The organism is Pseudodesulfovibrio senegalensis (assembly GCF_008830225.1).
GTDB lineage: Bacteria > Desulfobacterota > Desulfovibrionia > Desulfovibrionales > Desulfovibrionaceae > Pseudodesulfovibrio > Pseudodesulfovibrio senegalensis.
The window spans coordinates 1-56,675 of the sequence record NZ_WAIE01000003.1; the positions used below are offsets into that span (position 1 = coordinate 1).

General features: G+C 60.0%; 49 protein-coding genes, 2 tRNA genes and 1 riboswitch (1 of these 52 running past the window's edge). Of the genes, 27 read left to right on the forward strand and 24 right to left on the reverse strand.

The features are described from left to right. Positions 1-548, reverse strand: a 548-nt coding sequence (locus tag F8A88_RS15900; protein WP_206666400.1) for a hypothetical protein, incomplete at its 3' end; no start/stop codon positions are given. Between the two features lie 48 nt (positions 549-596). Between F8A88_RS15900 and F8A88_RS08305 the strand changes: the two genes are divergently transcribed. Continuing rightward, on the forward strand, positions 597-1,028 hold the full coding sequence (locus tag F8A88_RS08305) for a hypothetical protein (RefSeq protein WP_151150688.1): 432 nt from the start codon (positions 597-599) through the stop codon (positions 1,026-1,028). A 188-nt stretch (positions 1,029-1,216) separates the two neighbouring features. Here the strand turns inward: F8A88_RS08305 and ychF are convergent, their stop codons facing one another. Beyond that, on the reverse strand, positions 1,217-2,317 hold the full coding sequence (gene ychF / locus F8A88_RS08310; protein ID WP_151150689.1) for a redox-regulated ATPase YchF: 1,101 nt from the start codon (positions 2,315-2,317) through the stop codon (positions 1,217-1,219). A 235-nt stretch (positions 2,318-2,552) separates the two neighbouring features. On the opposite strand from ychF, the gene F8A88_RS08315 reads away from it, so the two are divergent. Then, positions 2,553-3,194, forward strand: coding sequence for a class I SAM-dependent methyltransferase (locus F8A88_RS08315; protein WP_161598360.1), 642 nt, complete (start codon positions 2,553-2,555; stop codon positions 3,192-3,194). 81 nt (positions 3,195-3,275) lie between these two features. On the opposite strand, the gene F8A88_RS08320 is transcribed toward F8A88_RS08315, so the two are convergent. After that, positions 3,276-5,078: a methyl-accepting chemotaxis protein gene (locus tag F8A88_RS08320; protein ID WP_151150691.1), complete on the reverse strand. Its 1,803-nt coding sequence runs from the start codon at positions 5,076-5,078 to the stop codon at positions 3,276-3,278. A 395-nt stretch (positions 5,079-5,473) separates the two neighbouring features. Here F8A88_RS08320 and F8A88_RS08325 point away from each other — a divergent pair, with 395 nt between their 5' ends. Then, entirely contained in the window at positions 5,474-6,760 is a 1,287-nt protein-coding gene (locus F8A88_RS08325) for an alpha/beta hydrolase family protein (RefSeq protein WP_151150692.1), read from the forward strand. Positions 6,761-6,783: 23 nt separating this feature from the next. Here F8A88_RS08325 and F8A88_RS08330 read toward each other — a convergent pair whose 3' ends face one another. Beyond that, on the reverse strand, positions 6,784-7,536 hold the full coding sequence (locus F8A88_RS08330) for a substrate-binding periplasmic protein (protein WP_151150693.1): 753 nt from the start codon (positions 7,534-7,536) through the stop codon (positions 6,784-6,786). Between the two features lie 218 nt (positions 7,537-7,754). Between F8A88_RS08330 and F8A88_RS08335 the strand changes: the two genes are divergently transcribed. Beyond that, the gene (locus tag F8A88_RS08335; protein ID WP_241667413.1) at positions 7,755-8,810 is read left to right on the forward strand and encodes an SGNH/GDSL hydrolase family protein; all 1,056 of its coding nucleotides are present in this window, start codon (positions 7,755-7,757) and stop codon (positions 8,808-8,810) included. Here F8A88_RS08335 and F8A88_RS08340 read toward each other — a convergent pair. From F8A88_RS08340 to F8A88_RS08360, 6 genes are all read right to left on the reverse strand, one after another. After that, on the reverse strand, positions 8,791-10,152 hold the full coding sequence (locus F8A88_RS08340) for an MBOAT family O-acyltransferase (RefSeq protein ID WP_151150695.1): 1,362 nt from the start codon (positions 10,150-10,152) through the stop codon (positions 8,791-8,793). The genes F8A88_RS08335 and F8A88_RS08340 overlap by 20 nt on opposite strands. A gap of 3 nt (positions 10,153-10,155) precedes the next feature. Beyond that, positions 10,156-11,115 carry an SGNH/GDSL hydrolase family protein gene (locus tag F8A88_RS08345; protein WP_151150696.1) on the reverse strand — a complete coding sequence of 320 codons (960 nt, stop codon included), beginning with the start codon at positions 11,113-11,115 and terminating at the stop codon, positions 10,156-10,158. Positions 11,116-11,143: 28 nt separating this feature from the next. Continuing rightward, a complete protein-coding gene (locus F8A88_RS16120) occupies positions 11,144-11,302 on the reverse strand; it encodes a DUF5989 family protein (protein WP_421958098.1) in 159 nt (52 codons plus the stop codon). A gap of 17 nt (positions 11,303-11,319) precedes the next feature. Then, positions 11,320-13,458 (reverse strand): carbamoyltransferase family protein, encoded by a 2,139-nt coding sequence (locus tag F8A88_RS08350; protein ID WP_151150697.1) that lies wholly within the window; start codon positions 13,456-13,458, stop codon positions 11,320-11,322. Positions 13,459-13,773: 315 nt separating this feature from the next. Then, positions 13,774-13,851: transfer RNA gene (locus tag F8A88_RS08355), tRNA-Glu, on the reverse strand. Between the two features lie 47 nt (positions 13,852-13,898). Then, a tRNA-Lys gene (locus F8A88_RS08360) sits at positions 13,899-13,974 on the reverse strand. Positions 13,975-14,167: 193 nt separating this feature from the next. Between F8A88_RS08360 and F8A88_RS08365 the strand changes: the two genes are divergently transcribed. The 3 genes from F8A88_RS08365 to F8A88_RS08375 all read left to right on the forward strand — a co-directional run bounded on the left by F8A88_RS08365 (position 14,168) and on the right by F8A88_RS08375 (position 17,561). After that, positions 14,168-15,433 (forward strand): phenylacetate--CoA ligase family protein, encoded by a 1,266-nt coding sequence (locus tag F8A88_RS08365; protein WP_151150698.1) that lies wholly within the window; start codon positions 14,168-14,170, stop codon positions 15,431-15,433. Positions 15,434-15,515: 82 nt separating this feature from the next. Next, a complete protein-coding gene (locus F8A88_RS08370; RefSeq protein WP_151150699.1) occupies positions 15,516-16,274 on the forward strand; it encodes a DUF429 domain-containing protein in 759 nt (252 codons plus the stop codon). A 6-nt stretch (positions 16,275-16,280) separates the two neighbouring features. Further along, positions 16,281-17,561: a ChaN family lipoprotein gene (locus F8A88_RS08375; protein ID WP_151150700.1), complete on the forward strand. Its 1,281-nt coding sequence runs from the start codon at positions 16,281-16,283 to the stop codon at positions 17,559-17,561. Between the two features lie 66 nt (positions 17,562-17,627). On the opposite strand, the gene F8A88_RS08380 is transcribed toward F8A88_RS08375, so the two are convergent. From F8A88_RS08380 to F8A88_RS08390, 3 genes are all read right to left on the reverse strand, one after another. Further along, complete coding sequence (locus tag F8A88_RS08380; protein WP_161598361.1) at positions 17,628-18,767, reverse strand: BON domain-containing protein; 1,140 nt, start codon at positions 18,765-18,767, stop codon at positions 17,628-17,630. Positions 18,768-18,951: 184 nt separating this feature from the next. Beyond that, positions 18,952-19,749: a sugar phosphate isomerase/epimerase family protein gene (locus F8A88_RS08385; protein ID WP_151150702.1), complete on the reverse strand. Its 798-nt coding sequence runs from the start codon at positions 19,747-19,749 to the stop codon at positions 18,952-18,954. Between the two features lie 82 nt (positions 19,750-19,831). Then, positions 19,832-20,092 carry a hypothetical protein gene (locus F8A88_RS08390; protein ID WP_151150703.1) on the reverse strand — a complete coding sequence of 87 codons (261 nt, stop codon included), beginning with the start codon at positions 20,090-20,092 and terminating at the stop codon, positions 19,832-19,834. A gap of 264 nt (positions 20,093-20,356) precedes the next feature. Between F8A88_RS08390 and F8A88_RS08395 the strand changes: the two genes are divergently transcribed. After that, positions 20,357-22,447: a methyl-accepting chemotaxis protein gene (locus tag F8A88_RS08395; RefSeq protein WP_151150704.1), complete on the forward strand. Its 2,091-nt coding sequence runs from the start codon at positions 20,357-20,359 to the stop codon at positions 22,445-22,447. A 78-nt stretch (positions 22,448-22,525) separates the two neighbouring features. Here the strand turns inward: F8A88_RS08395 and F8A88_RS08400 are convergent, their stop codons facing one another. Then, the gene (locus tag F8A88_RS08400; RefSeq protein ID WP_151150705.1) at positions 22,526-24,763 is read right to left on the reverse strand and encodes a vitamin B12-dependent ribonucleotide reductase; all 2,238 of its coding nucleotides are present in this window, start codon (positions 24,761-24,763) and stop codon (positions 22,526-22,528) included. 319 nt (positions 24,764-25,082) lie between these two features. Here F8A88_RS08400 and F8A88_RS08405 point away from each other — a divergent pair, with 319 nt between their 5' ends. The 8 genes from F8A88_RS08405 (at position 25,083) to F8A88_RS08440 (ending at position 33,264) form a co-directional block, all read left to right on the forward strand. Further along, positions 25,083-26,255, forward strand: a complete 1,173-nt coding sequence (locus tag F8A88_RS08405) for a pyridoxal phosphate-dependent aminotransferase (protein ID WP_151150706.1) — start codon at positions 25,083-25,085, stop codon at positions 26,253-26,255. A gap of 153 nt (positions 26,256-26,408) precedes the next feature. Then, entirely contained in the window at positions 26,409-27,272 is an 864-nt protein-coding gene (gene mutM, locus F8A88_RS08410) for a bifunctional DNA-formamidopyrimidine glycosylase/DNA-(apurinic or apyrimidinic site) lyase (protein ID WP_151150707.1), read from the forward strand. 406 nt (positions 27,273-27,678) lie between these two features. Beyond that, positions 27,679-29,220 carry a murein biosynthesis integral membrane protein MurJ gene (gene murJ, locus F8A88_RS08415; protein ID WP_151150708.1) on the forward strand — a complete coding sequence of 514 codons (1,542 nt, stop codon included), beginning with the start codon at positions 27,679-27,681 and terminating at the stop codon, positions 29,218-29,220. Then, positions 29,217-29,990, forward strand: coding sequence for a tRNA1(Val) (adenine(37)-N6)-methyltransferase (locus F8A88_RS08420; protein WP_151150709.1), 774 nt, complete (start codon positions 29,217-29,219; stop codon positions 29,988-29,990). Before murJ ends, F8A88_RS08420 begins: the two co-directional genes overlap by 4 nt. Positions 29,991-30,074: 84 nt before the next feature. Next, positions 30,075-31,310, forward strand: a complete 1,236-nt coding sequence (locus tag F8A88_RS08425; RefSeq protein WP_161598362.1) for an AAA family ATPase — start codon at positions 30,075-30,077, stop codon at positions 31,308-31,310. Beyond that, positions 31,300-32,307 (forward strand): metallophosphoesterase family protein, encoded by a 1,008-nt coding sequence (locus tag F8A88_RS08430; RefSeq protein ID WP_151150711.1) that lies wholly within the window; start codon positions 31,300-31,302, stop codon positions 32,305-32,307. The genes F8A88_RS08425 and F8A88_RS08430 overlap by 11 nt, the downstream gene beginning before the upstream one ends. Beyond that, positions 32,291-32,617 carry a hypothetical protein gene (locus F8A88_RS08435; RefSeq protein ID WP_241667395.1) on the forward strand — a complete coding sequence of 109 codons (327 nt, stop codon included), beginning with the start codon at positions 32,291-32,293 and terminating at the stop codon, positions 32,615-32,617. Before F8A88_RS08430 ends, F8A88_RS08435 begins: the two co-directional genes overlap by 17 nt. A gap of 2 nt (positions 32,618-32,619) precedes the next feature. Further along, complete coding sequence (locus F8A88_RS08440) at positions 32,620-33,264, forward strand: P-loop NTPase family protein (protein WP_151150995.1); 645 nt, start codon at positions 32,620-32,622, stop codon at positions 33,262-33,264. 10 nt (positions 33,265-33,274) lie between these two features. Here F8A88_RS08440 and F8A88_RS08445 read toward each other — a convergent pair whose 3' ends face one another. Further along, positions 33,275-34,534: an EAL and HDOD domain-containing protein gene (locus F8A88_RS08445; protein ID WP_151150712.1), complete on the reverse strand. Its 1,260-nt coding sequence runs from the start codon at positions 34,532-34,534 to the stop codon at positions 33,275-33,277. Between the two features lie 69 nt (positions 34,535-34,603). Continuing rightward, entirely contained in the window at positions 34,604-35,824 is a 1,221-nt protein-coding gene (locus tag F8A88_RS08450; RefSeq protein ID WP_151150713.1) for an HD domain-containing phosphohydrolase, read from the reverse strand. A gap of 137 nt (positions 35,825-35,961) precedes the next feature. Next, a riboswitch (TPP riboswitch) is annotated at positions 35,962-36,064 on the forward strand. Between the two features lie 113 nt (positions 36,065-36,177). Between F8A88_RS08450 and F8A88_RS08455 the strand changes: the two genes are divergently transcribed. The 3 genes from F8A88_RS08455 (at position 36,178) to F8A88_RS08465 (ending at position 38,561) form a co-directional block, all read left to right on the forward strand. Continuing rightward, positions 36,178-36,966: a sulfide-dependent adenosine diphosphate thiazole synthase gene (locus F8A88_RS08455; protein ID WP_151150714.1), complete on the forward strand. Its 789-nt coding sequence runs from the start codon at positions 36,178-36,180 to the stop codon at positions 36,964-36,966. A 134-nt stretch (positions 36,967-37,100) separates the two neighbouring features. Continuing rightward, the gene (gene thiE, locus F8A88_RS08460) at positions 37,101-37,751 is read left to right on the forward strand and encodes a thiamine phosphate synthase (protein WP_151150715.1); all 651 of its coding nucleotides are present in this window, start codon (positions 37,101-37,103) and stop codon (positions 37,749-37,751) included. Between the two features lie 60 nt (positions 37,752-37,811). Next, positions 37,812-38,561 carry an SIR2 family NAD-dependent protein deacylase gene (locus tag F8A88_RS08465; RefSeq protein WP_151150716.1) on the forward strand — a complete coding sequence of 250 codons (750 nt, stop codon included), beginning with the start codon at positions 37,812-37,814 and terminating at the stop codon, positions 38,559-38,561. Between the two features lie 3 nt (positions 38,562-38,564). Here F8A88_RS08465 and F8A88_RS08470 read toward each other — a convergent pair whose 3' ends face one another. Continuing rightward, positions 38,565-39,482 (reverse strand): metal ABC transporter solute-binding protein, Zn/Mn family, encoded by a 918-nt coding sequence (locus F8A88_RS08470; protein ID WP_151150717.1) that lies wholly within the window; start codon positions 39,480-39,482, stop codon positions 38,565-38,567. 136 nt (positions 39,483-39,618) lie between these two features. Between F8A88_RS08470 and F8A88_RS08475 the strand changes: the two genes are divergently transcribed. The 4 genes from F8A88_RS08475 (at position 39,619) to F8A88_RS08490 (ending at position 43,845) form a co-directional block, all read left to right on the forward strand. Then, positions 39,619-40,578, forward strand: a complete 960-nt coding sequence (locus tag F8A88_RS08475; RefSeq protein ID WP_151150718.1) for a permease — start codon at positions 39,619-39,621, stop codon at positions 40,576-40,578. Continuing rightward, the gene (locus F8A88_RS08480; protein WP_151150719.1) at positions 40,575-41,438 is read left to right on the forward strand and encodes a TIGR03943 family putative permease subunit; all 864 of its coding nucleotides are present in this window, start codon (positions 40,575-40,577) and stop codon (positions 41,436-41,438) included. Before F8A88_RS08475 ends, F8A88_RS08480 begins: the two co-directional genes overlap by 4 nt. Positions 41,439-41,492: 54 nt before the next feature. Then, the gene (gene zupT / locus F8A88_RS08485) at positions 41,493-42,323 is read left to right on the forward strand and encodes a zinc transporter ZupT (RefSeq protein ID WP_151150720.1); all 831 of its coding nucleotides are present in this window, start codon (positions 41,493-41,495) and stop codon (positions 42,321-42,323) included. 88 nt (positions 42,324-42,411) lie between these two features. After that, on the forward strand, positions 42,412-43,845 hold the full coding sequence (locus F8A88_RS08490; RefSeq protein WP_151150721.1) for a response regulator: 1,434 nt from the start codon (positions 42,412-42,414) through the stop codon (positions 43,843-43,845). Positions 43,846-43,854: 9 nt separating this feature from the next. On the opposite strand, the gene F8A88_RS08495 is transcribed toward F8A88_RS08490, so the two are convergent. Then, positions 43,855-44,832 carry an HD-GYP domain-containing protein gene (locus tag F8A88_RS08495; RefSeq protein ID WP_151150722.1) on the reverse strand — a complete coding sequence of 326 codons (978 nt, stop codon included), beginning with the start codon at positions 44,830-44,832 and terminating at the stop codon, positions 43,855-43,857. Between the two features lie 165 nt (positions 44,833-44,997). On the opposite strand from F8A88_RS08495, the gene F8A88_RS08500 reads away from it, so the two are divergent. Together F8A88_RS08500 and F8A88_RS08505 are read left to right on the forward strand one after the other, a co-directional pair. Next, positions 44,998-46,422, forward strand: a complete 1,425-nt coding sequence (locus F8A88_RS08500; protein WP_151150723.1) for a peptidase U32 family protein — start codon at positions 44,998-45,000, stop codon at positions 46,420-46,422. Positions 46,423-46,493: 71 nt separating this feature from the next. Next, positions 46,494-47,519 (forward strand): MORN repeat-containing protein, encoded by a 1,026-nt coding sequence (locus F8A88_RS08505; RefSeq protein WP_151150724.1) that lies wholly within the window; start codon positions 46,494-46,496, stop codon positions 47,517-47,519. A 51-nt stretch (positions 47,520-47,570) separates the two neighbouring features. On the opposite strand, the gene F8A88_RS08510 is transcribed toward F8A88_RS08505, so the two are convergent. Then, entirely contained in the window at positions 47,571-50,483 is a 2,913-nt protein-coding gene (locus F8A88_RS08510) for an insulinase family protein (RefSeq protein ID WP_151150725.1), read from the reverse strand. Between the two features lie 62 nt (positions 50,484-50,545). Continuing rightward, positions 50,546-51,466, reverse strand: a complete 921-nt coding sequence (locus F8A88_RS08515) for a LysR substrate-binding domain-containing protein (RefSeq protein WP_151150726.1) — start codon at positions 51,464-51,466, stop codon at positions 50,546-50,548. 110 nt (positions 51,467-51,576) lie between these two features. Between F8A88_RS08515 and F8A88_RS08520 the strand changes: the two genes are divergently transcribed. Continuing rightward, on the forward strand, positions 51,577-52,569 hold the full coding sequence (locus F8A88_RS08520; RefSeq protein ID WP_151150727.1) for an aldo/keto reductase: 993 nt from the start codon (positions 51,577-51,579) through the stop codon (positions 52,567-52,569). A gap of 309 nt (positions 52,570-52,878) precedes the next feature. Next, positions 52,879-53,502: a peroxiredoxin gene (locus F8A88_RS08525; protein ID WP_151150728.1), complete on the forward strand. Its 624-nt coding sequence runs from the start codon at positions 52,879-52,881 to the stop codon at positions 53,500-53,502. Between the two features lie 105 nt (positions 53,503-53,607). Here F8A88_RS08525 and F8A88_RS08530 read toward each other — a convergent pair whose 3' ends face one another. From F8A88_RS08530 to F8A88_RS08545, 4 genes are all read right to left on the reverse strand, one after another. Continuing rightward, positions 53,608-54,588: a hypothetical protein gene (locus F8A88_RS08530; protein ID WP_151150729.1), complete on the reverse strand. Its 981-nt coding sequence runs from the start codon at positions 54,586-54,588 to the stop codon at positions 53,608-53,610. A 722-nt stretch (positions 54,589-55,310) separates the two neighbouring features. Continuing rightward, positions 55,311-55,568, reverse strand: a complete 258-nt coding sequence (locus F8A88_RS08535) for a hypothetical protein (protein ID WP_151150730.1) — start codon at positions 55,566-55,568, stop codon at positions 55,311-55,313. A 114-nt stretch (positions 55,569-55,682) separates the two neighbouring features. Then, complete coding sequence (locus tag F8A88_RS08540) at positions 55,683-56,084, reverse strand: DUF2784 domain-containing protein (RefSeq protein ID WP_151150731.1); 402 nt, start codon at positions 56,082-56,084, stop codon at positions 55,683-55,685. A 2-nt stretch (positions 56,085-56,086) separates the two neighbouring features. Continuing rightward, positions 56,087-56,675 carry the 3' portion of an alpha/beta hydrolase gene (locus F8A88_RS08545; RefSeq protein WP_151150732.1) on the reverse strand. Its footprint extends 245 nt past the window's final position, so 589 of the gene's 834 nt are visible here — the last part of the coding sequence; its start codon lies beyond the right edge, outside the window; its stop codon occupies positions 56,087-56,089.

Consider the following 56,675-nt stretch of genomic DNA (forward strand, 5'->3'; position numbering starts at 1 on the left):
AAAGACCAACCCCTCGCGTACGTGTTGTACGCGTCGGCCTTGGTCTTTTTTTTCGCCTTTCCCTCAACCCCGTCTCGGCAGCCTGCTTGATTGGCAGGTTTGGTCTGATTCTGCGAAAGGCTGAGTGCCTTTTGATTTGCCGATACGGGGCCGATGGCTTCGTTGATGCAAAAAGACCAACCCCTCGCGTACGTGTTGTACACGTCGGCCTTGGTCTTTTTTTTCGCCTTTCCCTCAACCCCGTCTCGGCAGCCTGCTTGATTGGCGGGTTTGGTCTGATTCGGCGAAAGGCTGAGTGCCTTTTGATTTGCCGATACGGGGCCGACGGCTTCGTTGATGCAAAAAGACCAACCCCTCGCGTACGTGTTGTACGCGTCGGCCTTGGTCTTTTTTTTCGCCTTTCCCTCAACCCCGTCTCGACAGCCTGCTTGATTGGCAGGTTTTGCCCAACGTGTCGAAAGGTGTTGCGTCTTTCGGGTTGCTGATGCGGAGATTTGTTTTTTTCTGCCAAGTCCTATGGGAAATAAACTGCTTGAAAAAATATGCAAAGTTACGCATAGATCGATTTTTTACGACTGCAAAAGAAGGAAATCATCATGCATCGCCTGACCCGTACAGTTGTTTTCTCCCTGTTGTTTGCCGTGGTCGCTGTTCCCGCTCTCGCCTATGATCTTGCCGCGCTTAAGGCGGAGTCCGCCAAGGTGGTTCCGTCCGGCGCGCAGATGCTCACATCCGGGGCCGACGCCGAAAGCGCGTTTGTGGCCTATCAGGCCGGTGAGCGGAGCTACCAGTTCACGGTTGCGGGCGACACTGATCCGCAGGCCATGGACGCGACCGGCTTCACTCTTCAGGGACGCAAGGCCTTTTTCTTTTCGCCCATGCCCGGAAGCGGGGTCGCGATGGTATTGCTGGATTCCGAAACCAGTCTCGCCGTCCTGTATTCGCTGGGTTTTTCCGCGGACAAGGACGTGACCGAGCAGGATATGAAGGATCTGGTGGATCGCATGGATCTGGACGCCCTGCGGTAGCTGTTGTTTGTACTTTTGCTACAGTTTCTTCTTTACCCTTCAACCTGTTTTGCATTCGCAGAATGCAAAACCGAACAGGGTCAAGGGACGTGTCCCTTGCGGGTGCAGGGCAGCGCCCTGCCTCATAAGGTAAAAAGCGCACGGCCGAAATTTCGAGCGTGCGCCTGTGCGGGTATTTGTATCGTCGGCTAGACGTTGAACAGGAAGTGAACCACGTCGCCATCCTTGACCACGTACTCCTTGCCTTCCACCCGGAGCACGCCTTCGGCCCGGCACTTGGCCTCGGACCCGTGCTCCACGTAATGGTCGTAGCTGATGACCTCGGCCCGGATGAAGCCGCGCTCGAAGTCGGTGTGGATCACGCCCGCGGCCTGCGGGGCCTTGTCGCCGTCGTGGATGGTCCACGCACGCACTTCCTTGACCCCGGCCGTGAAGTAGCTGATCAGGCCCAGAGTGTGGAACCCGGTGCGGATGATTTTTTCCAGCCCGGCCTCGGTCACGCCGTAGGATTCAAGGAACTCCGCGTATTCCTCGTCTTCAAGGCCCACGAGTTCCTCTTCCATGCGTGCGGAAATCTTGACGAACTCGGCTCCGCGCTCCTCGGCCAGCGAGCGCACGGCGGTCACATACTCGTTGTCCTCGCCCAGTCCGTCCTCGTCCACGTTGGCGCAGTAGATCATGTTCTTGGCCGTGATCAGGCGCAGCTCGTCCAGCACTTCCCGCACGGCCTTGTTGTCCATGTCCGGGTATGTGGCGGCCAGCGCGCCCTGATTCAGGTGCTCCAGCAGGGCTTCGGCGGCCGCGATTTTCGGTGCCAGGGTCTTGTCGCCCTTGAGCTGTTTTTTCATGCGTTCGACGCGGTTTTCAAGGGCCTGCACGTCCGCGAGGATCAGTTCGGTCTCGATGACCTCAATGTCGCGCAGCGGGTCCACCGAGCCGGAGACGTGCACCACGTCGTCATCCACAAAGCAGCGCACCACGTGCAGGATGGCCTGCGTTTCGCGGATGTTGGCCAGAAATTTGTTGCCCAGCCCCTCGCCCTTGCTTGCGCCCGCCACCAGCCCGGCGATGTCCACGAAATCCACGGTGGAATGCTGTACGCGCTGTGGGTTGACCAGCTCGGCCAGCTTTTCGATGCGCTTGTCGGGTACGGGGACCACGGCCTTGTTGGGTTCGATGGTGCAGAAGGCGTAGTTGGCGCTTTCCGCGTTCTGGGCCTTGGTCAGGGCGTTGAACAGGGTGGACTTGCCCACATTGGGCAGGCCCACGATGCCGATGCTCACGGACATGGAATTTCTCCTGAAATATGTAATGAACGGCCAAGCCGTCGGACCGCGCATCACTACAACGCTTCGGCCCGGAACGCAAGGCAGGCCGGGCGGGTGCGAAAAGACGGGCCCGGGGCATGAATCGCCGCTGGCGCACGGGGGCGGTTTTTCGTAGTGTCCCGGCACATGCACAATGTCCAACCGCATGGCGGCACCACCTCGGTCAGTCATTGATTGCAAAGGGCAAAGGGGTACAATGGAAACGGATACCAGCAGAAAGACCATCGCGGCCTATGACAAAAACGCGCAGGGCTATGCGGACAAATTCGATGACTACCCGACGTATCGGGACAGGATAGCGGATTTCCAGCAAAAGCATGTTCCGAAAGGCGCCCATATTCTGGACCTTGGCTGCGGGCCGGGGTGCAACATCAGCACGATTCTGGAGCGGGACCATACGTGCACCTTTGACGGGGTGGACCTTTCCGGCGAATTCTTGCGCATGGCACGGCAGCGGTTTCCGCGGTTCGATTTTTTGCAGCAGGACATTTGCGACCTTGACCTGCCCGGGAAATACGACGTGGTGCTCGCCTCGTTCTGCATCGTGCATCTCACGAATGAGCAGACCGCCGGAGTCATGCACCGGTTGCCGGACGCGATCCGTGACGGCGGCTGCCTGTACCTGAGCTACATGAACGGGGAAAAATCGGGATTCGAGACAACCAGTTTTTCCGAGGAAACGATATTTTTCAATTACTATCAGGATGAATTTATTATCGATTTGCTGGAGCGCAACGGCATGACCGTGGTGGAGATCGCCAAGGACGAATATGCCGAGCCCGACGGCTCCACAACCATCGATACGTTTATCCACGCGAAAAAAACGAGCGGCGGGTAGTTTCGTTCGTATTGTCCGAATGGGCAAAGAAAAAGGCTCCCCGGCAAGGGGGAGCCTTTTGTCGTTCTGTGTGCGTTGGACTTATGATTTCAGGGATTCCACCTGATCGGTGATTTCCTGGGCCAGTTTTGCAAGGGCATTGATGTCGTTGTTGGCCTGGCTCATAAGCTCGGTGTTGTCGCGGGCGATGTTGTTGATTTCGTCCACGCTGCGGGTGATCTGTTCGGACGCTGCGGACTGTTCTTCCGCGGCAGCGGCGATGGATTGGACCTGTGCCGCTGTTTCCTGCGCCATGTGTACGATTTCCTCCAGCTTCCGGCCGGAATCGTCGGTGATGCCGGTGGTGCTGTCGATGGCCTCAACCGCGTTGTCGATGCCTTCCACGTTCAGGTGCGTGAGCTGCTGGATGCCCTGAATGTTGTTGCCGACTTCGCCGGTGGCGCTCATGGTCTTTTCAGCCAGTTTGCGGACCTCGTCCGCCACCACGGCGAATCCGCGTCCGGCTTCGCCGGCCCGGGCCGCCTCGATGGCCGCGTTCAGGGCCAGCAGGTTGGTCTGGTCTGCGATGTCGTTGATCACATGCATGACCTGACCGATGGCCTCGGACTGTTCGTCCAGCTTGTGCATGTTCTTGCGCAGGGTCATGGTCAGCTCCTGCAGGTTGGTCATGGCGTCCACGGTGCGCGAAACAAGCTGGGAACCTTCCTGCGCGATATCGCGCGAGCGGTCCGCGTGGTCCGCTGCCTCACCCGCGTTTCTGGCCACTTCGAGCACGGTGGCGTTCATTTCCTCCATGGCTGTGGCCGCTTCGGAAATGCGCGCCATCTGCACTTCGGTGCCGTGGCTCACTTCGCTGCTCATGCGGGCGATGTCGTCACTGGTGCTGTTGAGGGTGCTCACGACTCCGGCAAGGCTGTCGGCCGCGGCCATCTTGCCTTCCCGTGTTGCCACGGCAGCCTGTTCCATGGCTTCCCGGGCCTGCTGCGCGGCGGCTTCAGCGGCTTGGGCCTGCTTGTTGGCCTCGGCTTCCTTGATCTTGATGCTTTCCATGTTTTCGCCCAGTGTTGCCACCATGGCGTTGAGCGACGACTGCATCTGGGAGATTTCATCCGAACCTTGCGGGTTCATGCGTACTTCCAGATCGCCGTTGGCAACGGCGTCGGCAGCGTTCATGGTTTCGTGCAACGGATTGGTTATGGCCCGGATGATGATCAGGCTCAGGGGCAGCACCACCAGCAGCAGGATGGCGGCGATGAAGCCGAGCTGCATCAGGGTTTCGGATTGCACGATCTCGTGAATGGCCGAGGCCACGGCAGCCTCTTCTTCGGCGATGTTGTCGATGTATATGCCCGTGCCTATCCAGTAGTCCGTGCCCGGGATGCTTTCGGCATAGCCGAGCTTGGGCTGGTCGCCCTTGCCGGGCTTGGGAAAGATGTATTCCACGAAACCGCCGCCCGCAGCCGCCTGTTTCGAGAGTTCCTTGACGAAAAAGATGCCGTTCTTGTCCTTGGCCGTGGAGAGGTCCTTGCCCCGCAGGGAGGGCTTGGGCGGAACCGAAACCACCGTGGTGCCCGTGTATACGAAAAAGTATCCGGATTTGTCCTTTTCAAAGCGGATGTTCTTGACCGCCTTGCGGATGGCTTCCTCCCGCATGTCTTCGGGCATGTCCCGGACAAGGTCGGCAAGGGACACGGCCATGGAGTGCGAGGCTGTCCTGAGCTTGTCCTTCTCCATTCGCAGCATGGTTTTCTGCGTGGTGCTGGTGGAGAACCGCTCGATGGTTCCCATGGTGTTTACCAGCATGCCGACGGTGACGCCGATACAGAGCAGCATCAGCAGCAGCAGTGATAAAATCTTGTTTCTGATGGAAAGGTTCTTGAGCATGGCTTGCCTCCACGTGGTGCGGGAATTTTTTTTGTAAGTTATGGCCTGAATGGCGGTACGTGCAATGATAGTATTCGTTATTGTCGAGGATGGTGTGAGAATGGATGGGAAAAGGCTCCCTAGCAGGGAGGAATAGTTTTGTAAACCTCGGTATTGGATAAAGTCTTGTCTTGTCCTTGTGTTCCATTGTCGTGGAGACATGTTCATGTTTCATATTCTTGCGGAAGGGGGAGGCCGGGCGGTTTTGAAAAAACGGACGCGCTCTGCATAATGGACTCGGCAATCGGTCGATTCGCTGGTAACGGGTTGCAGGTATGCTGTAATGCAGGGACACTTCCGGCTGTGTGTTTCGATAAAACAATGGGTTTCGACTGTGCACGCAAGGACGGTATTTCGTGAAGAATACGCTCATTTTGTTGTTTTTTCTGATTGCTTTGGGAGCGGCCGGAGAACTTCGGGCGGCTACGTTTCAGGCTGCGGGCAACAAGCCTGCCGCGGTTGTTTTTGATAATGAAACGTACGATTTCGAGTTGCGTCGCGTTTTGGGTATGGCGGTTTCCCGCGGTTCCGACGTCAACGAATGCCTGGAAACCGCCCATGCAATACAACCGGGCGATGCCGAATCCTGGTACGTGAACTGGTATGGCTTGGCCGAGCGAGTGCGCAGAACCGGAGAGGAATGCCTGCGGAAAGGACATGCTGTTTCCGCGCGGGAGGCGTTTTTCCGCGCGTCCACCTACTATCGCAGCGCGGGGTTCTTTCTTGTGGGCAATCCCCGGGATTCCAGGATCGTGACGTCCTGGAAAAAGAGCCGGGACATGTTCCGCAAAGGCGCTCGACTGGGAGAGTATCCTGTGGCGGTGGTTTCGATTCCCTATGAAAAAACAACGCTTCCCGGCTACGTGCTGCAGCCGGACCGTTCCGGAAAGAAGCGGAAAACCGTGATCATCCAGACGGGCTTCGACGGAACCGCGGAAGAATTGTATTTCGAAAACGCCCTGTTTGCCCTCAGGCGGGGGTGGACCGTCATTCTTTTCGAAGGGCCCGGGCAGGGCGGAGCCTTGCATGAACAGGGCCTGACATTCCGCCCGGACTGGGAAAACGTGATTACCCCGGTTGTGGATTTTGCGCTGACCAGAAATGGGGTGGACCCGGAACGGATCGCCCTCATGGGCATCAGCATGGGCGGCTATCTCGCACCCCGGGGCGCGTCCGGCGAGCATCGGCTGGCCGCACTGGTGGCCAATCCCGGTACATATGACATGCTGGGCCACCGTAGGGCTGATGCCCGGGAATGGGAGGAAATGCGCAGCGATCCGGACGGAACCAACACGGCCTTGCGGCAGGCCATGGGCAAGGACATCGGCTTCCGCTGGTTCATTGAGAACGGCATGCTCACCACCGGAACGAAGACCCCGCTGCAGTTTTTAGAAATGTTCAGGAAATTCAACATGCAGGGGTTGGCGGACAGGATTACGTGCCCCACGCTGGTGATTGTCGGCGCTGGCGACCATTTCTCCTCGATCAAGGATCAGAGGAAGCTGTATGACGAGCTTGCCTGCCCGAAAACGCTGCTTGTTTTCGACAAGGCGTCTTTTGCGGACGAGCATTGCCAGATGGGGGCGCTCATGACCTCGAACCAGAGGATATTCGACTGGCTGGATGAGACCGTGGACCGCTGAACGTCTGTTTCGGGGGGCAGAGATTATTCGTATCGTTTCAGGATTCGCGCCATTGTGCCCTTGCTGCGGATTGTGCGCATCCCCTTGGCGAACAGGGAGAGGATGCGGTCGGCCCGGGGATTTTCCCTGGAAACCATGACGTGGAGCGAAACCTCGTACAACGGGGTTTTGGAGCGGCGAAACAGGTGAGATTGTTCCGGGAAGTTTGTGTGGATTTCATGTCTGGCCACCAGATCGTTCATGGGAAAAAGGTCCAGACGATTCTTCAAGAGCATTTTCAGGCCCACGGTATTGTTTTTGACCACCAGGGCCGGCACCTGATTTTGCTCGAAGAGTTCCCGGTGAACGAAACCGTTCAGGGTGCCGACCCGGTACTCGCGCAGTGCGGCATAGTCTGTGAAATCGAATTCGAACAGGTTCCGTTTGATGAAGTAGAGATAGGTGCGCTCCGTGAGCATGGGCACGGAAAAGCGGGCGAACCTTTTTCGCGTGGGGGTCTGCACGTAAGGAAAGACAGCGACGTCCATACCTTCCCGGATCATCTCTTCGCATCGGGGCCAGGGAGCGAAGTCCAGCACGGTCTCCACGCCTGCGGCAGCAAAGGCGGCCAGAACGATCTCCACGGTGATGCCCGGTTCTTTGGTGTTTGAACTGGAGTATGGCGTCCAGTCGCCACAGAACAGCCGGAGCGGGGCCGCAGAAACCGGCGTCGGCTTGAGCAGAAGCCCCACGGCGACGAGCGATATTGCTATGATGAGGGATTTGATTTTGCACATAGAGTGTTCCAGCGTTAAACATGCCACGCCCTTGGGCCGCTGTCGAGATCGTTAGCCGGCAATCCGCGCCTGTGGCTAACGAATATCCGGTTTGTCAGCCTTTGGAGAGGTCTATATACTGCGAGCTCTGGAGGGGGTCGGCCAGTTGCAAAGACAACGCATGACGTTGTCCTTGCCTTTGAATTTGATAACAATCCAACGCAGGGCGATTGAATAGAATGATCCGGGCTAAAAAATATATCCGTATACTGGTTATCAACTGTGCCGTTCTGATCGGCATGCTTCTTTTGATTGAAGGCGCCTTCAGGTTGATCATTCCGGCCTCCGAAGTCGTGCCTGCGTTCAGTGATCAGAACCTTGGGATGCGAGGACGGCCGTTTGTGGAGGCGAACCAGACCCGCGGTTTTGCTTTGAAGCCGGAATTCGCCAATAGGTATTATACCGTGAATTCCGAAGGGTTTCGCGGGCAGGCTTTTCCCAAGGACCTGAATCGTAAACACGTCATCCTCGCTCTTGGGGAGTCGACCACGTTCGGCTGGGGCGTACGGGACAATGAAACGTATCCCTTCTATCTGGAAAAGTGTTTTTCCGAAAAGTATCGCGATGTTTTCGTGGTGAATGGCGGGGTTCCCTCCTACTCCTCAAGCCAGGTACTGGTGGCCCTTCAGGAAACCCTGGCCCAAGGCCGGATCAGGCCGGATCTGGTTTTGATCTGTATTTTGGGGAACGACGTCTGGTACTCGAGCATCGCCAATTGGCACCCGGATATTCTTGTCTACCAGAAACCGCCTCAGTGGGTGACGATGGCCATGAAGTATTCTCGGCTGGGGTATGCGTGCCTCATGGGTTTTCCCAAAAAAAGCACCCAGACGAATGTTTTCAATGCAAAGGCGTTGGACAAGTTCAAAAGCAATATCGTGGCGATGATCAATGTGTGCAAATCACACGGCGTTCGCCTCGCTTTTGTGGAGCCTCCTCTTGATTCGGGGCATTTGCCCAAACAGGGATTGGACAGGTTCCAGATTCGGTACACCAGGGATTATCTGGTTGAAACCATTTCGACCTATGTCCGGTCTGTGCGTGAAGTCGCTGAAAAATACGGGGTGCCTGTCATCGATCACAGCCTGGGCCTGAATCACAAGCACCAAAAGGGACTATTCCGAGACAGTGATTTCCATCCTACGCCGAAAGGAAACGCCATGATGGCCAGGGATGTGTATGCGGGGATTGTCGGGGCCGACCTCCTTCCCATGCTTAAAAATCAAAATAAATGAATTTGCTGCTGCCCCCGCCGAGCACGTTGAGAATGACGGCCAGAAACCAGAGTACGGACAGACACGCGGTCAGCAGAAATCTGTTCGACCGCTCGACAAGTCCTTTCAGGCAATCCATGCAGTCCCAGTGATGGAAAAAATAAGTAAGAGAACAGAGCATCAACGGGTAGGCGTAAGGGAGAACGTCTCCGGCAGTAAAGGATTGCCAGAAAACCAATGATCTGATGATGTCCCACGCTTGATCAATATTGGTTGACCGTACAAAGATCACCCCAAAGGCAAACAGGTGGAATGTGATCAGGATTTTTATCGGATTGGGGAGCCGCCGTGGCCATGGGGTGTTTTTGAACAGGGATTCCACAATGAGCAGGATTCCATTGAACGCGCCCCACACAACATAGGTCCAGTTTGCGCCATGCCAAAGGCCGCACAAGGTCAGGGTTATGAGCTTGGCAAGGGGCTTTATGTATTTGTAATTATATCTTTTTACAATCGGGATGTACAAATAGTCCCGCAACCAGAAGGAAAGGGTCATTTGCCATCTGCGCCACACTTCCGTTGTGGAGCTGGAAAGGTATGGCCGGTTGAAGTTCATGGGAAGTTGAATCCCGAAGAAAAGGGCCAACCCGATGGCCATATCGGTATATCCACTGAAATCACAATATATTTGCGCCGGAAACAGGTAGAATCCCAGCAGGGCTTGGAGCGTGTCGGGTGTTTCCTTCACTGAATAGATACCATCGACAAAAGGCTTGATCTGGTCTGCAAAGATGAGTTTTTTGACCAGCCCGGCGGTGAAAATCGTTATGGCCTGCCAGCGGACAAGGTTCGTGGGTTGCAGATTCTGCTTGAGTTGGGGCAGTAGTTCCCTTGGCCTGAGGATCGGCCCCGCGATCAGTTGGGGGAAATACGTCACATAGGCAAGAAGCCACGAAAACCGTTTTTCTGCAGCATAGTCCTTTTTTGCCACGTCAATCAGGTAGGCGATCAGCGTAAAGGTGATATACGAGATGCCCAGGGGCAGCCCGATGGTGATAATCTCCCTTTGGAGGAAGAAGTTGAGATATTTGAAAATGAAAAGCGGAGTGAGCATTCCGGCTATGCATAGTCCAAGCCGTAATTTCTTGTTTTGGGGCCCTGTTGCATTGCCGATCCATGTTACGGCAAAGAAGCCGCCCAGTGTCAGCCCCACCGGAATAACGGTATAATACCAGTTCCAGTACCCATAGAAGTACAGGCTGGCAATGATGATGAGCCAATGGTGCCACTTTTTTGGAGTGGCGTACCAAAGAAAGAGAAAGGCGACAAAGAAAACAAAAAATGACGAAGAACAGAACAGCATGGCTTACTGTATTTTGAAAAAGTTATTATTGATGCAGTAATCGGTTATTATCCGGTTGGCTTTGGCGTTGGGGTGATGGTCGGTAGGCATGGCCCACAGGGTTTTCGGATCGTGTATTCCCTCGAATGCAGGCAATGGGTCAATGTACTTGATGCCTCTGCTTTGCGCTTCTTTTGATATGGCCTCATGCGCGAATCCGTAGAGGTAGTTGCCCAGATAGTATATTTCAGGCGTAATGATCAGATAAAGACGGATGCCGTTTGCATCCGCGTAAGCCTTGATGCGGTCAAGAGCCTTGACCATGTCTCGATATCCGGAGGAATTCGGATCGTAAAGCGATTTGTAATACGAGACCATGTCCTCGCTGCTGTCCTTGCTTACAAGTCCGTTGTAAATGTGCCAGACAACAACGGCAAGCTGGCTGTGAGCAAGCAACCAATTGCTCTGTTCGGATTTGCGAACGCCTGGATCGGCAATGAAAAAATCCAGAACGATGTCCGTGGGCTTCAGGGGGGTGAGTTTGGAAAAAAACAATTCTATGTATTTGACCATGTTGTAATTGCCAATGCCGGCGTTCAACACCTCCACATCGTCCCCCAGCTCTGCCCCGATCATTGCAGGCAGGGTCTGGTCTTCCGGTACTCCCCATCCCAGTGTCACCGAGGAACCCAAGAACAGGATTCTTCGTTTTTTTGGGCTTTCGGTCTGAATGTTCGGTCCCCGCAATCCCCAATTGTTTGTTCTGATTTGAACCGACTGCAGGGTCGCCTGACGGTTGGGGGCGTGCTCGTGCCCGAGTTTCGGGTTGGCGCTTCTTGTTTTCAGGAGCTTGGCATAGCGCCACATTTCAATGTCGTAGTTTTGCATATCCCTGTTTTTCAGGACAAGCAGGCCTTCTCCGAGAAGCCCTGCAATGCACACGGCAACGACAACCATGACCATATTGAAAAAGATGTTTTTCATATAGTATTATTAAAATCTGTTGGCAATGTCAGAATATGGCGTAGATAAATGTTCCCACAACAGTGTTTTGTCCGATGAAAACGATTAGACCAATGAGCACCATGGTCAAAATCAACGGAAAGAGCCAATAACGCTTGCGGGTTTTGAGGTATTGCAGGAATTCCTGTAACAATGACGTTCGTTTCATTTTTCACCTGTCCGGGTTTAAAACCTTTTGTAAAGGTTCTCTTTGTCTGCCGGTTGATGATTGAGCCAGTAGCTCTTTGCCTGAGCGTCCGGGCGTAGGTGTATGGGCGTCTTGCCAAGTAGTCTCAAAAACAATCCTACCGGGGAGATGATGGTATAAAATACCACAGTTAAGACAAGAACAGACAATGCGAGCCGTATCCTGTTCGCCGCGAATTGTGCCGCTTGGTAAACCGGCTTCAAAAATACGGGGGAAATTGCAACAGCAAGTCCGGCGCACGCCAACAGACCAAATATCAGACTCAACAGCATTCGATGGGAAAACAATCCAATTGCCACCGGAACCATGCATGACGCTGCAAAGGTCAAGCTGGATTTCCTGATGGATCGGATTTCCGTCTCTGATGCGCCGGCCTCGGAAGTCTTTTCTTTCAGAGGTGGCTGTTCTTCTTTGAAGAGAATGGTATCTTCCATTACCAGCGTGTCCATTCCCGTCTTCATGAAACAGGCATATGCGTCGTCCGGCGTGCATACAATGGGCTCCCCCCTGACATTGAAGCTGGTGTTAACAACTATCGGGCAGCCTGTCATTTCATGAAACGCCTTGATCACATCATGAAAATCCTTCTTGTTTCCCGTTGCGACCGTCTGGACCCTGGAAGAGTTGTCCACATGCGTCACAGCGGGATACATGTTCCGTTGGTCCCGGACGTGCGTGATAAGGGTCATATATGGACTGGTGCGGTCCAGTTCAAAGACCTCGTAAGCTTTTTCCTGCATCACCGCCGGGGCAAAGGGTCTGAACGATTCCCTGAACTTGATTTTCAGGTTGATCCGGTCTTTCGTGTTTTCACCTCTGGGGTCGGCGATGATGCTTCTGGCGCCCAATGCTCGCGGGCCGTATTCCATCCGTCCGGCCATGTAGCCCACTATTTTGCCCGCAGCGAGCTGTTCGGCAATGATTTTCGCCCTGTTCCCGGCATCCATGAGGTGGTGCGGCACATTTTTTTGTTCGAGGAACGCCTTGATTTCATCCTGCGCATACGACGGCCCAAGATATGGCGAGAACGGGCGATTTTCATCCTGAGCGTTACGTTTTTTTTCAAGGAGCCTGTGCCAAACGAGCAGAGCCGCGCCCAGGGCGCTGCCCGCGTCTCCGGCTGCGGGCTGGACCCAGATTTCCTTGAACGGTCCTTCCCGCAAGAGCCGGCCCACCGCCGTGCAGTTCAAGGCCACCCCTCCAGCCAGGCAGAGCTTTTCCATTCCGGTTTCATTGAAAATGTGAAAGCCCATTTTGAGCATCACGCTTTCAGTGACGGCCTGAATGCTTGCAGCGATGTCCATTTCCCTTTGGGAGATTTTTGTTTCGGGCTCCCTGCGCGGGCCCTCGAACAGGCTTTCGAACTTGTGGGAGGTCATCCGCAGACCACCCAGAAAATCGAAATATTCCATGTTGAGGCGCAATGAACCGTCAGGTTTTACGTCCACGATGTTGTCGAGGATGACGTCCTCGTAAATCGGCTTGCCGTACGGGGCGAGCCCCATGAGCTTGTATTCGCCCGAATTCACCCGGAATCCTGTAAAATAGGTAAACGCCGAATACAGCAGGCCGAGGGAGTCCGGGAAATGCAATTCATTGAGGAGATCGATTTTTTCCGCCTTGCCGATTCCATAGCTCGTGGTCGCCCATTCTCCGACCCCGTCAATGGTCAGGATGGCGGCTTCCTGAAACGGGGAGGGGTAGAATGCTGCGGCGGCATGGGCCTCGTGGTGCTCCGAGAAGAGAATCTCTCCTTCGTAGCCCAATTCCTTTCTGATGATCTGCGGGAGGTGTAGTTTCTGCTTCAGCCACAGCGGCATGGCTCTCAGCCACGACGGCAGCCCGGCCGGGGCGATCGACAGGTAGCTCAACAGCAACCGGTCAAAGGTGGGGATGGGTTTGTCATAGAAGACTATGAAATCGATGTCGTTGATTTCACAGTTTGCAGTGCTCAAGCAGTATTGAATGGCGTTACGCGGGAACGAGGCATCGTTTTTTACCCGGGTAAAACGTTCCTCCTGAACCGCTGCCAGGATTTTCCCGTCATTCAGGATGCAGGCGGCGCTGTCGTGGTAATAGGCGGATATTCCGAGGATCTGTATTTTTTTGTTTTTCATTTTGATTTCATCAAGCCCGGGGGCCCGTCCATTTGTGGGCGTTGCCCGGAGTTATCCAATCAAGCCCGAAAAGAGTGCTTCAGAGGTATCCCGTTTGAGCTTATGGCTTGGAAAGGTGGAGCATGTCCAGTGATGGCGGCTTATAAATATGAAATTGTATCAGAATTCGTTTCAAAATGCCGCTTGGCTGCACCATGACCTGTATGTTGCCTGACGCCCTTTATCCGTCCTTGGCCGCTTTTGAAAAAAAGTGCGGAATCGCGTGTAAAACAGAAAAGGACCTGCGGAAAACCGCAAGTCCTTTTCTGAAATATATGGCGTCCCCAAGGGGATTTGAACCCCTGTTAACGGCGTGAGAGGCCGTCGTCCTGGGCCAAGCTAGACGATGGGGACACGTCTCGTAAGAAAGGCAGCCTTTGGCTGCCGTCTTTTGCAAAAAGTGGTGGGTCGTACTGGGCTCGAACCAGTGACTCTCTGCTTAAAAGGCAGATACTCTACCAACTGAGTTAACGACCCACGCTGTGAAGGAATGTCTTGATATACTTGTCCACGCACGCTGTCAAGGGAAATGCCAAATTGTCTCATGGCGTCAAAATTCACCCTAAGTTGTTGAGAAGTAATGAAAAAATATTTTTTTCTTGAAAAAATATTTTCCTGTGGTATAGTGATCGGCCTTGAATAATGATTTACCCCAAGCAGGAGCTTCATAATGACCAGAAAAGACAGAACCGAGGGGATTTATTCCCGCCGGGAGGTGTTGGACGAGTCCGAGCGCCGGCAGTACTGCGTGTTGCAGCTCAAGGAACTCTTGACCTACGCCTACCGCTATTCCGAGGACGTGAAAAAGCGTTTTGACCGTGCCCAGTTCAATGTGGACAAGTTCAAGACCATGAACGACCTCAAGCACATTCCCATCATCAAGAAAAAGGAACTCATCTTCCTGCAGTCCATGGGACCGCGCCTCGGCGGGCTGCTGACCAAGGACCTTGGCGAGCTGAATCGCATTTTCCTTTCGCCCGGCCCGATTTTCGACCCCGAAGACCGCTCCGAGGACTATTGGGGATGGACCGAGGGCTTCTATGCCGCCGGGTTCCGCTCCGGCGACATCACCCAGATCACCTTCAACTACCATCTGGCTCCGGCCGGCCTCATGTTCGAGGAGCCCCTGCGCAATCTTTCCTGCGCGGTGATCCCGGCAGGACCAGGCAACACCAACAGCCAGATCGAGATCATGCAGAAGCTGCGCGTGACCGGCTACGTGGGCACGCCCAGCTACCTGATGCATCTGGCCCAGAAGGCCGAGGAAATGGGCCTTTCCCTGCGCAAGGACCTGTTCCTGGAAACCGCGTTCGTTACCGGTGAAAAGTTTTCCGAGAAGATGCGTTCCACGCTGGAAAAGAAGTTCGACTGCATCATGCGTCAGGGCTACGGCACCGCGGACGTGGGCTGTATCGGCTACGAATGCTTCCACAAGACCGGCCTGCACCTTTCCAACCGCGCGTTTGTGGAAATCTGCCACCCGGACACGGGCATTCCCCTCAAGGAGGGCGAAGTGGGCGAGATCGTGGTCACGGCCTTCAACAAGACCTATCCGCTCATCCGTCTGGCCACGGGCGACCTCGGCTACATCGACAACTCCCCCTGCGCCTGCGGCCGCACCAGCCCGAGGCTTGGCGGCATTGTCGGCCGCGTGGACACCACGGCCCGCATCAAGGGCATGTTCGTGTACCCGCATCAGGTGGAACAGGTCATGGCCCGTTTCGAGGACGTCAAGCGCTGGCAGATCGAGGTCACCAACCCGGGCGGCATCGACGAGATGGTGCTTTCCATCGAGGCCGGACAGTTCACCCAGGAAGATGAGCTGCTGCACCTGTTCCGCGAAAAGATCAAACTGCGCCCGGTGCTCAAGGTGCTGACTCCCGGCACCCTGCCCCCGCAGATCCGTCCCATCGAGGACAAGCGGACCTGGGACTAGGTTTCGCCAATAACGATGACATGGGGCCGGGAGCATTGTTTGCTCTCGGCCTTTTTTTGGTTGTTCGCGTGCAGGAGGTCTCATGAAATTTGTGGGAGCGGACGGCTGCGCCGCAGGCTGGGTGGCCGTTGCATTGAGCGGTCCCGGTTTTGCCGAGGTGCAGATGTTCGAGGGATTTTCCGACCTGTGGCGGGCGCATGAAGATGCCCAGACCCTGCTGGTGGATATGCCCATCGGCCTGCCAGGCGCGGCCAGCCCGGTGCGCGAGGCCGACGTCTGCGCCCGCGCCATGCTTGGTCCCCGCAGATCCAGCGTGTTTTCGCCGCCCCTGCGCGAGGTTCTGGATTGCCCGGATCACGCCAGCGCCAATGCGGCCAGCCGCAAGCTGTGCGGCAAGGGCCTTTCCCGGCAGGCGTGGAACATCGCGGAAAAGATCCGGCAGGTGGACGAGGTGGTGCGCCAAGCTCCGGCCATTCCCGGGGTGGTGCGCGAGGCGCATCCCGAGGTCTGTTTTGCCGCGCTCGCAGGAATCCCCATGAATCATTACAAGAAAACACTGCTCGGCGCTCTTGATAGACTGAAAGTATTACAGAAGTATTACGAATCAGCTGAGGTTTTGTTGCGCAACACCATGGCGGAGCATCCGCGCACGGCTGTGGCCGAAGATGACGTGCTCGACGCGTTGGTATTGGCCGTGAGTGCCCGGGAAGCCGGGCCAAACCTGCTTTGCCTGCCGAAAACCATGCCGATGGACATGCTGCCGGTGGACGGGTGTGGCCTGCCCATGGCAATATGGTACCATGCTCCCCAGACAACAACCTTCAAGCCCGCCAAAGGATAGTCCTTCATGCACATGATCCGCCCCCGACGATTCCGGTTGACCGCAACGTTGTTTCTTGTTGCCGCCCTTGTGGCCAGCTTTGGCTGCGCGCCGCGGGTGCGGGTTGCGCCCCCGGAACCCATGGACGTGACGTTTCTGCCCGATCCCGGTGATTTCGTGAGCGGTTCGGGTGAGCCCATGACCCTTGAACAGGTGGCTGACGCCGCGCGCAGGGCCGATTACATCCTTGTGGGCGAGGGGCACCGGAACCCTCTGGACCATGCCGTGCAGCAACGGCTGGCCGCGGCTCTGGCCGCGCAGGAGAATCCTCTTGCGGTTGGTTTGGAGATGATTGCTGTCGATAAGCAGCCTGTGCTGGATGATTTTGCCCAAGGCATTGTTCCCGTTGATGATCTGGAGCAGGAGCTGGAATGGAAAGACCGTTGGGGATATTCGTTTTCCCTGTTTCGGGGGCTGTTTGAACTGGCCCAGAAGCACAGCCTGCCCGTGGGGGCGCTGAATGTGCCGCCCTCTGTTGCCCGCGCCATAGGGCGCAACGGACTGGAATCGCTGGATGAAGACCAGCAGGATACGTTGCCGGGGCGCATTGTGCGGCCGTGTGACGCACAGCTGGATTTCTTGCGCGAGGTCATGGGCATGCACGAGGGGCGCGACATGGACAACGCCACCCAGTGGGAGCGTTTCGTGACCGTGCAGTCCGTGTGGGACAGCAAGATGGCCGAGGAAACCGTGGCGCTCCGCACGCGGTTCAACTGGCCCGTGCTGGTCATTGCCGGGGACGGCCATGTGGAAAACGGCTGGGGCATCGAGCGGCGCATCCTGTTGCTGGACCCGGATGCCACAGTGTTTTCCATCGGTCCGTGGCGGGGCGGGCATTTCGACCCGCACCGTGCCGATGTGTTTTTCTACAGCCCGGACCAGTACCGTTCGCGCATGGGCGCGGTGTTCATGGTTCTGGAGCGCGGCATTGTGGTCAAGTCCGTGGAGCGCGACTCACGGGCCGACAAGGCCGGCCTGCGTCCGGGCGACGTGCTTGAAGAGGCCAACGGAGTGGTGCTGGAATCCCTGCGCGACATCCACAAGGCCGGTTTCCGGGCGCATGAGGACAGGGAGCCGTTTGTTTTCGTGGTGCGCCGCCACGGGCAGCGCCTTGCCGTGGATATGGGGCTTTTGTTCACCAAACGCACCAAGCCGCAGGATGCGTCCGCCAAGGACGGGCAAACGCCCGAATCCAAGCCAGAGCCACAGCCCGGCGAGGATACGGGCGTCGATGGCCATGTCCGGTAGTCGACAATCGAAAAAAAACGCCCGCAGTCTTTCGGCTGCGGGCGTTTTTCATTCATGAATGGGGATTCAGTTCAGGGCCAGGGCGCTCATGTTCACGGCGCGCTCGGGCGCGATCCGCTTGAGCAGGGTGTTGGCTACCTGTTTGGTGCGCAGGTCGTGGGACCGCTGCATGGTCAGTTCCAGACGGTCAGCAATGGAATACTGCCTGTCGGTTGTCAGCTTGCGGGCCATGGTCCGCAGTTGGTTGCGGGTATTGGCGTCCTGTTCCGCACTGCACAGGGTCAGCACTTCATGCTTGATGCTGCGGCGGGCTCTGGTCCATTTGGAAAAATGCTTTTTGTAGTTTGCGGCCAGCGTGCGCAGGGTGTCGGGGTTCGGTGCGCGTCCCACGGTTTGGTTCTCATGCACTGCCGCAGGTCCTGCGGTGGTGGAGCGGACGGCCGGAGTCGCCTGCGCGAGGACAGGGGGGGCGTCCTGCATGAGCAGGGCTTCGGGCACGGGCGGACCGTATGCGCGCCCCAGCGAATATTCGATGTCCGCGGTCATGACGCCCGCGTCGAAGTCGCGCTGCACGGCCACCAGCGAGGTCACGGTCATGTCGGCCAGTCCCTTGTTTTTTTTCAGGCCGTTGACCATGGCTTCAAGCGCGCGCTCTTCGTCGTGGGTTTCCACCACGCCCACAAGAACGGCTTCGCCCTGTATCACCTCCACGTCCACGTTGGCCGAGTCCAGCCCCAGTTCGCTGATGAGGTTGGCGGCAACCGCGTTTTCCGCAAAGGAGTCACGGATGCCGGGATGCAGGTCGTCGGGGGCGGTCTCGGGGCGCAGCACGCCCTTGACGTCGCGCACGCCGTTCATGGCGCGCAGGTCGGCCAGCATCTGGTCGCGGTGGTCCGTGGTGTCGTATTCGCCCACCACGTATATCTGCCCGTTGTATGTGTGCACGTCTGCGTCGATGCCCGTTGCCGTCATCACGGTCATGGAGGCCTGCATGTCGAGTACGGTGTCCGAGGCGATGTCCGAGGTGTGCCGTTCGTCCGCGGCCAGCAGGGTGGTCTTGTGCACCAGCTTGACCCCGGTGATGGCCAGGGAAATGGCCTTGGGCGCGGCCATGGAGGCCCCGGTCAGGGCTACGGGTATGACCGCACAGCCGCCGGAAAAGGCGGCAAGGGCCAGAAGGGTCAGTATGGTGAAGATGCGTTTCATATGTATTCCTTGCCCGTGTTCGGGCAATGCGGCGTATATCTTCATATGTATCGTGGCAAGAAAAAAAAAGCGTATTTTTGTGGCGACCATCTGCGGCTTTTGGGCAATTCTTTGCACAAATGGCTGACTTATCAGGAACTAGGCGGAAAAGCCCCGCCAGACGTTATTTTTTGAATCTTAACAATTATCCATTATTCATGGACTCTTCCATGTGGGAGCGGATGTCCCTGAGCATGGCCGTGATTTTGTCTTCCTGTTCCGGGAATGCGGCCGGTTCCAGCTCCAGGGTCACGTAGCCCTGGTAGCCGCGCTGGTCCAGCCGGGCCAGGAAATCATCCAGCGGCAGGTCGCCGGTTCCGGGCGTCATGTGTTCGCGGTAGGCGCGGGCGTCGGAAAAGTGCACGTTGCAGAGCAGGTCGTGGGGCACCCTGTCCAGCGCGTTGAGCACATCATAGCCGCTCACGCCCATGTGGCAGACATCGAAGGTCATGCCCACGTTTTTCTTTCTGCACTGGTCCATGAGCTTGTCCAACTCGTCGCGTCCGAAGGGCGAGGCCTCGGCCCAGGGCAGGTTCTCCAGCGAGTAGCGCAGGCGTCCCTTGGCATCCAGCAGCAGGGCCAGATCGTGGGCCCGGGCGAACCAGCGGTTTTGGATCATGGTGGAAAGGCGGTTGCCGGGCGGATGCAGGGTGATGTGGTCGCAGTGGGGCAGGGCGTTGGCCAGCGCGGTGGTGGCCTTCCACGAATTCTGGTGGCCGCCCCAGCGGGACCACTGCCGGAACGGCGCGTGCAGACTGTGTATCGGGCAGACGGCGTTCACCGCGTCAATGGCCGGTCCGGGCTGCAGGGCCGGGTCGTTGACGATGAGTTCCAGCCCGGCAAAACCGCTTTGCGCGGCCATGGTCGCCACCTGCTCCAGGGGCAGGTGGAAGAGGCTGCCCGAAGACAGCAGCAGTACGGGGCCGGATTTTCGGATCGTCATGGATACATCATGCGGCATGTTGCGGCATATGCAATGAGAAAATCGGGGGAAGGTCGTCCCGCGCCGGTGAATGGCTGTGTGCTCATGGTGCCGGTTGCCGGGCCGCGTGGATGAACGCGGCCGTTTCCGTCTTGCCGAAACGTCGGCTCAGGGCTCCGCTGGGATGGTTGCTCGTATATGCGTGCCCGTGTGCCTGCGGCATCCAGTTTCGCGGCATGTTCATGATCCACCACAGGGGGATGCCCGGTCCCCGTTTTTTGCGGCGGATGTCGCCGTTCATGCGCACGGGCTCGTAGGAGCCGTCCTCGTACCTGATCCATGCTCTCTGGTCGTATTGCGTCATTGTTCCTCCCGGGTGTTTGCAACAGGATACACCCGGAACCGGGGCGGGGATGGTTCAGGGAAGCAAAAGGACATGATCAGGAAAAGTAATCCTCTTGACAGGGGAGGAAATTGGTGCGCAGAAATTGAGGTGGGGTATGGTGGGTTCCCAGGGGTTGGGATTCGCCGGAACGCCCCGTCAACGAGGCATGCGGATTGAGCCGCGCACACAACAAGGGGAGCGCAGGAAGGTTCCCGTCAAACAGAAGATGATTAAGGGGAGCATATGAAGGTTTCCATTAAACTGAAGATCCTTGCGGGATTGATCGTATCGATCTTTTTGGTCTTTTCCGTGATTTTCGCCATCACGGCCTACGATGTGCACAGGCATTCGCGGAGCATGGCCATTCAGGGGATAGCCAAGGAGTTGGTCCATGTGGACAACGGCCTGACCCTGTTCATGGACGAGGCGCGCCTGAATACGGAGATGATGGCCGCGGACAAGCGCACCGAGCAGGCTGACCAGATCCTGACCAACTACCTTTCCGAAACGCCGGTCCCCACCAACGAGACATTTCCCGGCGATGAGCTGGGCAGGGAGCTGCGTACATTCTACCAGCTGATCCTTTCCAGCCACAAGGCGTACGTGGACTGTTACATCGGCACGCGCAAGGGCGGGTTCGTGATCGGCGGCAACGATCCCATGCCCGCCGGGTACGACCCGCGCAAACGCCCGTGGTACAAGGACGCCGTGGCCTCGCCCGGCAAGTCCATCATTTCCAAGGCCTACCGGTCCACCAACGGCGAGGCCATGATCAGCACGGGCAAGGCCATCGTGCACAACGGCGTGGAATACGGCGTTGCGGCCATGGACATCTCCCTGGGGCAGATCACCAAGCAGCTTGCCGAGATCCGCATGGGCGAGCGCGGACACGTCATGGTCATTCAGGACGACGGCGTGGTCATCGCCAACCCCGGGGACAAGGAAACCCTGTTCAAGAACGTGGCCGAGCTTGAGGACTCTGCGTACAAGCAGTTCTTCGCCCAGGACGAGGGCGCGGTGGATACCGTGCTGGACGGGTTGGACCGTGTGGGCGTTGTGCACACCTCCCCGGCCCTTGGCTGGAAATTCGTGGGCGTGATCGAAAAGGCCGAAATCATGGCTCCGGTCTACAATACCATGACCAACCTGGCCATCGTGTTTGTCATCAGTCTGCTGGTCATCTGTGCCTTTGTGTGGGTCTTCATGGACATGGTGGCGGTACGCCCGCTGAAGAGCGTGGCGGACATGCTCGGAAAGATTCGTGACGGCAAGTACGACACGCGCATCGACAAGACCCGCAATGACGAGATCGGCCAGATATTCGAGGCGCTTAATGATATGTCGGGCACGCTGGAAAGCAACATGCTCGAGATTACGGCCAAGACCGAAGAGGCCGAAAACAAGGCCCGCGCCGCGGAACAGGCCATGCAGGAGGCGAGCGAGGCCCGCGAACGTGCGGAACGCGCCCGTGCCGAGGGCATGATCGAGGCCGGAAAACAGCTGGAAACCGTGGTGCAGGAAATCAACGGCATCACCGAGGCCATCAACGCCAAGGCCCACGAGATCAGCGAGGGCACCAATGTCCAGCGCGAACGCATCCAGGCCACGGCCACGGCCATGGAAGAGATGAACGCCACCGTGCTGGAAGTGGCCCGCAATGCCGGCGATGCCGCCGGACAGGGGCAGGAGGCCAAGACCAAGGCCATGAACGGTGCGGACGTGGTCAATCAGTCGGTGAAGGCCATCAACTCCATTCAGGCGCAGGCGGACCAGCTGCGCACCAACATGGACGAGCTGGAAACGCAGGCCCGTGGCATCGGCAACATCATGGGCGTGATCACGGACATTGCGGACCAGACCAACCTGCTGGCGCTCAATGCGGCCATCGAGGCGGCACGCGCAGGCGACGCCGGACGCGGTTTTGCCGTGGTTGCGGACGAGGTGCGCAAGCTGGCCGAAAAGACCATGACCGCCACCAAGGAAGTGGGCGATTCCATCGAGGCCATCCAGACCGCTGCGGACCGCAACGTGCAGGCCATGGAACAGGCCGTTTCCGACCTTTCCACGGCAACGGACCTTTCCAACACCTCGGGTTCGGTGCTGCAGGAAATCGTGGACGGGGCCGAGCTTTCCGCGGACCGCATTCAGGGCATTGCCACGGCTGCGGAACAACAGTCCGCGGCCAGTGAGGAAATCAACCAGTCCATTGACGAGATCAACAGCATTGCCGCGGAAACCGAGCAGGCCGCGCTGGAAACCACGCAGGCGCTGGAACGCCTGGCCGCACAGGCCGAAGAGCTTTCCGGCATGGTGGAATCGTTGCGCAACGCCTGATCAGGAATACATGAAATAAAACGGGCGCCGCACGTTGTGCGGCGCCCGTTTTTTTGTTTGTGCCAAGCGGATGCGGGGTTAGCCGCACTTGGTGAAGCCGCAGGATTTGCAGATATGGCAGCCTTCCTCGAAGACAAGCTCGCTGCCGCAGTCCGGGCAGGTCTCCCTGTGCAGGGCCGTGACCCCGGCGCTGACCGGCCTGTCCTGCATGTAGCGTGATTCGAACACGTAGGCGATGGCGTCCGGGATGGACTGCACCAGATGTTTCTTCATGAACTTGGGGTTGTCGCCGCCGATGCCCTTGAGTTGTTCCACGATGTCGCGCACGGTCACGCCCGAACGCAGGGCCAGAGACACCAGCCTGCCGATGGCCTCGGCCTTGGCCGTGATGGAGCGGCCGGATTTGCCGATGGTGGCGAAGACCTCGAAAGGTTTGCCGTCCATCTCGTTTACGGTCAGGTACAGCACGCCCAATCCGGTTTCCACCTTGTGGGTGAACCCGTAGATGACTTCGGGCCGGTCCTTGACGATGCTGTCGTCCTTCTTGATCTTTTCTTCGGAATCGCCCGTGCACAGCACCTGCGAAGACTTGCAGCCGTCGCGGTAGACCGTGACACCCTTGCATCCGTATTCGTAGGCTTTCCAGTAGATTTCGCGGATGTGTTCCTGCGTGGCCTCGTTGGGCAGGTTCACGGTCTTGGAAACCGCGTTGTCCGTGTATTTCTGGAAGGCTGCCTGCATCTTGAGGTGCCACATGGGTTCGATGTCCATGGCCGTGACAAACACGCGCCGCACGTCCTCGGGCAAAAATTCCATGGACGCGATGGAGCCTTTTTTGGCCACCTCCTCCATGAGACTGGCGCTGTGGGCGTTGGCGTTTTTCAGGGCGGTCTCGAAGTGCGGGTTGGTTTCCACAAGCCGGTCGCCGTCCATGACGTTGCGCACGAAGCTTAGGGCAAAGAGCGGCTCCACGCCCGAGGAGCAGCCCCCGATGATGGACAGGGTGCCGGTGGGCGCGATGGTGGTCGTGGTGGCGTTGCGGTAGGGGCCGAGGTCGGCCTTGCCGAACACGGAGTCCGCGTAGGCCGGGAACGGCCCGCGCTCCTTGGCCAGTTGCTTGGACGCGGCCCGGGATTCGTCGCGGATGAATTTCATGACCCGCTCGGCCAGGTCCACGGCTTTTTGCGAGTTGTAGGGGATGCCCAGCTGGAAGAGCAGGTCGGCCCAGCCCATGACGCCCAGCCCGATCTTGCGGTTGCGTTCCACGGTTTCCGTGATTTGGGGCAGGGGATAATTGGAGGCGTCGATGACGTTGTCCAGAAAACGCACGGCAAGGTGCACGATGCGCTTGAGCTCGTCCCAGTCGATTTCGCTGTCGTGGCCGTTTTGCCCGGCCGCGTAGACCAGCCCGAGATTGATGGAGCCGAGGTTGCATGCCTCATAGGGCAGCAGGGGCTGTTCGCCGCAGGGGTTGGTGGATTCCATGTCGCCCTGCGCCGGGGTGGGGTTGTCGCGATTGACCCGGTCCAGAAAGACCATGCCCGGATCCCCGGATTCCCATGCCTTTTGCACCAGAATGCCGAAGACCTCGCCCGCGTTGAGCGTGCCGGACACCAACCCGGTCTTGGGGTCCACCAACTCGTAGTCTTCGCCCTTTTCCACGGCCCGCATGAAAGCCTCGGTCAGCCCCACGGACAGGTTGAAGTTGTTCAGTTCCCCGTCACGTTCCTTGGCCTTGATGAATTCCATGATGTCAGGATGGTCCACGCGCAGGATGCCCATGTTGGCCCCGCGCCGGGTGCCGCCCTGTTTGATCTGCTCGGTGGCGCAGTTGAAGATGCGCAAGAACGAAAGCGGACCGGAGGCCACGCCGCCCGTGGAGCCCACCACCGAGTCCTTGGGACGCAGCCGGGAAAACGAGAATCCCGTGCCGCCGCCGGATTTGTGGATCATGGCCGCGTGCTTCACGGAATCGAAGATGCCCTCGATGGAGTCTTCCACCGGCAGCACGAAACAGGCCGCCAACTGGCCCAGATCCGTGCCCGCGTTCATGAGCGTGGGCGAGTTGGGCAGGAACCGGTACGAAGTCATGAGATCGTAGAATTCGCGGGCCAGTTTGGAAACCGTATAGACGGAATCAGCGTATTTTTTTTCCTCGGCCGCAATGCTCGAGGCCACTCGCCAGAATAGTTCCCTGTAGTTTTCAAAAGGGGTGCCTTCGGTGTCCTTGCGCAGGTAGCGGCGTTGGAGAACTATCTTTGCGTTTTCGTTGATGATCGGCTCGGGGAGCCGTTTCGGCATGGGGGTGGCTGCCATGGTTTTCCTCTTCTATCTAGCTGTATTCATTGATAATGATAACGGGTTTTCTCGAGAAGCCCTGTGGACTGCTAGAGAAATTCTAGACTACCGCAGGGAGCAAAAAGAATCCAGTGCGTTTTGCATATCGCGTGCAGGTTTCGCATATGGTTTTCCCGTTTTTCGCAAAAGGGCGTCCCGATCCGTGCGGCCGTGGTTTGGCCAATCGTCGGCAGCGGTGTGCCTCAGCCGCGGATCATGGATTTACCTTGAAAAAAAATTGCTCTATAGGGCTTGAGGAGAGGACCGGATCGTCAACTGCCACAGAGGGATCACCATCATGCGAATTTCCGACAGACTGGAACGGATCAAACCTTCGGCCACGCTGGCCGTGAACGCCAAGGCGCAGGAGCTGCGCGCGCAGGGCCGCGAGGTCATCAGCCTTGCCGTGGGCCAGCCCGATTTCAATACGCCCCAACACGTCGTGGAAGCGGCCAAGGCCGCATTGGACGAGGGGTTCACCCGCTACACCGCGGTTCCGGGCATCCCCGAGCTGCGCGAGGCCGTTGCCGGGTATTACGGTCGTTTTTACGATGCCCCGGCCACGGCGGACGAGGCCATCATCTCCAACGGCGGCAAGCAGGTGCTCTACAACCTGCTCATGGCCCTAGTGAACCCGGGCGACGAAGTGCTCATTCCCGGTCCGTACTGGGTCAGTTACCCGGCCATGGTGCAGCTGGCCGAGGGCGTTTCCGTGATCGTGCCCGCCACGGCGGACAATGATTTTCTCGTTTCCGTGGCCGACCTCGAGGCCAAACGCACCAGCCGCACGCGGGTGCTGATCCTCAATTCGCCTTCCAACCCCACGGGCTGCTGCTACACGCAGGACCAGCTGGACGAGATCGCGGACTGGGCCCTGAAGAACGACGTGTTCATCATTTCGGACGAGGTTTACGACCGGTTGGTATATGCCCCGGCCACCCCGGCCTCGCTGGCCGGCTTCCGCGCCGCGCACCCGGAAAACTGCGCATTGGTGGGCGCGCTGTCCAAGTCTTTCTGCATGACGGGCTGGCGCATCGGCTGGTCCGTGGCCCATGCGGATCTGGTCAAGGCCATGATCAAGGTGCAGGGCCAGTCCACCTCCAACATTTCCGCGTTTTCGCAAAAGGCGGCCACCGTGGCCCTGAACGGCTCGTGGGACATTGTGGAAACCATGAAAGAGGCCTTTGTTCGCCGCCGCGACATGGCCTATGAGATCATCGCGGGCTGGGGCGCGCAGTGTCCCAAGCCGGACGGCGCCTTCTACCTGTTCCCGGTGCTGGACAATTTCTACACCAAAGACGCCCCGGACTCCGCGGCCATGTGTACCAGGATTCTGGAAGAGGCGGGCGTGGCCCTTGTGCCGGGTTCGGCTTTCGGCGACGACCGCTGCATCCGGTTCTCCTATGCTTTGGACGACGCCACCCTCAAGGATGCATTGACCCGTGTTGGCCGCGTTTTGACCGGCAAATAGTCGGGCCTTTCATGAGAACAGAGCGGGCCGGGAAAGACTCGGCCCGCTTTTCTTTTATCCGAAAACCACCTATTTGAGGGGATGTGCCGCGTTGCCGCAGGGGCTTGCGGATGATTGCGGTTAGTGCCGGTATTGCGGCGCAAAGGAAGATTCATGCCCGAACTGCCCGAAGTGGAAACCATAGCCCGTGGACTGCACGGATCGCTTTGCGATCGCACCGTTGCGGGCGTGCGCGTGCTGTGGCCCGGCAGCGTGCATGACGGCGACGCCTCGGGTCGGGACATGAAGTCGCAGCCCGTCCGTTTGCAGGCCCTTGTGCCGGGCGCCACCGTTGTGGGCGCGCGCAGGCGGGCCAAGCTGTTGCTGCTGGATTTGATCTCTCCCGAAGACCATGAAAACCGCGAGCTGACGCTGGCCTTTCACCTCAAGATGACGGGCCGGGTGGTGCATGAGGTCTGTCGCGATGTCCAGACCCATGACCGGGTGCGCTTTCTGCTGCGGGACAACACCGTGCTGACCTTTGCGGACGTGCGCAAGTTCGGCTACGTGCGCCTTTTCCTGCCCGGTGAATTGGAGCAATGGAAATTCTGGCGCAATCTCGGCCCCGAGCCGCTGGAAACCGGCGCCGAGCTGCTGGCCCAATCCGTGGCGCATCGCAAGGCGCGCATCAAGGGCTTGCTGCTGGACCAGACCGTGGTGGCCGGTGTAGGAAACATCTACGCGGACGAGTCCCTGTTTCGTGCCGGAATCCGGCCGGACGCCAAGGCCTGCGACGTGCCCCCGCACAGGCTGGCGGCCCTGTTCCGGCATTTGCAGGACGTGCTCCTGCAGGCCATTGCGGAAAACGGCAGCTCCATTCGGGACTATGTGAACGCGGACGGCGATGCCGGGGCGTTCCAGAACAGCTTCAACGTGTATGGCAAAAAAGGGCAGTGCTGCCCGCGCTGCCGTGCGGAGCTGGTGTGCTGCACCGTGGCCGGGCGTACGTCCACGTTTTGTCCGTGCTGCCAGAAATGAGCGTATGGCCAGGGGGTGGAACAACCGCAACGACTCCAACAAAGAAGTTGCGGTTCGGGCAGGCCTTCGTGTTATGAACCGTGTTTTTCGTATGCGTTTGATGCGCTGATTATAACGAAACCTGTTTTTTGGCCCAAAAGGATTCATGCATGGGCAGACGATTGGATGCATATGGCTTTTTGTTGAAATGGTTGAATATTTTTTTGGGATCGGATGGACAACATGCCTGTAGCCCGGCAGGAGTGAAGATTGTGTTTTTGCCGTGAACTTTTTTTTCAACTGTCCGGAATATGACGAAGACGCGATTTTTCTAGAAAAAGACTAGATTTTTTATAGATACGATTTGACCGCGAATCGCGCGGTTTTTGGCCGGGGTTGCCCGGATCAACGCAAACAGGAAGAATCAATGAGCGCACATGGCCGGAAGATAGCACGCAATGCCGGGGTGGTGGCCGGAGCCACGCTGGTTTCCCGCGTGTTGGGGTTCGTTAGAGACCTGATCGTGGCCTTTGCCTTGGGCGCGGGATTGCTGGCGGACGCCTTTTTCGTGGCTTTCCGTATTCCCAACCTGCTGCGCCGCCTGTTCGGGGAGGGTTCCCTGACCATGGCCTTCATTCCGGTCTATGCACGGGTGCGCGAGGAGCAGGGCGAGGAAGCCGCGCAGGCCATGGCCCGGTCCGCCATGATCTGGCTGGCGGTCATCCTCACGGGCATCACCCTGCTGGCCGAGCTGGCCGCCGGGCCGCTGACCATGGCCATTGCCCCGGGGTTCACGCGCAACCCCGAGCAGTTCGCCGTGACCGTGGACCTTGTGCGCATCTGTTTTCCCTACGTGATTTTCATCTGTTCGGTGGCCTTGTGCATGGGCATGCTCAACGCGCAGGGCCACTTTCTTGCCCCGGCCTTGGCACCTTCGGTGCTCAACGTGGCCCTGATCGGTGCGGCCCTGACCGGCTATTGGGCCGGGTGGAACGTGGCCTATGCCATGGCCTTCGGCGTGCTGGTGGGCGGCGTGTTCCAGTTCGCCCTGCAACTGCCGTTTTTGCGGCGCACCGGGTTCTCGTGGCGCGGGGCATGGTCGTGGAGCGACCCGGGCGTGCGGCGCATGGGCCTGCTCATGCTGCCCACGGTGTTCGGGGCGGCCGTGTACCAGCTCAACATTCTGCTGGGCACGTTGCTGGCCTCCTATCTGCCGGTGGGCAGCGTTTCCTATCTCTACTATGCGGACCGTCTTGTGCAGTTTCCGCTGGGCGTGTTCGGCATTGCCGTGAGCACCGCGGCCCTGCCCAGCCTTTCGGCCCTTGCCGCCAAAAGGGACATGGACGGGTTCGGCGGAGCCTTGCGCTCGGCCATGGGTTTGACCCTGTTCATTGCCCTGCCCGCGGCCGCAGGATTGCTGGCGCTGGCCGTGCCGCTCATCAGCCTGTTGTTCGAGCGGGGCGCGTTTTCCGCGCAGGCCGTGATAGCCACGGCGCAGGCCCTGGCCGCCTACAGCGTGGGCCTGCCCTTCATCGCCCTTGCCCGCCCGCTGGTGGCCGGGTTCTATGCGCTGGAGGACACCAGAACCCCGGTGCGCATTGCCGTGGCCTGCCTTGTGGTCAACATCGGCCTTGGCGCGTGGCTCATGACCTTCTGGGCGCACGTGGGGCTGGCCGTGGCCGTGAGCGCGTCCTCGCTGGCGAATTTCGCATTGCTGTTCTGGAAGCTGCGGGCGCGGCTCGGCCATTCCCCGCTGGAATTGGGCGGGGTGGCGCGCAGCCTTGCGCTTTCCTGTCTTATCGGCGCGGGCGCGTGGTTTTCCGCATCATGGAGCGGGTGGTGGCTGGCCCTGATTCCGGTCTGGGTCATTGTGTATTTTGCCGGAGCCGTGCTCCTGCGCATGACCGAGGCCCGCATGCTGCTGGACATGGTCCGTTCCCGCATTGCGCGGAAAAAGGGGCGCGCATGACGGATGCGGCGCGCCAGCAGTTCCCGCGCGGGTTGATGCAGCCCGAGGGCGGATACCGTTTTTCCATGGACTCGTTGTTGTTGTCCTGTTTTTGCCATTTGCCGAACCGGGCCGTTGGCGCGGACCTCGGGGCCGGGTGCGGCGTGGTGGGGCTTGGCCTGCTGTTGCGCGGGCAGCGGGAAAACGCGGATTGGGGGGTGACCGGGGTGGAGCTGGACCCGGACGCGGTCTGCAGCGCGCAGGACAACGCCCGCTTGCTGGGCCTTGAAGACCGTTTTGCCGTGCGCGAGGCCGATGTGCGCGAATTCGTCCGCCGCGAGCCGGACAGGGCATTGGCGCAGACGTTGGATTTCGTTGTGGCCAACCCGCCGTACCGCGACCCCGGCTCGGGCCGGGTCAGCCACGGTGAGCAACGGGGCAACGCCCGTTTCGAGCAGCAGGCGTCTTTTGCGGATTTCTGCGCGTGCGCGGCGCGGCTGCTGCGCGGCAGGGGGCGTTTTTTCGTGGTGCATCTGGCCGAGCGGCTGCCGGATTTGCTGCAGGATATGCGTTCGGCAGGGCTGGAGCCAAAGCGCATGCGCCTTGTGCATAGCCGTATTCATGAGCCTGCGCGCATGGTGCTGCTGGAAGGGGTGCGCGATGCGCGGCCCGGCCTTGTGGCGGAGGCTCCGCTGGTGGTGTATGAAGGGCAGGGACAGGCAACGGCCATGACCCCACAGGCTCTGGATTTCTGTCCGTTCCTGCAATGCAATGCCGGAACGCGGGCCTGATGTTCACCAAGCGGAGAGTCCCGGCTGGCCGAGGCTTCCGCATAACCCCAACAGCACTGCCGCAAACCAATGCGACCGGGAATCATGATCAGAAAAATCATTCTTGAGAATTTCATGGCCCACAAGCACACCGAGCTGGAGCTTGGTCCCGGGCTCACGGCCCTGACAGGACCCAACAACACGGGCAAGTCCGCTGTTGTGGAGGCCCTGCGCTGCGTGGCCACCAATCCTTCGCCCTACAACTACATCCGCCACGGCGCAAAACAGGCGCGGGTGACCGTGGAGCTTGAGGACGGGGTGCGCGTGGTCTGGATTCGCAAGAAGGCCAGCCCGGGCTACGAAATTCACCGCCCAGGACAGGACGAGCCCGAAGAATTCTGGAAGATGGGGCGCGGCAACGTGCCGGACGAGGTGCGCGATCTTTTGCGGCTGGATCCGGTTGAACTGGAGCGTTTCAAGAACGACGCCGTGGACGTGCACATCGGCAACCAGCGCGAGCCGGTCTTTCTGCTCAACAGGCCGGACAGCCTTGTGGCGGACTTTCTGGCCTCGTCCACCGAGGGCGCGCATCTGCTCTCCATGCAGGACGCGCTCAAGAAGCGCATTACAGAGGCCAAGCGCGAACAGGCCGGGCGCACCGCGCGGCTGGGGCACATCCGAACGGAGCTGGACACCCTGTCTCCCTTGCCGGATCTGACTCTGCTGGCCGAAACCTGCCGGGAGATGAAGACGCAACTGCGCACGCTGGATGCGGCCATCCCGGCATTGGGTTCCCTGCTCCATGAACGCGACCGTCTGGAAAAACAACGGGTCCATGCGCAACGGTCCGCGCAGGCTCTCGCCAATCTGACGCCCCCCCCCGAACTGGAGCCCGTGGCCCCGCTGGCCAACACGCTGAACGAGCAGGCCGCCCTGCACAGGCGGCTGCAAACCGCCTCGGCCCAGGCCAAGACTCTGGCTCCCCTGAATCCGCCCCCGCAAGTGCACGACACGCGCACCCTGCGCACCCTTGTGGACAGCTTGCAGACGGTTGCGGACGGGCTGATCCGGTCCGAAAAAAGGCACGCGATCCTGAACGGTTTGCTTGACCCGCCCCAGCCGGACTCACCCGCACCCCTGCAGGCCCTGCTGCGGGACATGGGCGCGTTGCAGCATCGGCTCGGGCAGGCGCAGGTCGAACTGGAGCGGGCAAAAAACGAAAAACAGGCGTTCCGCGCGCAGCTTGATGAACGGCTGGCCGGGCTGGGCACATGCCCCACCTGCGGCCAGCCCATGGACGCCGGGCATTTTCTGCAGGAGGTCGGCGAGCATGAGTCCTAGCCAAATCCCGGAAATCGAGGGCGCGGGCCTGCTGTTCATGGCCGATCCCCACTTTGCGGACAATTCGCCGGGCCAGCGGTTGGACGGATATTTCGAGCAGATACTGGCCAAGGTGGAGGCCGGGCTGGACATGGCCCGCGAGCAGGAACTGGTGCCCGTGTTTCTGGGCGACATGTTCCACTGGCCCCGCGACAACTCCAACAGGATGCTTGTGGAACTCATGCGCCTGTTTGTCTCCCACGGCGGCGCGCAAAAGGTCTGGGCGCTGGTGGGCAACCACGACAAGCACCAGTCCCGCCTGACCGACGACGTAAGCCTTGCGGTGCTGGAAACCGCGGGTGCGTTGCGGCTCATGAAGGAGCAGGGACCGCAGTTCGTGCTGCGTTCACAAACGGATTCGGGGGTTGCCCGCACCCTTGTGTGCGCCAGCCCGGACGGTTCGCCCATTCCCAAGCTTTTTGAGCGCCCCGGCGACGATCCCCTGTTGGATGATCCGCAGACCGTGCTCTGGCTTACGCACCACAACATCCGTTTTCCGGAGTTTCTGGACCGCGCCTACGGCATCAAGGAGTTGCCCGGCATTGACTGGGTCATCAACGGCCATATCCACAGGCCGCAGCAGACCGTGGTCAAGGGCTGCACCACATGGGCCAACCCCGGCAACATTTCCCGGCTGACCTTTTCGCGCCATTCCCTTGAGCGGGTTCCCCGCGCCCATGTCTGGACTCCGGGCTGCGCCGAGCTTGCGCCGCAGGATTTGCCGCACCTGCCCTTTGCCGAGGTGTTCCCAGATCAGGAACTGCCGCCCGAGCAGGGGGAGGGTGAGGAACAGGACGGTTCGCGCTTCATTCGCGGGCTGGAGCGGCTGGCATGGCGCAGGACCAACGAAGGCGTGGGGCTGCGCGACTTCCTGAAGGAAAATCTCGACGACACGACACCCGAGGACTCCCTTGTATGGGAGCTGTACGAGGAGGTAATGGATGATGCATCACGATAACGCGGGCGGCCCGGACAAGGCCGTGGAGCAGGAGCTGCAATCCTTGCGCGCCCGGTTCGAGCAACTGCGCGACCACAAGGTGCGCGTGGAGCAGGACATCAGGAACCTGACCGGTCAGCTGGAAGCATTGAAGGAGCGGGCCAAACAGGAATACGGCACGGACGAACCTGAAGAACTGCAAAGCTTGTTGCAGAAAAAACAGCAGGAAAATGAGCGACTTGTGCAGGAATACCGTCAGCACATCAACGATCTGCAGCAAGGGCTGGCCGAAGTGGAGCAGGCCTTTGGCGAAAGCTCGAGGCGTTCATGACCATGCCCGGACAGCCGGAATTGCGTGAGCTGGAAAACAGGCTCGGCCGTTTGAGCGCGTTCGGTGAAAGCCGCACGGACGAGTTCCTGCGCGAGCGGGAGCTGCTGGAACGTGCGCAGGAATTTCTGGACCTTGCGCCCTCGGTGCGCACGCGGCTGGAGGAATTGAGCACGCTCATGTTCGGCTCGCTGCTGGACGAGATCGAGGCCAATCTGACCCACGCCATCCGCGAGGTTCTCGGTCAGGACCGGGTGGTCTTCACCACGCGCGAGGTCAAGAACAACCGGCTCAACGTGCGTTTTCAGATCCGCAATCAGGGCGACGAGGAGCAGGTGGAGAATATCCTGCACGGGCAGGGCGGTTCGGTCTGCAACATCCTTTCCGTGGGCCTGCGTCTCATTGCCCTTTCCCAGCTCCACGAGGAGCGGCACCGGCCGTTTCTGGTGCTGGACGAGCAGGACTGCTGGCTGCGGCCCGCGCTGGTGCCCGTGTTCATGAAGCTTGTTGCGGAGATTGCCGAGCGGCTGGAACTGCAGGTGCTGGTCATCAGCCACCACCCGGTGGACCTGTTTGCCGAGAGCACCGAGCGCATTGTGGCCCTGCGCCCGGATCGGGAGGCCGGGGCGCGCCTCGAACGGGTTCGCTGAGTCCTTTTTCCTACGCTGCCAGCGCGCGCTGGGCCCAGTTCCGCGCTTCCACGTACAGGGCGTCCACCGTGCGCCTGTCCAGATTCATTTCCCGTATGCGCTTGTCCGTGTCGGCCCAGTAGCCGCGCTCGTAGCTGTGCGCCAGCTTGAGCAGGGTGTGTTCCGGGCAGGAACCGTCCAGCGTGCAGGTGATGATTTCATCCAGCGGCAGGGTCTTGAGCAGGTCCTTCATGCGCATGCCGAGCATGGAATCCAGCAGCGAGAACAGGCCGACCACGAAAAAGGAGTCCGGGTGGACATTCTTTGTCATGCCCGCATGCATGGCCAGCATTTCCAGAAACTTGGCCCGCTGCACCGAGAGAAAGACCAGCTCGCCCGCATTGGACGAGGAGTTCAGGTCGCTCATGAGCGCGGTGCGCAGCCATTGGGCTATGGGGCGCTGGCCCATGATGACCACGGCGCGGTCGAGGGTATCCACCTTGCTGTTCAGGCCGAACCCCGCGGAGTTGATATGCCGGAACAGGCGAAATGAGAGCGAGGGGTCGGCCTTGAGGATGTTGGCGATTTCCCTGAGCTCGAAATCATCCTTGCCCAACTCCCTGAGCAGCTGGAGCTTGCTCATCTGGCTGGACGAGAGCTTTTTGCCGGGCACGATCTGTGGCTTGCTGAAAAAGAAACCTTGAAACAGGTCGAAGCCCATGTCCCGCAAGAGGTCGTAGGTTTCCCGGTCCTCCACCTTTTCCGCCAGCAGCGTGGCCGTGCGCCTGCCAGCGACGGAGTGGACCGCGCGGATCTTGTCCGGGTCGCTGTCCAGACCGAGAATGTCCACCTTGACGATGTCCACGAGGTCCAGAAACGGCAAAAGGCAGGTCTCGCCGCAAAAATCGTCCATGGCCAGCGTGTAGCCGGCCTTCTTGAGCTCGCGCAGCGCATCCAGCACCTCGGGCGTGGGCCGCACGTCTTCCAGTATCTCCACCACGCAGGTGTCCTTGGGCAGGGCAAGGGCCGCCCCGGCCACAAGCAGGTTCTGCGGAAAATTGATGAGTATGCGTTGGTGCTTGCCGGTCAAACCTTCCATGGCCAGACTGACCCCGTCTGCAATAACGGCCTGTGTTGCCACGTCCCCGTCCGAAATGTTGGCGACCATGGCTGTTTCCGATTCACGGTGCAACAGCTCGTAGCCCCATATCTTCTCCGAGCGATCGAAAATGGGCTGCCGGGCCACGAAAATGTTTTCCTGCACGGAGCAGGTGGAGTTGTCTGCGGTCATAAGATGATAATTATTCCTGATTTGATGGCGGTCAAGGATAATTATCCGTTTTTGCCGGTCGCCAGCCTGTCATCCCTTTTCGCGGAAACGTTCCTGAATGGCGGTGATGGTGGGCAATATGTCCATGAACGATTCCACCACATCGGGGTCGAAATGGGTGCCGGAATCTTCTTCAAGCACCATGTAGGCTTTTTCGTTGGGCCATGCCTCCTTGTAGGAGCGCGGGGACGTCAGGGCGTCGAACACGTCCGCCACCGCGCAGATGCGCGCGCTCAGGGGGATGGCCGTTCCCTGCAGCGGTTCACCGGGCCGCGCGTTTTCATCCCACAGGTCGGGTACGTTGCCGGGGTAGCCGTTGCCGGTCCATTTTTCGTGGTGCCGCAGCGCGATATCCATGCACATGCGGTCCAGGTTGGAGGTTTGGTTTCGGAACAGGCGCGCCCCGCTGATGGTGTGCATTTTCACGGATTTGAATTCCTCGTCCGTGAGGCGGCCCGGTTTTTTGAGAATGGTGTCTGAGATGCTGACCTTGCCCACGTCGTGCAGCATGGCGGCCAGCCGTATGCGGTCGCGGTAGCTGCGGATCTCGCGCGGGTCCGTGCCCCGTTTCTGGGCCATGCGCTGATAAATCTCCGCGCAGTATGCGCCCACCCGCTGCACGTGCGCGCCGGTTTCCGTGGGATCACGCATTTCGGCCATCTGCATCATGCGCAGGATGAGCTCGCGGTTGAGCTGGCCGCGCTGGATGGCCACGCCAGCCTGATTGGCCAGCAGGCCCAGATAGGAGATGTCGGCCGGGTCGAACGGGCCGACCTGCTTCTGCTCGTTGCGCGCGTTGATGAGCTGGATCACGCCCACCAGCCGGTTTTCCTGTGACCGGATAGGTAGGGTCAGCATGGAGGTGGTTTTGTACCCGGATTTTTCATCAAAGGATTTGTTGAATCCGTAGGGCAGGGTCGGGTCCAGCGCGTATGCGTCGTCGATGATCAGGGTCTCGCCGGTCAGGGCCGCGTAACCCACGATGGAGCCTTCCCCGATAGGCAGGGTCAGGTCCTGATAGAGCACGGTGTTGCTGCTGTCCGTTTGAAAGAGCGTGTCGTTCTGCACGTAGCCGAAGCGCAGGCTGTTTCCTTCGGTCAGGAAGATGGATCCGGCGTCCGCACTGGCGAGCGTGCGGGCGTCGAGCAGAATGCGGTCCAGAATGGAGTCCACGTCGTTGAGCCGGTTGAGTTCGTCCGTGGCCTCGAGAATGAAGCGTACTGTTTCGTCCTGGCAGAAATGCGTGTTCATGGCGTACCCGTGGGCTGGAATTATCAGTTGACTGATACTTTCACGGTTATCGTTTCACGACAATTATTCTCTATGGTTTTTCGGAAAGGCATTTCCTTTCCGGCTTGCGGACCGCCCGCTTTGCGTGTACACCGTGTTCATTCCGATTGGGGTGTCCTGCCGACGGCGGCCGGACTGAGATCAAACCCATCGAACCTGATTCAGTTTGCACTGGCGTAGGGAACTCGGACACTGCCTTGACGTGGGCTTTTCGCCCATTCTTCATCATCGCACATTCTCCCTGTTACCCGGACGTTCGTGCCTCCGAGGGCGCACGGTTTTCGTGCACCCTCCAAACCACACGGAGGAAACGCATGTCTCTGAACGAGAAAATCATCACCGATGCCATCATCACCGAATTCTACCACAAGTTCCGCGACTGCCTTGACGTGGACGTGGCCATCGTGGGGGCCGGCCCCTCGGGCATGACCGCCGCCTATCATCTGGCCAAGGCCGGACGAAAGGTGGCCATGTTCGAGCGCAAGCTCTCCATGGGCGGCGGCATGTGGGGCGGCGGCATGACCTGGAACACCATCGTGGTTCAGGAAGGCTCCAAGCACGTGCTGGAGGATCTGGGCGTGCCCATGAAGCGCTACCAGGACGAATACTTCACCTGCGACGCGGTGGCCGCCACCACCACGCTGGCCTCGCAGGCCTGCCTTGCCGGAACCCGCGTGTTCAACTGCGTGTCCGTGGAGGACGTGGCCATCCGCGAAGTGGACGGGGAAAAGCGCGTCACCGGGCTGGTCATCAATTCCTCGCCCGTGGAAATGGCCGGACTGCACGTGGACCCGCTGGTCATCGGCTGCAAGTACGTGATCGAGGCCACGGGCCACGACACCGAAGTGCTCAAGACCCTGTGCCGCAAGAACGACATCAAACTGAACACGCCCAGCGGCTCCATTCAGGGCGAACAGTCCATGTGGGCGGACGTGGCCGAGACCGACACCGTGGAAAATACCTGCGAGGTCTTCCCGGGCATGTATGTCACGGGCATGGCTGCCAACGCCTCGCACGGCTCCTATCGCATGGGCCCGATCTTCGGCGGCATGCTGCTTTCCGGGGTCAAGGCCGCCAAGGAAATCAACGAAAAACTCGGTTAGCGATTCGTGGGTAACGGGCCGTTGCCGCGTGGCGGCGGTCCTTGGACCTTTCCGCGTCCCGCAACAATACTTGGTGGGACAGGATATTGCCGGGACGCGGAAAGGGTATGATTTCATTTTCAGGGAGAGGATCAATGACGCGCGATTGGCGAACGAATTTCGACTGTTCCCTGTATCTGGTTACGGATTCGGGCATGTGCTCGGCCATGGGGCTGGAGCGGTTGGTGACCGAGGCCGTGGCCGGGGGCGTGACCATGGTGCAGTTGCGGGAAAAGCACGCCTCCACCCGTGAATTTCTGGACAAGGCCCGGGCGTTGCAGGCCATTTTGCAACCGCAGGGCGTGCCCCTGCTCATCAACGACCGCGTGGACATCGCCCTGGCCGTGAATGCTGCGGGCGTGCATCTGGGGCAATCGGACATGCCCTGCCATGTGGCCCGGCAACTGCTGGGACCGGGGGCCATCATCGGCCTGACCGTGGACACGGACGAACAGGCCGTTGCCACCGAGTCCATGGACGCGGATTACCTCGGCGTGGGGCCGGTGTTCGAGACCAGCACGAAGCCGGATCACTCGCCGGTGCTGGGCGTGGACGGGTTCACCCGCCGCCGTGCCCTGAGCTCTCGGCCATGCGTGGCCATCGGGTCCGTGCGTGCCGAACACGCGCATACGCTGCTGGACGCGGGCGCGGACGGCTTGGCCGTTGTCTCGGCCTTGTGCGCTGCGGGTGATCCCCGGCAGGCGGCTCGAGAATTGCGCGAAGCCGTGGAGTCGTTTCGGGGCTAACGGGCTGCTTTTTTGCGGACCGATGTTTTCCTTTTCCCTGCGGTCTGGTAAGGCAGGGGCATGTCCAACCACGCCCTTTCCCATGCGGCCGAGACCATTCGTTCCGCACGACACGTCATCGCCTTCACGGGCGCGGGCATATCCGTGGAGTCCGGCATAGCCCCGTTCCGGGGGCCGGGCGGCCTGTGGTCGCGGTTCGACCCGAACCTGTTCGACCGCAACCGTTTTCGGCGCGAACCGGAAAAAAGCTGGGAGTTGCTGTACCGCCTGTTTTATGAAGGCGCAGCCGGACGCGCCCGGCCCAACGCCGCGCATCTGGCCCTGGCCGAAATGGAGGCCCGGGGGCGACTGCACGCGATCATCACCCAGAACATCGACGGTCTGCATCACCGGGCCGGTTCCGTGAACGTGCTGGAATACCACGGCAGCACCCGTACCATGACCTGCATGGACTGCGGCCTGCAGGTGGATGCCGCGGACGTGCCTATGGAAAAACTGCCCCCGCGCTGTGCGGCCTGCGGCGGGGTGCTCAAGCCGGATGTCGTGTTTTTTTCCGAACCCATTCCCGACCATGTGCACCGTGCGGCGTTGGCCGAAGCCAAGGCCTGCGACGTATGCATCGTGGTGGGAACCTCGGGCGAGGTCATGCCGGCGGCGCGCATTCCGCGCATGGCGGCGCGCCATGGCGCCGTGGTGGTGGAGATCAATGTGCGCGAATCGGCGTATACCTATGAGACCAGCACGATATTTCTCGAAGGCAAGGCCGGCAAGATATTGCCGGACCTTGCTTCCGAAGTTATCGGTAAGTGATCGTTATTTATTGACGGTCTGTGCGGCTGCCGCGCGGAAGGATTGGGAAACCGTGCGCAGGTTTTCGGCCCAGTTCTCGGCCAGCGGGTTGGCTGGCTGCACCCGGCCGTTGATGGCTCTGGCAATGACCTCGGCGCTGCGGCGCGAGAACTGCGGCTGCACGAAGACCACGCGGATGTTGTCTTTTTTGGCCATGCGGATCAGCGAGGCCAGTTCCCTGGGGCCGGGGTCCTTGCCTTCCAGCTCAACGGGCACCTGTATCAGGTCGTAATCGGCGGCAAAGTAGCCCCATGCCGGATGGTAGACCATGAACCGGGCCGGGCGGCGCAGGGGATCGAAGATGGCGTGCAGTTCCTTGTCCAGCGCGTCGATCTCGGCCATGAAGCGCTCAAGGTTGGCCTTGTAGGTCCCGGCATTGGCCGGGTCGGCCTGCTGCAGGGCTTTCATGGTGTTGCCCGCCAGTACGCGCATCAGGGACGGGCTGGTCCATACGTGCGGATCAAGCGGGCCGTGGTGGTGGCCTTCGTGCTCATGTTCGTGCTTTTCGCTGTGGTCGTGGTGATGGTGCGCGGCCATGGGCACCCGTTTGATGGATTCTTCCATGTGCACCACGCGCATGGATTTGGCGGCTGCGGCAATGCGCGGCAGCCACGCGTTTTCAAAGGGCACGCCGATGGCGAAATAGATGGAGGAGTTGGCCAGTGCGGTCATCTGTCCGGGCTTGGGCTCGTAGGTGGCCGGGCTGGCGCCTGGTTGGACCATGACCGAGCAGTCCACCAGGGAACCGCCGATTTTTTCCACCACATAGCGTTGCGGCACGATGCTGACCGTGACGTTCAGCGCGGCGGCATGGGCTGGCAGGGCGGCGAGCAAAAGGCCCAGCATCAGCGGAATTGCGCGTGTGAAAGACGATATGTTCATGCGAGGACTCCTGTGCGTTTGCGTTCGGGAACGGAAGCCAGTATACGTTTTTTGTGATAATGGTTGTCAATTCCTTTTTTTTCTCTTGGGGCGCGCGGGTTTTTACGGCGTTTTCAAATCGTGAGGCCGTTGTTTCATGGCTGATTCCCTGCTGATTTTCTGTTCCATGGCCACGGCCATCGTGCTGGAGGCCGCTCCCTTTCTGCTGCTGGGCTCGCTGGTGGGCGCGCTGTTCGAGGTGTTCGTGCCGGACAGGGCGCTGGAGCGGTTCATTCCGAGCGGGGCGGTGGCGCAGGTGTCTGTGGGGCTGGTGGCGGGCATGGCTTTGCCCACCTGCGAATGCGGGGTGGTGCCCATTGCGCGCAGGCTGCTGCTGCGGCGGGTGCCGGTGCGCATGGTCATGGCCTACATGCTGGCCGCGCCGGTGATCAATCCGGTGGTGGTGCTGTCCACCTATGTGGCCTTTCAGAATGATCTTTCCATGGTGGGGTTGCGTGTGCTGTTCGTGGCCGTGCCCGCGGCTGCCGTGGCCCTTGGCCTGGGCCGGGGCGAGGCCCACGATGTATTGCGCATGCCCAAGCCCGTTCTCTTGCGTATGCACGGCATCGGCGAACCCGCCATTCATGCGCACGAAGGCCATGAGTCCGGATGCTCCTGCGCATCCTGCGCCGAGGGTGCGCAGCAGGGATCGCGGCTCATGGCCGTGTTGTCCCACACCGCGCTGGAATTTTTGTCCATGGCCCGGTTCCTGATCGCCGGGGCCTGCCTTGCCGCGGCATTCAAGGTCTTCGTGCCCGCCGCAATCCTGCGCCTGTTCGTGGACAGCCCGGTGCTGTCCATTGTCAGCATGATGCTTTTCGCGGTGCTTTCCTCGGTCTGCTCCGAGGCGGACGCCTTTGTGGCGGCCGGGTTCTCCATGCTGCCGCGTGCGGCCCAGCTGTCGTTCACGGCCATCGGTCCCATGGTGGATCTCAAGCTTTTGGGCATGTTCGGGGCCACGTTCCGGGGCCGGGTCACCCTTGCGCTGGTCACGGTGCCCACCCTGTCCGTGCTTGTCATGTCCCTGCTGCTGCAATGGCTGGGAGGCGGATCATGAGCGCGCGTCTTGGTGCCGTGATCGAAGGGTCGCTGCTGGCCTGTTTGGGCGGGTTCATGCTCTGGCTGACCCTGTCGGGCCACAGCTGGCAACTGCTGCATCCCCGTTTTGCCGTGGTCAACGCGGTGGCCGGGGGCGTGTGTGTTTTGTTGGGCGGGGCATTCGCCCTGCGCCGCGTCGGGCCGGGTACGGGCCTGTCGTTTTCGCGCATTGCCTGTCTGGCCCTGTTTCTGTGTCTGGCGTTTTTTTCCTTGCGCGGCGTGCGCGTGCTCTCCGGCGGCGCGGGCATTGTTCCGGCTTCTTCGGACGCCGTTTCCTTTTCCGGGCCGATGCCCGGCCAAGGTCCGGGCGGCTCCTTTGACGCGGGCCAGCCGCCGCCGGGCAGCCTGACGCTTGAAGGCCTCATGCCCGAACAGACTGCGCGCATGGTCATCGGCGGCGTGGAATACGTGCGCATGAACGCGGCGGAAATGCGCATGATGGCCGATGCCCGGCCCGAATCCCTGCCCGGAGAAATCGTCTGGCAGGGCATGGTGGAGCGCACGCCCGAGCTGGACGCGCTGGGCATGGTGGCCGTGTTCCGGGTGGCCATTGTCTGCTGCCTTGCGGACGCGGTGGCACCGGGGTTTGCCGTGGCCGTGGACGATCCGGACCGTTTCTCTCCGGGCCAGTGGGTGCGGGTGGCCGGAAGGCTCGAAATTTCGCCAAAACCCCTGCCCGGCGATCCGCAGGTGCCCGGCGTCATTGCCACGGTGCTGGACCGGGAGCGCGTGTTTCGCTGCCGGGACATCGTCCCCATCGAGCGGCCCGGCGTGCCCTTCGTGTTCGAGTTCCGCGAGACCGAGCCGTTCGCCTATTAGAATGTGCCCGGCCGGGTGCTGACATGAGGAGGATGCGATGGTATTCATGAAGTCATGGAAACATCGCATGTTCTTTTCGCTTTCGGTCTGACCCTGTTCGCGGGCCTGAGCACCGGCATCGGCAGTGCGCTGGCCTTTTTCGCCCGTACCACCAATACGAAATTCCTGTCCGTTGCCCTTGGCTTTTCCGCCGGGGTGATGATTTACGTCTCGTTCGTGGAAATATTCTTCAAGGCCAAGGACGCCTTGGTCGCGAGTCTGGGCGGGGTGGCCGGGACATGGGCCACGGTGGCGTCTTTTTTTGGCGGCGTGCTGCTCATTGCGATCATCGACAGGTTCGTGCCCGGATACGAGAATCCGCATGAGCTGCATACCATCGAGGAAATGGATCAGGGCCTTGAGAATCTGCCCAAGAACGAGGCCCATGATTTCGGCAAGCTCAAGCGCATGGGCCTGTTCACGGCGCTGGCCATCGGCATTCACAATTTTCCCGAAGGGCTGGCCACCTTTACCGCGGCCCTGACCGATCCCAACCTCGGCATCGCCATTGCCGTGGCCATCGCCATCCACAACATTCCCGAGGGCATCGCGGTTTCCGTGCCCATCTATTATGCCACGGGCAGCCGCTCCAAGGCCTTCAAGCTCTCCTTTCTTTCCGGCGTTTCCGAGCCGGTAGGCGCATTGGTGGGCTATCTGATCCTGTTGCCGTTTTTCACGCCCACGGTGTTCGGCGTGCTCTTTGCCGGAGTGGCCGGGATAATGGTTTTCATTTCGCTGGACGAGCTGCTGCCCGCGGCGCAGGAGTTTGGTGAGCCCCATTCGGCCATTTACGGGGTCATTGCGGGCATGGGGGTCATGGCCGTGAGTCTGCTGCTTTTCCTGTAGCCCGGTTTTAAAAATAATAACATCAGGTTCCAAGGGGTTCTATGATCGGTACAGGTACGACTGATCGTACCGTGCAAGGGGAGAGGCCATGGAACCGAGGAAAAATACCGGATGCCGTACCGTGGTGCTGGCTGTGGCGGCCATGACCGCGCTGGCCCTTGGCACGGCTTTGCAGCTGGAGTCTGGTGCGGCCGCGCTGATTTCGTGGCCGCAGGCGCCTGCTGTTGCGGTTTTTCTGCTGGTGTTCTGCGTCGGGCTCAGTGTCTACAGCATCTGTTGCTTTGTCCGGCGCGGCCGGCGCATCCGCCGCATGGAGTCGCTGGAGCGCGAACTGAAACAGGCCCGGGACCAGAGCGAGCAGGCCGGCCGGCTCAAGGATGAGTTCCTGGCCAATGTGAGCCATGAGCTGCGCACCCCGCTCAACGGGGTCATCGGCATGATCAACCTGCTCAGGATGACCCAACTCGACGAAGACCAGCGCGAGTATTGCGATTTGGCCATGGAATCCGCGGAACAGCAGCTTTCGGTCATCGACGATCTCATTGATTTTTCCCGCATGGAGACCGGGCGGCTTTTGCTGGTGCGCCGGGAGTTCAACCCGGTGCGGGTGGCCCGTTCCGTGGTGGACGCCTGCAAGCCGCGCGCGGAGCTGAAGGGCCTTGCCCTGAACCTGTCCATTGACGGGGACGTGCCGTCCATGCTGGTGGGCGACGACAGCCGCGTGCGGCAGGTTTTGCTGAACCTCGTGGACAACGCCATCAAGTATACGGACCGGGGCAGCGTGGACGTGGTGCTTGGTGCGGACTGTGCGCATTCGGATTCCCAGGGCTGCCGCGTGCGGTTCGAGGTGCGCGATACGGGCGTGGGCATTTCACCGTCGCGGCAGGCGCTTGTTTTCGAAAAATTCACACAGGGCGACGGCTCCCTGACCCGCCTGCAGGGCGGTTCCGGGCTTGGCCTGACCATTGTGCGCAGCCTGGCAGAACTGATGGGCGGCTCCGTGACCGTGGACAGCGAACCCGGAAACGGTTCGGTTTTCGTTTTTACGGCTCCGTTCTTTCTGGGCCGTGATTCGTATCGGCAGGAGGCGGTGGTGGAGGCCATGCGCGACAGGCCTCTGTTCAGCGGCTACCGCGTGCTTCTGGTGGAGGATGAGCGCGTCAACCGTGTCTCCCTTGCGCGCCTGCTGGAAAAACAGGGCCATGCGGTCGTTGCTGCCAGCTCCGGGCGCGAGGCCCTGAGTGTCCTGCGGCAGGAGGAAGTGGACTGTGTGCTCATGGATGTGAACATGCCGGGCATGGACGGGCTGGAAGTGACGCGCATGATCCGTGAGGGCGATGCCGGGAACGGGATGAAGGATATACCGGTCATAGCCGTAACAGCGCTGGCCAATGAGGATGACCGCAGGCGGTGCATGGACGCGGGCATGGACGGGTGTGTTTTCAAACCTGCGGACGCGGACAGCGTGGCCGAGGAGGTCATGCGGGTCATGACCCGCCGGGTATTGTCGGCCGTCAAATGATTCTTGGGGTCAGGCCAGACCCGAATCCGAGAGAACCTGAACCAGCCGTTTGAATACGTCCGGGTCGTGCGCGCCCGTGTCGTCGCGCATGCGCTTCAGGGCTTCGAAAGGTGTGAGTCTTTCGCGCCACGGTTGGTCCCTGGTCAGTCCGTCGTACGTGTTGCAGGTAGCGGTCACGCGGGCGGTCAGGGGGATTTCTCCCTCTGTTGCTCCGGAGGGATATCCCTTGCCGTCCATGCGTTCGTGGTGGAAAAGCACGCAGTGGATTGCCTCGGGCATGAGCGGAATGGCAGAACCGGCGCGTACGCCCATGACCGGATGGGTCATGTAGGCCGTGAATTCTTCCGGGGTCATGGTTTCCGGGTCCTTTTCCGAAAGGGTGGCGGGCAGGGTCGCCTTGCCGATGTCGTGCAGCATGCTGCCGATGCACATGTCTGTCATGGTGGCCTGGTCCGGATCAAAGGTCTGCATGACGCACAGGGCATAGACCATGGTGCCGATGCCGTGGTTGTAGGCCTGCTGGCCGCAGTCGATGAATCGGGCGAGTTCCTTGAGCGCTTCCGGCGTGTCAAAGAACCTGCGGCTCATTTCTATGAGTTGGCGGATCCGTTGCACTCGCTTGCGCAGCACCGTGGCGGGCAGGTTGGCCTCGTATACGTCTTCCGCCAGCCTGCTGGCCGAGTTGCTCCACGTTTCCGAGCGCACGTCCACGGGGATGGATTCGTCGTTGAGGATGCGTGCCAGATGCTTTTGCACGTATTCGGCGTGCTCCTTTTCCTTGCCTGCGGAAATGTAGACCTTGCGCGCGCCCATGGCGCCGAGCCGCGAACGGTGTTCTTCGGTGAGCTGGTCGTTGTCCTTGGCATAGAGCACGAAACGTTGCCCCTGCTTGAGGTATATCTCGAACCCGGCGCGGGTGCCGGGCAGGATATGCTCCGGCGGGATGGGCAGATAATTTTGCGGCGTGTCCTGATTCTTTGCGGGCATGGTTTTGTTCTCTTTCGGGTGGTTTCGTGCAGAATAGCACGGACGGATTCGGGTTTCCCTTATATTGTTGCCCCGGTTTGCGCAAGGCGGTTATCACCCTGTGGCCTTCGTTTCGGGTTTGTTGTAGTTACCCGGAAGGTTGACAATACAAGAGGTGGGGAACGCATGCCTTCAGAATCGAACAGGGTACCCGAGCTGCTGGCTCCGGCCGGGAACATGGAAAAGCTGGAAACCGCCATCCGCTATGGCGCGGACGCGGTGTACATGGGCGGTGGCGAGCTGAACCTGCGCGCCGGTGCCGCGGGATTTTCCATGGACGAGCTGCCCGGGGCCATCCGACTGGCGCACGACGCCGGAGTCAAGGTCTACTTTACCATGAACGTGTACCCGCGCGAGCACATGCTGCCCGACGTGGAACAGTACATGGACGTGCTGGCCGAGGCGCGGCCCGATGCTGTCATCGCCTCGGACCCGGGCGTGATCGCCATGCTGCGCAAGCGCTTGCCCGACATGCCCGTGCACGTGAGCACGCAGGCCAACACCTGCAACAGCTGGTCCGTGCGTTTCTGGCAGGACATGGGCGCAAAGCGGGTCAACGTGGCCCGCGAAATACGTTCCTCGGAACTCATGCAGATGCTGGCGCTCTGCCGCCGCGAACTGCGGGACATGCAACTTGAGGTTTTCGTGCACGGCGCCCAGTGCATGGCCATTTCCGGGCGTTGCTACATGAGCGCCTATCTCAACGACCGGCCCGGCAACCTGGGCCAGTGTTCCCACCCCTGCCGCTATGAATACCAGCCCGTGAGCATCAGCGTGGAGGAAAAGACCCGGCCCGGCGAAGACCTCTGGGTGGTGCACCAGTACCCGTTTTCCGATCCGGACCGCCTCGAAAGTCCGGGCATGGACGGGAACGCCGATGCCCCGGACGGGCAGGACGACGAGTTCATTTTCGAACCGGCTCCGGACGACAGCGGGGAACCGGCCGAACCCGCGCTGGATTTCGCACGCATGAACGGCGGCTATTCCAAGTTTTTTGCGGCCGAGGACCTGTGCCTGCTGCATTACCTGGGCTGGTTTGCGCGCATGGGCGTGGCCTCGGTCAAGGTGGAGGGCCGCACCAAGAGTTCCGCATACCTTGCGCAGGTGGTGGACGCCTACCGCAGCGCGCTGGACGATCTGGCCTCCGGTGAATTCAAGGCGGAAAAGTATCTTTCCGAACTGGTCAATGCCGCGTCCCGGCCCTTGACCACGGGGTTCTTCGATCCACTGCAGCGCGCGCCGCTGGCCCTGCCTCCGGACGCCGAGGAACGCAGGCCCGTGCTGGCGCGTATCCTTGAAGACCTTGGCGACGGCCGCTGGCGTATTGAGGTCAAGGCGCGCTGGGTCACCACCCGGGACGTGGAAATCCTTGCCCCGGGCCTGAACCGGCCCCGGCTGCATGCCGAGGACTACGGGCTGGAAAACGACCTCGGGCAGGGGCTGGACGTGGCCCATCCCGGCCTCAAGTGCACCATGTATTGTGATCATCCCGACGTGGGCAGGCATGTGTTCATCCGCACGGCATGGGATCTGGAAGCGCTGGACGGCTAAGCCCGTCGTTTCTGTCCGCGGGCGTGGCGGGACTGGATTTCGGTTTCGTGTTCCTGTAGACATGGGCTGCCATGACCAGAGCCGTATTCATCCTTTTTCTGTGGGTCTGCGCCCTGTGCGCGTCTTCACTGCCCGCCCTGTGCGACGATCCGGACGGTTCGGGCCAGTGTCTTTCCGGCAACTGCACCGACGGTTTCGGCGTGTTTCTCAATGACGACCACAGCCTGTACGAGGGCGATTTTCGTAACGGATTGTTCGAGGGCAACGGCACCCTGACCCATGCGGTGGGCTCGGTGTATGCCGGACAGTTTGCCGAGGGCTGTCCCTCGGGCCACGGCGTGTATACGGACTGGCGCGGCAACCGCCACGACGGTGAATTCTTTCTTGGCTGGGAGCAGGGGCCGGGCGAATACCGCACTGCGGACGGCGCGCGGTATCAGGGCTTTTTCAACCGCGGATTCCGCGACGGTCCGGGCCTGTTCGTGAACACGGACGGCACGGTGCGCCATGAATTGTGGGACCATGGGGATTTCGTGCGCGAGCTGACCCGCGGCCAGTACCGCGACGAGTGCGCGGCCTATGCGGCCGCCGACCATGAGTTGCCGGAAAGGCCGTGGCGGCCCGTGCATCCGGCGGGCTGCATCCGGGGCGATTGCCGCAACGGTACGGGCGTGTTCGTGTTCGAGAACGGCCAACGCTACGAGGGACCGTTCAAGGACGGCAAGAGCCACGGTACAGGCTGGCGGTATTATCCCAATGGCGATACCTACCACGGCGAGGAATCCGAAGGCCTGCGCCACGGCATGGGCGTGTACCGCTTTCGGGACGGCCAGCGCTATGAAGGGCCGTTTTACAAGGACCGGCGTGAAGGCATGGGCCGGTTCGTGCATGGGGACGGTTCGGTTTTCGTGGGCATGTACCGCCGCGACAGGCGGCACGGCGTGGGCCGCTATACCGCGCCGGACGGAACCCGCACCTATGGACTGTGGGAAAACGGCGGGTATGTGCGCGCCATTTCCCGGCAGGAGTTCGAGGTCCGCCTGAGCTGGGAGCCGGACGCTCATGGCCTTGCGCAGGAGCCTGCGGACGGACAATAGAAAACGGACCGCAGCATGCGCCGCGGCCCGTTCGGTTTTTGGTGATTTTCCCTACCAGATTTCCCGCATTTCCAGATCGAGATTCGAAACGTCCATGGCCGGGCCGTTGCCCAGCACGGTGACGGCGCCGTGTTCGGCCACCATGGCTGCGGCTTCGCCCAGAGCCACGAAGTCCTCGGGCTTGGTGGCCAGCAGTTGGTCGCGCATGGTTTGACGCTGTTCGTTTGTTTCCCCGGCAAGGATGCGGGCCGTGGCCGAGAATCCCTTGGCGTCGGGCAGCATGTAGGCATCCAGTTCGCCCACCGCGCCGATCACGGATTTTTCCAGTTCGTCTTCGGGGATTTGCAGCCCCTTGAGGAATGGGGCAACCCCGTCGTAGGCCTCGATGGTTTTTTCCACGTTGGGGTCGCGGTAGGAGATGAAGTTGAAGCTGCCGCTGGTGCGGTCGAAGGTGCAGAACCCGCCGTATGCCCCGCCCTGCACGCGTACCTTTTCCCACAGGTAGCTGGTGCGCAGGAATTTGGAGGCGGCCAGCATGGGACCGCTGAACTCGAAGCCGTGCGCAAATACGTTGCAGCCCTTGCCCACGTAGTTGACCTGCGAGGGAATGGTCAGGCCCTCGCGCAGGGGCAGTTCGGGCGCGGCAAAGAGCATGGGCTCGGCCGGGTTTTCGGGCAGGGCCGAGGCCACGGAAGCGGCCAGCGGTTCCATGACCGCAAAATCCGCATCCGTCATGGTGGCGTTGAGCACCAGCCCGTTGCGGGTCAGCAGCAGGTCGCGCACCTGTTCCAGTTCGGCCAGTACGCCGCCGAAGTCCTTTTCCACGCGTTGGGCCAGCGTGCGCAGGTATTCGAGGTTGGTGACGCCGGATATGGCTTCTTCCATGGCATGCGCGCGGTGGGCGCGGGCCTTGAGCCGCATGGCCACGACCATGTGGCCGGAGGGCACCAGCCGTTGCTCGGCGCGGGATTTGGCCTCGAACAGAATCTGGCGGAAGCGTTCGCGGTCGTTGAATTTGGTGCGGGTCAGCAGTTCCGTGAGGATGGCTGCGGTTTCCTTGCCCTTTTCCAGCGTGCACTTGGCGCGCAGGAACAGGCGTGCGGCCGCGCGGTCCGAATTGACCACCGGAGAGATGAACACCTGCGAATGGATGCCGCCCGTGGTGCGGGCGATGCGCTGGGACATGGACACGAAGTCGCTGTCCTGCGTGCCCATTTCCGTGAGCATGCGGCCGAACAGCCCGGCAAGGGGCAAAAGGTGGTCGGGCAGCACCGTGAGGTCGAACCCGAAATCCAGATAGGCGATGCCGTTGGTGGTCAGGTCGTGGTGCAGGCAGCGGGCCGTGCCCACCGTGGTCTCACTGGTGGGCACGATCTGGTTTTCCCGGGGCAGGTCGGCCACGGCCAGCCGGGGGATGCGCGCAAGGTCCTCGGGCGCGTCCGGGGCTTCCTGCAGCCGGTGCAGTTCGCGGGCCAGTTCCATGACCTCGTCCAGCTGCTCGGGGCTCATGGATTTTTTGGCCTCGTCCAGCCGGGCGCGTTCTTTTTGCTCGATCTCCTTGCCCAGCTTGTGCTCGGGCTTGAGCAGCACGGTGGAGCGGTGCGGGTTGTGCAGGAACAGCCGTGCCAGCAGTTCCTCGAATACCTTTTCGCCGTCCGCCACCCAGCGCTTGATGTTGGCCAGCGGCTCATCAAAGGGCAGCAGCCGCAGTGGATCGCCCTCGGTACCGTCCTCTTCGTCGTAGATCCACGTGGAAAGGGATTGGAACATGAGCGACAGGCCGCGCGGATACGAGCCCGTGTTGTTTTCGCGCAGGCCGAATTCCACGGAGTTGATGGCCGCGTCCACGTCCTTGGGATCAATGCCTTTTTCCACAAGGTCCTTGATGGTGTGGAAGATGATGGATTCCACCTTGACCGCGTTGGCCGGGTGCATGCCCTTGAGGCCCACGGAAAAGAACATCTGGCGCATGTCCGCTTCCAGCCCGACCCCGGCAAGGTCTTCGCCCAGCCCGGATTCGGTCAGGTTCTTGCGCAGGGGCGAGGAGGGCAGGCCGATGAGGATGTGCTCCAGCACATGCAGGGCAAGGTTCAGGTTGGCGTCATTGGTGGGGGCCAGCAGCCAGTTGACCGTGAACATGCCCTTGGCCAGCTTGCCCGAGGCCGGGTAGCCCTTGACCACCTGCACGGCCTCTTCGAATCGCGGCTGCAGGGGCACGCGGGAAAAGGACGGGTCCAGCGGCTCGAATTGGTCGAAATATTCGCCCAGTTTTTCCAGCCGTTTTTCCGGGTCGTCGTCGCCGTAGAAAAACGCGTAGGCGTTGGACGGATGGTAATGGGTGCGGTGGAACTCGCTGAATTTCTCCCATGTCAGGTCCGGTATGGTTGCGGGGTCGCCGCCTGAGTCCAGTCCGTAGGTGGTGTCCGGAAAGAGCGACTGCTGCGAGTGCTCATAGAGCAGGCTGTCCGGGCTGGAATAGGCTCCCTTCATTTCATTGTAGACCACGCCTTTGTAGGTCATGTCCTTGTCGGGCGCTTCCAGCTCGTAGTGCCAGCCTTCCTGCCGCAGGGTGTTTTCGGTCAGGTTCGGGTAGAACACCGCGTCAAGGTACACGTCCATGAGGTTGTAGAAGTCGCTCGTGTTGGCGCTGGCTACCGGATAGCAGGTCTTGTCCGGAAAGGTCATGGCGTTCAGGAAGGTCTGGAGCGAGCCCTTGAGCAGCTCCACGAACGGTTCCTTGACCGGGTACTTGCGCGAGCCGCACAGCACGGAGTGCTCCAGAATGTGGGCCACGCCCGTGCTGTCCTCGGGCGGCGTGCGGAAGCTGATGCCGAAGACCTTGTTTTCGTCGTCGTTGCATATGGAGAGCACCCGGCCGCCGGTCTTGGCATGGCGGTACACGAATGCCGTGCTGTTCAGTTCGGGAATGGACTGTTGGCGTATTTTTTCGAATCCGTGAATCATTGTGTATCTCTTTGCTTTCTGGTGATCGGTTCAGGGGAACATATGTTGCTCCGGGGCGAAAATCAAAGCCTGTTTTCACGGCCCGTTTCACGCATGGTCGCGCCCATGATTGCGCGCACGATTTGCAGCAGGTTGCGGGTGGCGGGGGAAATGTCGCCCCGCCGTGTGGCCACATGGATTTCAAGGGTCGGGTATTCGCCGTTCAGGGTCAGGAACCGGACGCCCCTGCGGGCCTCGGAGGACAGGCTTTCCGGCACGATGGCGATACCCATGCCCGCCGCTGCCAGAGCCTGCGCCGCGTTCTTGGTTTCCACCTCCTGCACGATGTCCGGCATGAACCCGTGCGAGGCGAAGATGCGCATCCATTCGTCGTAGAGCGGCGGATGCACCGAGCGGGGAAAGGTGATCAGCGGTTGGCCTTCGAGTTCGGACAGGTCCACGCAGTCGCGTCCGGCCAGCGGGTGGTCCTCCGGGGCCACCACGGCATAGGCCTCCTGGTGAAAGAGCATGGTTTCCAGCCCGTCGGTGTTGTGGCGGAACAGCCGCACAACGCCCGCGTCGATGGTTTGTGCGCGCAGGGCGTCCAGCTGTTCGTTGGTGCCCATCTGCTGCAGGTCGAAGCGCACGTTGGGGTAGGCTCCCCGGAACCGGCGGATTACCTCGGGCAGGGCCGTGTTCAGGGCCGGGCCGATGTAGCCCAGTGACAGGCGGCCGCGTTCGCCCCCGGCTGCGGCGGAGAGGTTGCGCCGCGCCCGTTCCATGGCCCCGAGGATGGAATGTGCGTCCCGGAGCAGCGATTCCCCGGCCGCAGTCAGGCGCACGGAACGCCTGTCGCGCAGGAAAAGGGGCACGCCGAGGTCCTCCTCGAATTTCATGATCTGCTGGCTCAGGGGTGGCTGGGAAATATGCAGCCGTTTTGCGGCCTTGCCGAAATGCAACTCCTCGGCCACGGCAACGAAGTATTTGAGATGTCGTGTTTCCATTGTTAATATTTAATTAATATCACAATGAAAGGAAAGATATATTCGCCATATCACTGGGGTGCGCGTACCTTCATGCCCATGTTTGGCAACCTCAGCAACAGGAGTGAACAATGAGCACGGATACGAAATTTACGACATTGGGCAACAGCGACATCCGCATTTCCGGCATGGGGCTGGGCTGCATGGGGCTCAGCGAGTTCTACGGCGAGCCGGTCACGCAGGCGGCAGCGGACGATCTCGTTGCTCATGCCTTGGACTCCGGGGTGAATTTTTTCGACACTGCGGACATGTACGGCTCCGGCCACAATGAACGGCTGCTGGCCCATGCCCTCAAGGGGCGGCGGGATCAGGCGGTCATCGCCACCAAGTTCGGCATTGTGCGCGAAAAGGGGGAGTATGCCCGCACCGTGTGCGGCGCGCCCGAGTATGTGCGTCAAGCCTGCCATGACAGCCTGCGCAGGCTGGAAACCGATCATATCGATCTTTACTACATACACCGTATCGACGTGGATACGCCCATCGAGGACACCGTGGGCGAGATGTCCCGGCTGGCGGAGGAAGGAAAAATCCGGGCCATTGGGCTGTCCGAGGCTTCGGCCCAGACCCTGCGCCGGGCGCACGCCGTGCATCCGGTGTCCGCATTGCAGTCCGAATACTCCATGTTCACCCGCGACCCCGAGCAGGAAACCCTGGCCGTGACAAGGGAACTGGGCGCAAGCTTTGTGGCCTACAGCCCCATTTGCCGGGGGCTGCTCGGCTTGCTCCAGCCCGGCGGCGACGGCAAGGACTTCCGGCAGTATTTGCCCCGTTTTCAGGGGCAGGCATACGAGGCCAACCGCGAGGTGGCCTTGCGCCTTGATGAACTGGCGCAGTCAAAGGGCTGCACGCTGGCCCAGTTGTCGCTGGCATGGGTCATGGCGCAATCCGGCAACGTGGTTCCCATTCCCGGCACCACCAAGCCCCGCAACCTTACGGCCAATATCGGCGCGTTCACGGTGAATCTGGATGCCGCGGACCTGCGTGCCGTGGATGCGATTCTGGACGCCCATGCCGTGCAGGGTGCGCGCTACACCGAGGAGGGCATGAAGGGCGTCAACGTCTAGCAAAGGAATGGGCAGTGCTTTGGGGCAAAGATTTTGCCCACTCTCCTTTGTCCAGCCTTATGGCGTCGGCCCCGTTCTGCATTGCAGGGCGGGGTCGGTTGTTCGTACCTGCCCTTACAGCCGCGCACATGGGGCGCAAAGGGATTATCCTCTGGTTTTGAAACGTTTTTATATAATACCGTTTTATTAGTTGGTTATGATAAAAGTAGGAAAAATTACTAAAAGCTCTTGACTTCAAACTCGCGTATGGATAAAAACTTTTCAAACAGGAACGATTACTATTTTCAATTCATACACAAGGAGAGTCTCATGAGCTGCGAACACGAACTGAATCTGGATTTCGCCAAAGTCGGACAGGCCGTTCCCGAATTCAAGATGGAAACCTTTGATCCCGCCGAGGGATTTTTCGGCGAGGTGGATCTTGGGCAGCTGCGCAGGGACGGCAAGTGGGTCATTCTTTTCTTTTATCCTGCGGACTTCACCTTTGTCTGCCCCACGGAACTGGCCGATCTGGCCGAAAAGCATCAGGCCCTCAAGGATCTGGGCGCGGAAGTGATTTCGGTATCCACGGACACCAAGTTTTCGCATATGGCCTGGCGGCGCGAGGAAAAGCTGCTGGAAAACGTGCAGTACACCATGGCCGCGGACCCCACGGGCGAAGTCTCCCGTTTCTTTGACGTTTACGACGAGGAAACAGGGCTGGCCCTGCGCGGCACCTTTGTGATCAATCCCGAGGGCGTGTTGGCCTCTTCGGAGATCAATTTCTACAACGTGGGCCGTAATGCTGACGAACTGGTGCGCAAGTTGGAAGCCAACGTGCATCTGCGCGCCAATCCCAACGAGGTCTGCCCGGCCAAATGGACCCCGGGCGAAAAGACCCTGACCCCGGGCGAAGGCATGGTCGGCCACGTCTGGGAAGCACTGAACGGATAAGTAGCGAAGCGATAACGGGTTTCGCAGGCGGGAGGCATCGGGTCTCCCGCCTTTTTTTGTGGCAAGAGGGAGGGGGAGGCTCCCGGCAGTCTTTCTCGGGCGGCCCTAGAAGGCGCAACTCACGTTCATGCCGATTTTCCAGCCATAGGATTCACCATCGCCGATGTGGCTTGGTTTTCCGTCCCTGGTTCCGGCAGAGGTTGACTTGTCGCTGGCGATAATTCTGGGCACATAGCTCAGGTAATTGGCTCCGGCGCTCAGGCCCAGGGTCCAGTTGCTTATGCGTCGTGATACTCCGCCTTCCAGTGTCACTCCGGCGCAGAATTCGTCTTCCGTGTCCGAGGCGTGGACCGTGTACGGATTCGACGAAACCTGATACCCCTTGTACTCGGCGTGCACGTTGTACACGGATACGCTGCCGGAAAGGTGGGCGACGATGTCGCCTGTGTCAAAGACGATTTTGCTGCCGCCGATGAGTCCGTGGTAGGTGGCGTCCACTTCTTCGTCCAGACTCATCGTCTGATACGAAGGCTGGATTTCGTGGCCTTGAAAGCTGAAGTCCTGATTCAGCTCCATACCGGAATACCCTACGAACGGTCGGATGGAGATCTGATCGTTGAGAGGAACGTCCCAGCCGACTATCAGCCGTCCGCCATAATTTTTCACGTCGCGTGAGGCGTGCGTGGTCACGTCGTGGCTGCTGCCGAGCCCGACCGGACCTTGTGTACCGTCAATGGGGAACCATCCCACCCGGATGGGAGGATCAGAGTCAAAAAGATCGTTTTGTTCCGATGTCATGGAGGTGTAGAAGCCTTGCGCCTCGAAAAACAGCGCTCCCTGCGATTGCCAACCCACAGTCATTTCAGCCAGCGGTCCGGCTGTGTCACCGTCTTCGCAGGTGAGGCGTTCGACGAGTTTGTTGATGCCGGCAGCCGCACGCATGGCCATGGGCGCGTATTCCGGCAGTTGGACCTGATAATAGGAAGCCTGCGGCGTCAGCCAGAACGACGATTCGCACCGGGCGGGTGGGGCGGATGTGGCAATGCAGACAAGCAGTGCCACAAGGCACAACAGGTATGGCGGCATGAAATCTCTCCCTACTTTTGGCGAGATATAGAACATTTTATATATTTGTTCAATGTGGAATCTGTAGGGAGACAACAGGCTTGCCGTGATGAGGGCGCAAAAAAAAGTGCGCCGTGCCGGATGATCCGGTCGTTCCCCCGCCGTTTCGGCCTGGAGGTGTATGGCGCACATTACATGTGGTTCAGGGGCGACTCGATTCGCCTGTATATGGGTTTATGGCCGGGTATCTCGCATCCCTCCGTTACAGGTGATTTATGATTATGGGCCCTTATGCTTTACAGATAAATCCTGTTGTGTTTTTGTCAAGTTCCGGTTGTTGAAAAGTTGGTGGAAAATTTGATGAAAAGTGCGCCCTTCCGGATGACCCGGGTTCCCCCGGCCTGCAGCTTTGTGCCTGAGGCCCGTCGGCGGTGCTTGCTTGGCGCACAGCGCTCTTTGGACTATGTGGCGACTCGATTCGCCAGTATGGCGTAAACCACTCGGGGTCGATTATTTTCTGTTACCCTCCGTTGCGGTTCAAGCCGTCTTTCCCAGAGGAAAGAACCTCGACTTCAGGTACAATATACGCCTGTGGAAAACGGCTGTCTAGCACTTTGTTTCAGAAAAGTTGCATTTATACCGGAATAGGCTGGAATGGCTGAAAAACACCGCACGCCAAAACGGCCGGACATGGTGCCGGGCCGTTTTGGCGTGCGGTGTTTTCGCCGGTTCTGCGGTATGGATCAGAGTTCGGCCAGTGCCGGATCGTTGAGCAGTTCCATAACCCGGTTCATGTTTAGGTCGTGGGCGTCCACGGTTTCGGCAAAGGCGGCAAAGTCCGCTTCCTGCCGGGCCTGTTCGCGCGCCTTGGTGTTCTGGGCCACCACGTCCGCGGCCTGGTCCACATGGGATTGCGCCTGTGTCCTGTTTTGGCGTTCAGGGGTTTCCTGTACGTTGTCCTTGGACGGCGTGTAGGCCACGCCAATGATTTCGATGTTCATGCTGAACCTCCTTGCAGCGTGTCCCATGGAAAAGCGAAATGCGTGCCGCAGATGAAAAAGTCAATGATTACAGGGATGGGGTTCTTCATTCAGGTGAATGAACAGGAATTTTTTTCAGGGTCGGCGCCGTGTGCGGGGCGGTATGCGCCACAAAGTGAACAGAATCAGCCCGAAGAACAGGCCGTAGGCGACCATGAAGCTCCACGCCGGGCAGGAACAGAACACTATGGATTCCATGAGACGGGAAATCATGCCGCGTTGGGGCATGGGCTGGGAGCCGCGCAGCTGGGCTTCCCAGAGGGTCAGGGGGCAGGTCAGCCCCAGCAGGGTTTCGGCCAGCACAAAACCCATGAGCGCCACGTGCAGCCAGCGGAACCACGGGTTGCGCACGAATCGCCAGCCGCGCCATGCCCCGAGCCAGATCAGCGGCAGGCTCAGCGCGTTGAACGCGGCCAGCAGCACATGGAACGCAAGCAGTACGTCTGCCCGGATTGACCATGTCGCCGCATCCACCATGGTCAGTCGCGGTCCAGACGGTTCAGGAAACGGGCGAGGCCGTTGACGTACGGCTGTCCGGTTTCGGCAAAGCCCCGGTTGTGCCTGCCTTCGATGTGCAGGAAATCCTTGGGCCCGGGGTAGTTCTCGAACAGTGCGCGTCCGATGCCGTAGGGAACCACGTCGTCCTCGCGGCTGTGGATGAACAGGGCTGGGATGTCTGCATGGGCAAGGGTCCGGGAGCTTTCGAATCGGTGCCTCGCCAGCAGGCGCACGGGCAGCCACGGGTAGATGCTGGCACCCACGTCCGGCAGCGAGGAAAAGGTGGATTCCATGATCAGGCCGCGGGGCCGCACGCCCTCTTTGTGCAGCGCGCCCACGAGGCCGGCCGCGGCACCACCGCCCAGCGAGCGGCCGAACACGATGATCTCTTCTGCGGGGATGTCCATTTCCTGCGTGAGCCAGTCCCATGCCGAACGGGTGTCGGCGTGCACGGCTTCTTCCGAGGGTTTGCCCATGCTCTGGCCGTAGCCCGAGTAGTCGAAGATGAACACGTTCAGGTTCAGGGAATGGAAAATGCGGAAGGATTCCTCGCGGTGCGATATGTTGCCG

Excerpts from the sequence above, each read along its gene's own strand:
- F8A88_RS08305 (WP_151150688.1), top strand. The coding sequence starts at position 597 with ATGCATCGCCTGACCCGTACAGTTGTTTTCTCCCTGTTGTTTGCCGTG.
- ychF (WP_151150689.1), bottom strand. The coding sequence starts at position 2,317 with ATGTCCGTGAGCATCGGCATCGTGGGCCTGCCCAATGTGGGCAAGTCC.
- F8A88_RS08315 (WP_161598360.1), top strand. The coding sequence starts at position 2,553 with ATGGAAACGGATACCAGCAGAAAGACCATCGCGGCCTATGACAAAAAC.
- F8A88_RS08320 (WP_151150691.1), bottom strand. The coding sequence starts at position 5,078 with ATGCTCAAGAACCTTTCCATCAGAAACAAGATTTTATCACTGCTGCTG.
- F8A88_RS08330 (WP_151150693.1), bottom strand. The coding sequence starts at position 7,536 with ATGTGCAAAATCAAATCCCTCATCATAGCAATATCGCTCGTCGCCGTG.
- F8A88_RS08335 (WP_241667413.1), top strand. The coding sequence starts at position 7,755 with ATGATCCGGGCTAAAAAATATATCCGTATACTGGTTATCAACTGTGCC.
- F8A88_RS08340 (WP_151150695.1), bottom strand. The coding sequence starts at position 10,152 with ATGCTGTTCTGTTCTTCGTCATTTTTTGTTTTCTTTGTCGCCTTTCTC.
- F8A88_RS08345 (WP_151150696.1), bottom strand. The coding sequence starts at position 11,115 with ATGAAAAACATCTTTTTCAATATGGTCATGGTTGTCGTTGCCGTGTGC.
- F8A88_RS16120 (WP_421958098.1), bottom strand. The coding sequence starts at position 11,302 with ATGAAACGAACGTCATTGTTACAGGAATTCCTGCAATACCTCAAAACC.
- F8A88_RS08350 (WP_151150697.1), bottom strand. The coding sequence starts at position 13,458 with ATGAAAAACAAAAAAATACAGATCCTCGGAATATCCGCCTATTACCAC.
- F8A88_RS08365 (WP_151150698.1), top strand. The coding sequence starts at position 14,168 with ATGACCAGAAAAGACAGAACCGAGGGGATTTATTCCCGCCGGGAGGTG.
- F8A88_RS08370 (WP_151150699.1), top strand. The coding sequence starts at position 15,516 with ATGAAATTTGTGGGAGCGGACGGCTGCGCCGCAGGCTGGGTGGCCGTT.
- F8A88_RS08375 (WP_151150700.1), top strand. The coding sequence starts at position 16,281 with ATGCACATGATCCGCCCCCGACGATTCCGGTTGACCGCAACGTTGTTT.
- F8A88_RS08380 (WP_161598361.1), bottom strand. The coding sequence starts at position 18,767 with ATGAAACGCATCTTCACCATACTGACCCTTCTGGCCCTTGCCGCCTTT.
- F8A88_RS08385 (WP_151150702.1), bottom strand. The coding sequence starts at position 19,749 with ATGACGATCCGAAAATCCGGCCCCGTACTGCTGCTGTCTTCGGGCAGC.
- F8A88_RS08390 (WP_151150703.1), bottom strand. The coding sequence starts at position 20,092 with ATGACGCAATACGACCAGAGAGCATGGATCAGGTACGAGGACGGCTCC.
- F8A88_RS08395 (WP_151150704.1), top strand. The coding sequence starts at position 20,357 with ATGAAGGTTTCCATTAAACTGAAGATCCTTGCGGGATTGATCGTATCG.
- F8A88_RS08400 (WP_151150705.1), bottom strand. The coding sequence starts at position 24,763 with ATGGCAGCCACCCCCATGCCGAAACGGCTCCCCGAGCCGATCATCAAC.
- F8A88_RS08405 (WP_151150706.1), top strand. The coding sequence starts at position 25,083 with ATGCGAATTTCCGACAGACTGGAACGGATCAAACCTTCGGCCACGCTG.
- mutM (WP_151150707.1), top strand. The coding sequence starts at position 26,409 with ATGCCCGAACTGCCCGAAGTGGAAACCATAGCCCGTGGACTGCACGGA.
- murJ (WP_151150708.1), top strand. The coding sequence starts at position 27,679 with ATGAGCGCACATGGCCGGAAGATAGCACGCAATGCCGGGGTGGTGGCC.
- F8A88_RS08420 (WP_151150709.1), top strand. The coding sequence starts at position 29,217 with ATGACGGATGCGGCGCGCCAGCAGTTCCCGCGCGGGTTGATGCAGCCC.
- F8A88_RS08425 (WP_161598362.1), top strand. The coding sequence starts at position 30,075 with ATGATCAGAAAAATCATTCTTGAGAATTTCATGGCCCACAAGCACACC.
- F8A88_RS08430 (WP_151150711.1), top strand. The coding sequence starts at position 31,300 with ATGAGTCCTAGCCAAATCCCGGAAATCGAGGGCGCGGGCCTGCTGTTC.
- F8A88_RS08435 (WP_241667395.1), top strand. The coding sequence starts at position 32,291 with ATGATGCATCACGATAACGCGGGCGGCCCGGACAAGGCCGTGGAGCAG.
- F8A88_RS08440 (WP_151150995.1), top strand. The coding sequence starts at position 32,620 with ATGCCCGGACAGCCGGAATTGCGTGAGCTGGAAAACAGGCTCGGCCGT.
- F8A88_RS08445 (WP_151150712.1), bottom strand. The coding sequence starts at position 34,534 with ATGACCGCAGACAACTCCACCTGCTCCGTGCAGGAAAACATTTTCGTG.
- F8A88_RS08450 (WP_151150713.1), bottom strand. The coding sequence starts at position 35,824 with ATGAACACGCATTTCTGCCAGGACGAAACAGTACGCTTCATTCTCGAG.
- F8A88_RS08455 (WP_151150714.1), top strand. The coding sequence starts at position 36,178 with ATGTCTCTGAACGAGAAAATCATCACCGATGCCATCATCACCGAATTC.
- thiE (WP_151150715.1), top strand. The coding sequence starts at position 37,101 with ATGACGCGCGATTGGCGAACGAATTTCGACTGTTCCCTGTATCTGGTT.
- F8A88_RS08465 (WP_151150716.1), top strand. The coding sequence starts at position 37,812 with ATGTCCAACCACGCCCTTTCCCATGCGGCCGAGACCATTCGTTCCGCA.
- F8A88_RS08470 (WP_151150717.1), bottom strand. The coding sequence starts at position 39,482 with ATGAACATATCGTCTTTCACACGCGCAATTCCGCTGATGCTGGGCCTT.
- F8A88_RS08475 (WP_151150718.1), top strand. The coding sequence starts at position 39,619 with ATGGCTGATTCCCTGCTGATTTTCTGTTCCATGGCCACGGCCATCGTG.
- F8A88_RS08480 (WP_151150719.1), top strand. The coding sequence starts at position 40,575 with ATGAGCGCGCGTCTTGGTGCCGTGATCGAAGGGTCGCTGCTGGCCTGT.
- zupT (WP_151150720.1), top strand. The coding sequence starts at position 41,493 with ATGGAAACATCGCATGTTCTTTTCGCTTTCGGTCTGACCCTGTTCGCG.
- F8A88_RS08490 (WP_151150721.1), top strand. The coding sequence starts at position 42,412 with ATGGAACCGAGGAAAAATACCGGATGCCGTACCGTGGTGCTGGCTGTG.
- F8A88_RS08495 (WP_151150722.1), bottom strand. The coding sequence starts at position 44,832 with ATGCCCGCAAAGAATCAGGACACGCCGCAAAATTATCTGCCCATCCCG.
- F8A88_RS08500 (WP_151150723.1), top strand. The coding sequence starts at position 44,998 with ATGCCTTCAGAATCGAACAGGGTACCCGAGCTGCTGGCTCCGGCCGGG.
- F8A88_RS08505 (WP_151150724.1), top strand. The coding sequence starts at position 46,494 with ATGACCAGAGCCGTATTCATCCTTTTTCTGTGGGTCTGCGCCCTGTGC.
- F8A88_RS08510 (WP_151150725.1), bottom strand. The coding sequence starts at position 50,483 with ATGATTCACGGATTCGAAAAAATACGCCAACAGTCCATTCCCGAACTG.
- F8A88_RS08515 (WP_151150726.1), bottom strand. The coding sequence starts at position 51,466 with ATGGAAACACGACATCTCAAATACTTCGTTGCCGTGGCCGAGGAGTTG.
- F8A88_RS08520 (WP_151150727.1), top strand. The coding sequence starts at position 51,577 with ATGAGCACGGATACGAAATTTACGACATTGGGCAACAGCGACATCCGC.
- F8A88_RS08525 (WP_151150728.1), top strand. The coding sequence starts at position 52,879 with ATGAGCTGCGAACACGAACTGAATCTGGATTTCGCCAAAGTCGGACAG.
- F8A88_RS08530 (WP_151150729.1), bottom strand. The coding sequence starts at position 54,588 with ATGCCGCCATACCTGTTGTGCCTTGTGGCACTGCTTGTCTGCATTGCC.
- F8A88_RS08535 (WP_151150730.1), bottom strand. The coding sequence starts at position 55,568 with ATGAACATCGAAATCATTGGCGTGGCCTACACGCCGTCCAAGGACAAC.
- F8A88_RS08540 (WP_151150731.1), bottom strand. The coding sequence starts at position 56,084 with ATGGTGGATGCGGCGACATGGTCAATCCGGGCAGACGTACTGCTTGCG.